Below are 56,051 nucleotides of genomic sequence, written 5' to 3'. Positions count from 1 at the left end.
ACAGATCGCTGCCGCCGCGCAGGCCGCAAAGGATCGCGGACTCGACGGCAAATGGGTGCTGACGCTCCAGAACACGACGCAGCAGCCGATGTTGCAGCAGCTCGACAATCGCGACACGCGAAAGGCGCTGTTCGAAAACAGCTGGCTGCGCGCCGAACGCGGCAATGACGACGATACGCGCGCGGACGTCTCGACGGTCGCGAAGCTGCGCGCGGAAAAGGCCAAGCTGCTCGGCTTCCCGAACTATTCGGCCTATGTCCTCGACAATCAGATGGCGAAGACGCCCGAGGCGGTCGACAGCTTCATGGCGAAGCTGGTTCCGCCGACCGCCGCCGAGCAGAAGCGCGAGGCAGCCGAGATCCAGAAGATGATCGCGGCATCGGGCAAGGACTTCAAGCTCGAGCCGTGGGACTGGGAAAAATACGCCGAGAAGGTTCGCAAGGCGAAGTACGACCTCGATGAAGAGCAGGTGAAGCCGTATTTCGAGATCAACAAGGTGCTCGAGGACGGTGTCTTCTACGCCGCCAACAAGCTTTATGGCCTGACCTTCAAGGAGCGCAAGGACATCCCCGTCTATCAGCCCGATGTCCGGGTGTTCGAGGTGGATGACGCCGACGGTTCCCAGCTCGGCCTGATGTATTTCGATTACTGGAAGCGCGACAACAAGTCGGGCGGCGCCTGGATGTCGAACTTCGTCGAACAGTCGAAGCTGATGGGCACCAAGCCGGTGATCTACAACGTCGCCAATTTCCAGAAGCCGGCGCCGGGACAGCCCGCGCTGATCAGCTTCGACGACGTGACGACGATGTTCCACGAATTCGGCCATGCGCTGCACGGGCTCTTCGCCGACCAGACCTATCCGACGCTGTCGGGCACCAATGTCGCGCGCGACTTCGTCGAGTTCCCGTCTCAGTTCAACGAGCACTGGGCGCTCGATCCGCAGGTGCTCAAACACTATGCGGTGAACTACAAGACCGGCGAGGTCATCCCCGACGCGCTCGTCGCCAAGATCAAGAAGGCGGCGACGTTCAACCAGGGCTATGCGCTGGGCGAGCTGCTCGCCGCCGCCAAGCTCGACATGGCATGGCATTCGCTGCCCGCCGATGCGCCCAAGCAGGATGTCGACATCTTCGAGGCGAAGACGCTCGCCAAGATGGGGCTCGACATCAAGCATGTCCCGCCGCGCTATCGCTCGAGCTATTTCCTCCACATCTGGGCCAATGGCTATGCCAGCGGATATTACGCCTATCTGTGGACCGAGATGCTCGACGACGACGCCTATGAGTGGTTCGAGGATCATGGCGGCCTGACCCGCGAAAACGGCCAGCGCTTCCGCGACATGATCCTGTCGAAGGGCCACACGATGGATTACGGCCCGATGTTCCGCGCCTTTTACGGCAAGGACCCCGATATCGGCCCGATGCTGAAGGCGCGCGGCATGGCTCCCGCGAGCGATGGCGACGACGTGACGCCGGTCACCGATCCGGCAGCGACGCCGCCGGCCAAGACCGACGACGGCACGATCGGCTAAACCGCCGAAGCACCGCATGTCCGGCGCGTAGGGCAATCGCTGCCCTGCGCGCCGGTTGCATGTCGGGGAGGTCGCCCTTGCCCCGGCCGGGCGGCTTCGCCAGAAGGCCTGTCGTGACCGACCCCCGAGACATTCTTCGCACGACTTTCGGCTTTTCGGGCTTTCGCGGCGTCCAGCAATCGGTGGTCGAGCGCGTGCTCGCGGGCGAGCGCACGCTGGCGGTGATGCCGACCGGCGCGGGCAAGTCGCTGTGCTACCAGCTTCCTGCCGTGGCGATGGAGGGGACGTGCGTCGTCATCTCTCCGCTGATCGCGCTGATGCACGACCAGCTTCGCGCGGCCGAGGCGGTCGGCATCCGCGCCGCCACGCTGACCAGCGTCGACGACAATCGTGCCGAGACCATCGCCCGGTTCCGCGCGGGCGAGCTCGACCTGCTCTATGTCGCGCCCGAACGCGCATCGTCGGGGCATTTTCGCGACCTGCTGGGAAGCGCCAAACTGGCACTTTTCGCGATCGACGAAGCGCATTGCGTTTCCGAATGGGGCCATGACTTCAGGCCCGATTACCGCCTGCTTCGCCCGCTGCTCGACGCGTTTCCCGACGTTCCCCGCCTCGCGCTGACGGCGACGGCCGACGCGCATACCCGCGCCGACATCCTCGAACAGCTCGGCATCCCGCATGAGGGCCTGATCGTCGCCGGGTTCGACCGGCCCAATATCTGCTACGCGATCACGCCGCGCAACAACACGACGAAGCAGCTATCCGACCTGATCGCGGAAAATCCCGGGCCGGGCATCGTCTATGCGCAGACGCGTGCGCAAACCGAGAAGCTCGCCGAGGCGCTGGCACGGACCGGGCGGCCGACGCGCGCCTATCATGCCGGGCTCGACCCCGCGATACGCGCGCGCAACCAGGCCGAATTCGTTGCGTCCGAAGACATGGTGATCTGCGCCACGGTGGCGTTCGGCATGGGCATCGACAAGCCCGATGTCCGCTTTGTCGCGCATGCCGGCATCCCCAAGTCGATCGAGGGATTCTACCAGGAAACCGGCCGCGCGGGGCGCGACGGCGATCCGGCGGTCGCGCATCTGTTCTGGGGCGCGGACGATTTCGCGCGCGCGCGTCAGCGTATCGGCGAGGTCGAGCCGGCGCGGCAGACGGGCGAGCGGGCAAGACTGACGGCGCTCGGCGCGCTGGTCGAAACCGCGGGGTGTCGCCGTGCGATCCTGCTGCGGCATTTCGGCGAGGACCCGCCCGAGCACTGCGGCAATTGCGACAATTGCCTCAACCCGCCCAAGGCGGTCGATGCGAGCGTGACGGCGCAGAAATATCTCTCCGCCGTGTTCCGCACGGGACAGATGTTCGGCACCGGCTATGTCGAAAGCGTGCTCATCGGCAAATCGTCCGAGCGAAGCATCACCAACGGGCATGAGAAACTGTCGGTCTGGGGCATCGTCGAGGGCGACGAGGCGGCGCTTCTGAAACCCGTCAGCCGGGCGCTGCTGCTGCGCGACGCGCTGCGCACCAATCCGCATGGCGGGCTGGAATTCGGCCCCGGCGCGCGCCCGATCCTGAAAGGCGAGACCAAGGTCGAACTGGTCCTGCCGCCCAAGCGCGAACGGCGGCGGCGCGGCGGTACTGGCAGCTCGCCCAATCCGGTCGGAAACCCGCTGTTCGAGGCGCTGCGCGATCTGCGGCGCGAAATCGCGCAGGAAACGGGGCTGCCGCCCTATGTGATCTTCCACGATTCGGTCTTGCGCGACATGGCGCTGAGCCGCCCCGACAGCCTGTCGGCGATGGGCGAGATTTCGGGCGTTGGCGCAAAGAAGCTCGAGGCCTATGGTCAGGCGTTCCTCAACATCATCCGAGAGGCGGCATAGTGCGTAAAATCGACGATTCGATCACCGTTTCCCCGCAAATCACCCCCGATCAGGTCACCGAGATCGCGCGGGCGGGCTTTTCCGGCATCGTCAACAACCGTCCCGATGGCGAGGAAACGGGGCAGCCCGCAGGCGACGCGATCCGCACCGTCGCCGAAACGATGGGACTGTCCTACACCGAGATTCCGGTGACTAGCGCAGGCTTCAGCCATGCCCAGATCGATGCGATGCGCGAAGCGCTCGACAACGCGCAAGGCCCGATTTTCGCCTTTTGCCGGTCGGGAACGCGCTCGACCAATCTCTGGGCGCTGGCAGAGGCCAAGGCGGGTGGCGATCCCGAGACGATCGTAACGAAGGCGGCCGAGGCGGGATATGATCTGAGCGGCATCCGCCCGATGCTCGACGCGCTGGCCGGGGCGCGGTGAACTGGTTCGCGATCGTCGGCTCGGTCATCGCGATCGGGCTGCTCGCCGGGTTCGCCCGGCTGCTCAAACTGGGCCATGCCGCCATCGACGACGAGGCCGAGGCACGGCGGCTGGCGGAAGAATTGCTGCCCGACTTCGCGGTCGAGCGCGTCGTGGTGTCGGCGAACGGCGATGCAGCGCTGGTCGGCGGGCCGGAGGGGTGGGCCTTTATCCGGCGTCACGGCGCGCATTTCGTCGCCCGTCGATTGGGCGAAACCCCCGAAATCCACCAGGAACACACGCAGGTGTCGATCGGATTTGCCGAGCAGATGTTCGGGCCGTGCATCATACAGCTTGAAACCGAAGACGAAGCGCGCGAACTTACACGGATGTTAGGAACGACATCCGATGCCGAATCTACCTGACCCGGTAACCTATGCCATCCCCGCCTTCGTGCTGCTTGTCGCAGCCGAAATGGTGGTTGCATGGAGCAAGGATCGGCGCCGCTACTGCCCGCGCGATACGCTGACGTCGATGAGCCTGGGGCTGGGCAGCACGGTGGCCGGGGTGCTGGCCGGCGGCTTCGTCTTCGCGATCGCGTTCTGGGTATGGCAGTTCCGCCTCTTCGATATCGGCTGGAACTGGTACTGGTTCGTGGTCGCTTTCGTGCTCGACGACCTCGCTTATTATGTCTTCCACCGCTCGGCGCACCGCGTGCGCTGGTTCTGGGCGAGCCATGTCGTCCACCATTCGAGCCAGCATTATAATCTGTCGACCGCGCTGCGGCAGACCTGGACGGGCTTTTTCAGCCTGACCTTCCTGTTCCGGCTGCCGCTGTTCCTGATCGGCTTTCCGCCGGCGATGGTGTTCTTCGTGGCGGGCGTGAACCTCGTCTATCAGTTCTGGATCCATACCGAGGCGATCGGGCGGATGCCGCGCTGGTTCGAGGCGGTCATGAACACGCCGTCGCATCACCGCGTCCACCATGCGACCAACGCGCGCTATCTCGACCGCAACTATGCCGGCGTCTTCATCGTCTGGGACAAGCTGTTCGGCACCTTCGAGCCCGAACGCGAGGACGAAGCGCCGCGTTACGGCATCGTCAAGGATCTGGGCAGTTTCAACATCCTCTGGGCGGCAACGCACGAATGGATCGGCATCGCGCGCGATGTGTGGCGTGCGCCGGGGTGGCGCGCGAAATGGAATTATATGTGGCGTGAACCGGGATGGAGCCATGACGGCAGCCGCGACACGTCCGATACGATCCGGGCCCGATGGAAGGCCCGGCAGGAGAGCGGGAGAGAGCCGGAATGGAAGAAGCCGACATCGTCGTCGTCGGAGCCGGATCGGGGGGCAGCGCCGCGGCGGGTCGCCTGAGCGAAGGCGGGAAATACAGCGTCGCGATCCTCGAGGCCGGGGGAAAGAATACCAGTTTCACCACGGTCATGCCGGGGATGATGCCGTTCCAGAAGGACGAGGCGAACTGGCGCTTCGAAACCGTGCCGCAGGCGGGACTCAACGGCCGGCGCGGATATCAGCCGCGCGGACGCGGCCTTGGCGGATCGAGCGCGATCAACGCGATGCTCTATGTCCGCGGCCACCCCTGGGACTATGACAATTGGGAAGCCATGGGCTGCCCCGGCTGGAGCTGGGACGAGGTGCTTCCCTGGTTCAAGCGCTGCGAACACAATGTCCGCGGCGGCGACGACTATCACGGCGGCGACGGCCCGCTATGGGTCAGCGACCAGGATTATGCGCATCCCGGCAGCCGTGCCTTTATCGAGGCGGCCGAAAAGCTGCAGATTCCCTTCAACCCCGATTTCAACGGCGCGCGGCAGGAAGGCGTCGGCCTGTATCAGGTGACGCAGAAGAACGGCGAACGCTGGAGCGCGGCGCGCGCCTTTCTGGGTGACGGCAAGCCGCCCGAAAATCTGGAGGTGCTGACCGGGGTAACCGCCGAACGTGTTCTGTTCGAGGATGGCCGTGCGACGGGCGTCGCCTATTCGCGCGGCGGCGAGCAACACACCATCCGGGCGCGGCGCGCGGTGGTGCTGGCGGGCGGCGTGTTCCAGACGCCGCAGCTGCTGATGCTGTCGGGCATCGGACCGGGCGAGCATCTGCGCGAACACGGGATCGACGTGCGCGTGGACCGTCCGGGCGTCGGCACGAACCTGCAGGACCATCTCGATTATGTTGCGGCGTTCGAGACGAACGAGGGCAACTTCCTCGGCAAGTCGCTCAAGGGCTCGATCAAATCGCTCGGCGCGATGGCGCAATGGTTCCGCAAGCGAACCGGCGCGATGACCACCCCCTATGCCGAGGCGGGCGCGTTCCTGAAAAGCGAACCCGGCCTGCCCGCGCCCGACATCCAGCTCCATTTCCTGATCGCCATCGTCGAGGACCATGGCCGCGCCAATGTGAAGGGGCACGGATTCAGCTGCCATGCCTGCGTGCTGCGCCCCGAAAGCACGGGCACGGTAAGGCTGGCGACGGCGAGCGCCGCCGATGCGCCGCTGATCGACCCCGCCTTCCTGTCCGACGAGCGCGACCTGAAGCTGCTGATGAAGGGAACGCGGATGATGTACCGCATCCTCGATACCCCGCCGATCACCGACTATCGCGGAAAGGACCGCTATCCGTTCGATCAGGACGACGACGCGGCGCTCGAACGGCTGATCCGCGCACGGTCGGATACGATCTATCACCCGGTCGGGACCGCGCGGATGGGATCGGACGAAGATGCGGTGTGCGATCCGCAGCTCCGCGTGCGCGGCGTCGACGGGCTATATGTCGCCGATGCCTCGATCATGCCAAAGCTGATCGGCGGCAACACCAATGCGCCGACGATCATGATCGGCGCGCGGGCGGCCGAATTCGTGAAGGCCGACCTGGCGTAAAAAAAAGGGCCGGGGCTTGCGCCGCCGGCCCAGTCGTCCGCAGGAGGAACTTGTATCGGCGGGGTCAGGCGCTGCCCGCCCCCGCCGGGAACTCAGTAATTATATGCACGCTCGCCATGTTCGCCGAGGTCGAGCCCTTCGCGCTCGGTATCGGCGCTGACGCGCAGGCCGGTGACCGCCTTGGCGATGAAGATGGCGATGACGGTGCCGATCGCGGCCCAGACAATCGTGCCGGCGACCGCGGCGATCTGAATGCCGAGCTGCGCCCCGATGCCAACCGATCCGTCACCCGGTCCGCCGAAGACCGGCGCATAGACGATGCCGGTGCCGATCGCGCCGACCATGCCGCCGATGCCGTGAATGCCGAACGCGTCGAGTGCGTCGTCATAACCCATTTTCGGCTTTACCACCGCGACGAAGAAGTAGCAGATGAAGCTGGCGACCGCGCCGAGGATGATCGCGCCGAACGGGCCCGAATTGCCCGCCGCGGGCGTCACCGCGACCAGCCCGGCGATGATGCCCGAGCAGAAGCCGAGCGCCGAACCCTTGTGACCGGCGATCCGCTCGGCGATCATCCAGAACAGGCCCGCCGATGCGGTGGCGACGAAGGTGTTCATCATCGCCAGCGCCGCCGAACCATTCGCTTCGAGCGCAGAACCGGCGTTGAAGCCGAACCAGCCGACCCACAGCAGGCCGGTACCGATCCCGGTCATGGTCAGCGAGTGCGGCGCCATATATTCGGTCGGATAGCCGATACGCTTGCCGAGGATGAGCGCTGCGACGAGCGCCGAGACGCCGGCATTGATGTGGACGACGGTGCCGCCCGCGAAGTCGAGCGCGCCGAGGCCTAAGAAATAGCCGTTGCCCGCCCACACCATGTGCGCGATCGGGAAATAGACGATCGTCAGCCAGACGAGCCCGAACACCATGGTCGCGGAGAACTTCATCCGCTCGACCACCGATCCCAGCACCAGCGCCACGGTGATCGCGGCAAAGGTCATCTGGAAGCAGACGAAGACATATTCGGGGATGGCGACGCCGTCGGTGAACGTCGGCGCGGTGCTGTCGGGGGTGACGCCGTGCAGGAACGCCTTGCCGAAGCCCGAGATGATGGCGTTGCCGCCGTCACCAAAGGCCATCGTATAGCCCCACATCACCCAGACGAGCATCGCGAGCGCGGCAACCGCGCCGACCTGCGTCATCGTCGAGAGCATGTTCTTGGTCCGAGTCAGACCGCCGTAGAACAGCGCAAGGCCCGGCAGGATCATCATCAGGACGAGGATGGTGGAGGTCATCATCCACGCGGTATCGCCCTTGTCGACGGTCGGCCCGGCCACGGTCGCGGGCGCCTGAAGCGCGGCGTCCTGCGCCCAGGCGGGGAGCGCTGCGAACATGCTGAGGCCGGCGGCCCCGGCGAGTTTCATCCAATTCTTCATGATACCCCCTTCCCTCACAGCGCGCTGTCGTCGGTTTCGCCAGTGCGGATGCGCACCGCCTGGCCCACATCGAGGACGAAAATCTTGCCGTCGCCGATGGCGCCGGTATTGGCCGCGGCCTGGATCGCCTCCACCACACGGTCGATGATCTCGGTCGCGCAGACGACCTCAATCTTGATCTTCGGCACCATGTTGGTGCTGTATTCCGCCCCGCGATAGATTTCGGTCTGGCCCTTCTGCCGGCCAAATCCCTTCACTTCGCTCACGGTCATGCCCGCGACGCCGACCTCGGTCAGCGCCTCGCGCACTTCGTCGAGCTTGAAAGGCTTGATAATGGCGATGACGAGTTTCATGCCGCCCCCTTTGCCTGGATAGTCCCGGGAGCAGACGCAGCAAAGCGCGTGCCAGAGTCGAAAACACGCGTTTCCGCGCGGTTTCGCGACATCAAATGTTACCAAAGTATGAAATTTTGTGCAGTTGCTAACGACTGCTCAAAAATCAGGCAGACGGTTCCTGACCTTCGTCGAGCACCGAACGCGCCCGCGCCAGATCGGTTTCATCGACCATCACCCGAACGGGAATCAGGAACGAACTCCCATCGGCAATGCTGGCCTCGGCATCGAAGGAGAAGGCGGGAATGCCCTCCGATTCGAGCCTGCCTTGCAGGATGTGCGCCTCGAACCGATTGAAGCGACCAAGTTCGACGAGTGCCATCAGTTCGGAACTCGCGTCGGGACGCGCACTGGAAGGCCGTCGATACTCACGGTGCGGCCGGACCATTTTTCGAGCCGGTCCTCATCGCTTTGGCCAGCATGATATTTGATGAGCGTCGGACGCTCGCGCTCGAGCGTCATCAACGGGACGCCGTATCCGCAGCTCGTCTGCACCGTTTCGACATGAACCTCGAAGATCTGGCGCGCGCCGGGCATCAGGTCGAAACGCTGCGCCAGCACCTGCCAGTCCTCGTCCTGCGGCAGCACCGCGCGGCCATGGCCATAGAGGCGCAGGATCAGCGCGGGATTGTCGAATGCGCAGAACATCAGCGTGATACGCCCGTCCGCGGCAAGGTGCGCATTGGTTTCGTTGCCCGACCCGCCGAGATCGAGATAGGCGACGGTGCGCTGATCGAGCACGCGCAGGCTGTCGAGCCCCTTGGGGCTGCAATTGATCCGCGCGCCCTCCGCTGCGGTGGCGACGAAGAACACCGGCTGTTTTGCGATGAACGCCTGATGCTCTTCGGTGATGCAGTCGAAAAATTCGGCCATCCTCGGCCTCCGTTGACGCGCATGGTGGTGCGCCTAATTTATGCCCCTGAAGCACGATTCCATCGGTTCCGGCAAGCGAAAGCCGGTCAACCCGTCGATCGATTCGGGGGTCGTCGCGGCTGCGCGCGAGGCGAGGCTCAATCTCAGCCAGGTTTGCGAGGCCGCGCTCCGCTCCGAAGCGAAGAGGGAACGCGAGCGCCAGTGGCGAGAGGAAAACCGGGAAGCGATCGAAAGCTGGAACCGATGGATCGACGAGTGCGGGCTGCCACTGGAAAATATCGCCTGTTCTGATGGCGAAATTCGATGTCCACCGGGTCGGCGACGACGACATGCTTGTGGTCGATATGCAGTCCGACCTAATCGACCATTTCGACACCCGGTTCGTGATTCCGCTCGTCCGGCCGGGTGACGGTAATCAGGTGATCGACAGGCTGACGCCTCCGTTCGCCATGGCCCGCCAGCGACGAATCCCGGCGCCACAAGATGCCGGAGCGGTACACAAGGCCAACCTCGGTCCCGCCGTTGCTTCGCTTGCACACCGCGACCCGGAGATCACCGCTGCGCTCGACATGCTGATTTCCGGCTTCTGACCCGTCAGGCGGCAGCCGTGCCGCCCACCGTCAGCCCGTCGACCAGCAGCGTCGGCTGTCCGACGCCCGCGGGCACGCTCTGCCCGGCCTTGCCGCACATGCCGACGCCTTCGTCGAGCGAGAAGTCGTTGCCGATGCCGGTCACCCTGGTCAGCACCGTCGGGCCATCGCCGATCAGCGTCGCGCCCTTGATCGGAGCACCGAGCTTGCCGTCCTCGATCTTGTACGCTTCTGTGCAGGAGAAGACGAACTTGCCCGACACGATATCGACCTGCCCGCCGCCGAAGCTCTTGGCATAGATACCCTTCTTCACGCGGCTGAGCAGTTCGGCGGGATCGTCGTTCCCGGCGCGCATGAAGGTGTTGGTCATGCGCGGCATCGGCGCATGTTCATAGCCCTGCCGGCGCCCGTTGCCGGTCGGATCGACGCCCATCAGCCGCGCGTTGAGCCGGTCCTGAATATAGCCCTTCAGGATGCCGTCCTCGATCAGGACATTCTCCTGCGTCGGGGTACCTTCGTCGTCGATCGACAGCGAACCGCGGCGCTCGCCAAGCGAACCATCATCGACCACGGTCACGCCGGGTGCGGCGACGCGCTCTCCGATGCGACCCGAGAACGCACTGGTGCCCTTGCGGTTGAAATCGCCCTCGAGCCCGTGGCCAACCGCTTCGTGAAGGAGCACGCCGGGCCATCCGGGGCCGAGCAGCACGGGCATGACGCCGGCGGGCGCATCGACCGATTCGAGATTGACGAGCGCCTGCGCCAGCGCCTCGTCGATCGCGCGGTTCCACGTCTCCGGCTCGAGCAGGCGGCCATAGAGCGCGCGGCCGCCGATACCGAAATTGCCGCTTTCGCGCCGCCCGTTCGCCTCTACGGTGATGTTGACGTTGAGCCGCGTGAGCGGACGCACATCGGTGGCGATGAAGCCGTCGGGGCGCACGATCTCCACCACCTGCCAGCTTCCCAGCAGCCCGACCGAGACCTGGCAGACGCGCGGATCGCGCGCGCGCGCAGCGGCGTCGATCGCCTGGCACAAATTGACCTTATCGGCGAACGGCACGAGGTCGATCGGGTCGGCATCGGTATAGAGATGGCGGTTATTGTGGCGCGGCGGCGACGCCTTTGCGCCCTTGGCCGGATCGATCAGCGCCATCGTCTCGCCCGCGCGGGCGATCGCCGCAGCGCTGATCTCGCTGGCATGCGCGAAGGCGGTCGCCTCTCCCGACACCGCGCGCAGGCCGAAGCCCGAATCGGTGTCGTAGGACGCGCGCTTCAACTGCCCGTCGTCGAAGCCGAACGCTTCGGACTTGCGATATTGCAGATAGAGTTCGCCGTCGTCGGCCTTCGCCAGAAGGTCGGCGGTCAGTTTTTGCGCGGCGGCGGGGTCGAGCGCGCCCTGATAGAGAAACGAGCGGGGATCGGCAGGTGTCGTCATCCCGCCGATATAGGAACCTTAGCGCCCCGCACCATCCCCATGGTCGGGAAGTGTCGATTGATCGACGCCGTCGGCAGGCCCGCCTTCAAGGATAAAACGCCGGTCGCAATAGCCGCAATCGACATAGCCGCTTTCATCGATTTCGAGGAAAACGCGCGGATGGCCGAGCGACGCGCCGCCCGGAATATCGGTCGCGCCGTCACAGGCGACGCGGCGGGTGGTGACCTTGATCGTTTCGGGCGGCGGAATCATGGGGCAAGCCGTTAGCAGCAGCTTGGCCGCGCTTCAATTCCCCTTTGCATGCGCACACGAGGCTTGCGTCGGCGGCGCATCCGCCGCATCTCCGCCTGCATGAGCGATGCAGCGATCGAGATCGAGGGTCTGTCGAAGACCTATGAAGGCGGCAAGCAGGCGCTGGACAATGTCGACCTGACAGTCCCGCGCGGACAGATATTCGGGCTGCTCGGCCCCAACGGCGCGGGCAAGTCGACGCTGATCAACATCCTTGCCGGGCTGGTCAACAAGACCGGCGGGCGCGCGTCGATCTGGGGATTCGACATCGATCGGCACCCGCGCAACGCCAAGGTGTCGATCGGCATCGTCAATCAGGAAATCACCTTCGACCCGTTCTTCACGCCGTTCGAGACGCTGGAGATCCAGGCCGGGCTGTTCGGCGTGCCCAAGCGCGAACGGCGGTCGATGGAACTGCTCCGCGCGATGCACCTCGAGGACAAGGCGCAGGCCTATTCGCGAACGCTGTCGGGCGGCATGAAACGGCGCCTGATGGTCGCCAAGGCGATGGTCCATGCGCCGCCGGTGCTGGTGCTCGACGAGCCGACCGCGGGCGTCGACATCGAGCTTCGCCAGCAGCTTTGGGAATATGTCCGCGGGCTTCACGCGCGCGGCGTGACGGTGGTGCTGACGACGCATTACCTCGAAGAAGCCGAGGAGCTGTGCGACCGCATCGCCATTATCCATCACGGCCGCATCATCGCCAACGAGCCGACGCGCGACCTCGTCAACATGGCGCAGGAAAAGCTGGTCGAGGTGACCGTCGATCGCGACGTCACCGCGCTTCCCGAAAATCGGTGTTTCCAGCAGATCGAGCTGAAGGGCGACCGGATACTCGCGGTCAGCTATAACAAGACGCAGGTCAATGCCGGCGAAGTGCTGGCTGCGATCCAGCAGGACGGGTTCGGCATCGTCGACGTGTCGACGCGCGAACCCGATCTCGAGGATGTCTTCCTGAACCTGACGCGCGCGGCCTGAACCTCAACCGGCGACGCGAACCCAGGGCGGGCGCAGTTCGATCAGCCAGCGCGCCGACGGCGCCGACAGCCACAACGCCGCCTGACCCAGATTCAGGATCGTCTCGCAATGCCGTTCGAAATCAGCATGGGCGAGCGCGAGTTGCGGCGCCGACCTGCTGCCGACGGTGACGAGAACGGTATCGGCCGGACGCGAGCGACGGGCAATTTCTGCGAGCAGGATTGCGCGGCGCGTCGACCGATCCTCGACCGCGACTTCGAGCGATGGTGCAAGCGCGTTCCAGTCGAGATGCGAAAAGTCAGCGGGAACGGTGCCGCCCTGCCAGTCCGGACGGTCGCCATCGTCGGGATAATAGAGCGTGTAATAGGTGCCGGCATCGTCGAGTTCGCCGAGCGCGTCCGCAAGGCACGAGCGAGCGTCGGCTCGCGCGGCGTCCCGCTGCAATGCTGCGCGCCGATAGCGCAGCTGCGCCCTGGCGATGTCTTCCACGAATCGGGAAGCTGACGGAAAAAAGCGCCCGCGTCCAGCTTCGCCTTGTAAGCACCGCCGTCAGCGCCTTTATTGGGCGGCTGCAAGGGAGAGACGATTGGCGACCAACGAACATGGCTGTGATGTCCTGATCATCGGTTCGGGCGCGGCGGGGCTGACCGCGGCGCTGAACCTTGCCGACCGCTTCCGCGTCACCGTGCTCGCCAAGGGCCGGATGAACGAGGGATCGACCGCATGGGCGCAGGGCGGAATCGCCGCGGTGCTCGAACCCGGCGACACGTTCGAGAGCCATATCGAGGACACGATGATCGCGGGCGCCGGCCTCAACAACCGCGAGGTCGTGGAGATGGTCGTCGAAGGCGCACCGGCGGCGATCGAGCGGCTGGTCGAGCTCGGCGTGCCGTTCAACCAGGAAGCGGGCGCGCTTCACCTGACACGCGAGGGCGGGCACAGCCATCGGCGCATCGTCCATGTCAACGACGCCACCGGCTGGGCGGTGCAGGAAGCATTGCTCAACGCCGCGACCGCGCATCCCAATATCCGGCTGGTGCCCGACATGGTCGCGATCGACCTCGCCACCAGCCGCCACGAGGAACGCTATTCGGGCGCGGGCAATGTCTGGGGCGTCTATGCGGTCAACAAGGCGACCGGCCGTGTCGAGCTGTTCACCGCGCGCGCGACGGTGCTGGCAACGGGTGGCGCGGGGCGGACCTATCTGTTCTCGACCGCACCCAAGGGCGCGACGGGCGACGGCATTGCGATGGCGTGGCGCGCAGGCGCGCGCGTGTCGAACATGGAGATGATGCAGTTCCACCCCACCTGCCTCTACAATCTGGAGGTCAAGAACTTCCTGATTACCGAGGCGGTGCGCGGCGAAGGCGGACGGCTGCTGATCCCCGATACCGGCTATCGCTTCATGCCCGATTTCGACGAGCGTGCAGAGCTCGCCCCGCGCGACATCGTGGCGCGTGCGATCGACCACGAGATCAAGCGGCTTGGCCTCGATTACGTCCATCTCGACATCAGCCATATGGGCGCGGCGTTCGTGCAGGAGCATTTTCCGACGATCTACGCCAAGCTGATGACGCTGGGCATCGACATGACAAGGGAGCCGATCCCGGTGGTGCCGGCGCAGCACTATACCTGCGGCGGCGTCGTGGTCGATCGCGACGGGCGTACCGACCTGCCCGGCCTCTATGCCGCGGGCGAGGTCACGCAATCGGGGCTGCACGGCGCCAATCGGCTCGCGTCCAACTCGCTGCTCGAATGTTTCGTCTTCGGCGAGGCGGCGGCGAAACATATCGACCACTGCTGGGACGACCTCCCGCCCCCGCCGGCGATCCGCCAATGGGACGAGAGCCGCGTCACCGATTCGGACGAGGAAGTCGTCATCAAGCAGAACTGGACCGAGATCCGGCGTTTCATGTGGAACTATGTCGGCATCGTGCGGTCGACCAAGCGGCTCGAACGCGCGGCGCACCGCATCAAGATGCTCGGCGACGAGATCGCCGATTATTACGGCCATTTCCGCGTGACGCCCGACCTGATCGAACTGCGCAACCTGCATCAGGCGGCCGACCTTGTCGTGCGGTCGGCCCTCCACCGCAAAGAAAGCCGCGGGCTGCACTATACGATCGACTATCCCGAGACGCTGCCCGACCCGGTCGATACGGTGCTGGTGCCGTAACCGGCTTTGACTAAAGCGCCCAGGCTGAGCCTGTCGACGCCGGGGTGGCGGTTCCCACCCTTCGACAGGCTCAGGGTGAGCGCGGTTTTGCCAACTCAGCCCAGACGCGATGACTGGACTTAGCCGCCTTTTGCTTCGGCCTCGGCTTCCTCGTTCTCGATCCGGTTGATCGCCTTGGCGGCGGAAAGGTCTGCCTTTTCGGGTTCGGTACGAAGGTGCAGCCAGTCGATCAGCCACGGCATCGACAGGCCCTGGACGAAGATCGAAAAGGCGACGACGGCAAAGGCGACGGTGATGATCGTCTCGCGCTCGGCGATGTTGGCGGGCAGCGCGAGCGCCAGTGCGAGCGCCAGCGCGCCGCGCAATCCACCCCAGAACAGTACGTGCTTATACTTCCACGACACCGACAGCTTCGTCTTCGCGAACGACATCATCACCGGATAGACCGCCACCGCGCGCCCCGCGAGCGACAGCCCCGCCGCGATCGCCGCGGTTTCGATCACGTCGAGGATCGGCATTTGCGTTTCGCGTCCGCCGATCAGGATGAAAATCAGCGAATTGACGAGAAAGGCGGCGAATTCCCAATGGCTCAGCACGCTTTGCCGCCCGTTTTCGGAAATCGACCCGAGGAATCCGTAATTGCCGACGATCAGCCCGGCGGTGAGCGTCGCCAACACGCCCGAGCAGTGAAAATGCTCGGCGAGCAGGAACGAACCATAGGCAATCAACATCGTCAGCGTGATTTCGACGAGCCGGTCGGTCGTCCGCCCCGCGATCAGGATCAGGCCGAACGCAACCACCCCGCCGGCAAGGATCGCCCCGGCGATATTGGTGACGAGGTGGAGCGCGATGTTCGACGGCCCGGCATTGCCGCCCGACGCGACGATCACCAGGATGGCAAAGCCTACCGCGGCTACGCCGTCGTTGAGCAGGCTTTCGGATTCGACGAGCAGGTGAAGCCGGCGTTCGACATGCATCGTCTTGAACGCGGCGATAACCGCGACAGGGTCGGTCGCGGCGATCAGGATGCCGAAAAATGCAGCGCCCAGCCAGCTCCAGCCGACGATCAGGTGCATGCCCACGGCCACCACGACCGTCGCCAGCACGACGCCGAAGGTGACGAGGGCAAGCAGCAGCGGAAGCTCGCGCCGAAAGGGTTTCCACGGGATCTGGATCGCCGCCTCGAACACGAGCGGCGGCAGGAAGACGAAAAAGATCAGATCGGGTGTGAGCGGCGTCGGAATGCCGAGCGGAAGCAGCGTGATGACGATGCCCGCGACGACGAGCCCGACGCTGTAGGGCAGTTTGAGCCGGTGACACGCCATCGCCACCAGCGACGCGACGAAAAGCAGCGCGCCAAGCGTAGTGAAATCAAAGCCTTCCACCGATTCGTCCCCTGTTCACCGTTCGTCGCTGCAATATCGGCGTTCGTCGCAGTCCGGCCCATGTCGCGCTTGCCGTACAACGCACAGCCATTGCATAGTTGCCCCCGACTAGGGCAAGTTCGAACATATGGTATTGAAGCGTTTTTCCGCCATAGAGCGCGCATTGGCGCTGATATGGCTGGCGCCGTTGGCGCTGGTGGGATGCGGCGTGCATGTCATTCCGCCCGCGACCACCGCGCAAAAGGCCCCGCCGCCCACCTATACCGTCGCGGTCCCCGTCCCGCCGCCTGCGCCCAAGCCTAAGCCAGCGCCCGCCGCGCTGGTCGCCACCGTCCATTCGCTGGCGCGCAACTTCGACGGCCTTGCCGGTATCGCGATCAAGAGCATCGACGATGGCTGGACGGTCTCGGCCAATGGCGAGCACAAGATGCCGCAGCAAAGCGTCAGCAAGCTGTGGGTCGCGATGACGATGCTCGATGCGCGTGACAAGGGGCTGCTGAGCCTCGACGATCCGATCACCATCACCAAGTCGGATCTGACGCTGTTCCACCAGCCGGTCGCCGGGCTGCTCGAGGATGGCAGCTACACGACCACGATCGGCAAGCTGGAACACCGCGCGCTGACGACCAGCGACAACACCGCCAACGACAAGCTGCTGTGGCGCGTCGGCGGCCCCGACGCGGTGCGCAACTTCCTTGCCAGCCGCGGCATCACCGATATCCGCTTCGGCCCCGGCGAGCGGCTCCTCCAGTCGAAGACCGCCGGGCTGACCTGGCAGCAGAGCTATTCGATCGGCCGCAATTTCTACAAGGCGCGCGCGGCGCTGCCGACCGAGGTACGACGCGACGCGTTCAACGCCTATCTCGCCGACCCGCCCGACGGCGCGGCGCCGGTCGCCGTAGTCGATGCGCTCGCACGGCTGAAAAAGGGCGAGTTGCTGTCGGCGGGCTCGACGACCTGGCTCATCTCGACGTTGCAGGATTCGCGTACCGGCCCGAACCGTATCCACGGCGCGGTCCCCAGCGACTGGGTGTACGGGCACAAGACCGGCACGGGGCAGGATTTCGATGGCCGCACCGCGGGCTATAACGATGTCGGCATCCTGACCGCGCCCGATGGCCGCAGCTATGCCATCGCGGTGATGATCGGCGAAACGTCGCGCACCATCCCGCAACGCTGGAAGCTGATGCACGAAGTGGTGAAGGGCCTGATCGCGGCGCACGACCACAGCTGATCCGTTGCGCGCGGGCAACGCGCGCGGCCTCGTGTCGCCCGAACGGCAACTGCGCTCTCGCGCGGGGCGTGGTGCGCTGCTAAGCCAGCGCCATGCCCAATCATCTCTATCTGGTCGACGGGTCCGGATATATCTTCCGCGCCTATCACCGGCTGCCGCCGCTCACCAATGTGCATGGCGAGCCGGTGGGCGCCGTCTATGGCTACACCACGATGTTGTGGAAGCTCGCCAAGGAGCTGCACGAGGCCGATGGCCCGACGCACATGGCCGTTGTCCTCGACAAGTCGAGCCAGACGTTCCGCAACGAGATGTACGACCAGTACAAGGCACACCGCCCGCCGCCGCCCGAGGATCTGGTCCCGCAATTCCCGATGATCCGCGATGCGACGCGCGCGTTCAGCCTGCCGTGCATCGAGGAAGAAGGCTGGGAAGCCGACGACCTGATCGCGAGCTATGCCAAGGCGGCGCTCGCGCAAGGGTGGGAAGTGACGATCGTGTCGTCCGACAAGGACCTGATGCAGCTGATCGAGCCGGGGCTCGAGCTCTATGACACGATGAACAACCGCCATCTCGGGCCAGAGCATGTACAGGAAAAGTTCGGCGTGACGCCCGACAAGCTGGGCGAGGTGCTCGCGCTGATGGGCGACAGCGTCGACAATATTCCCGGCGTGACGGGAATCGGCCCGAAGCGCGCCGCCGACCTCATCAACGAATATGGCGATGTCGAATCCGTGCTCGCCGCCGCGCCTGACATGAAGAAGTCCAAGATGCGCGAGAATCTGATCGAGCAGGCGGAGATGGCGCGGCTGTCGCGCAAACTCGTCACGCTCGCCTGCGACGTGCCGCTGCCCGAACCGCTCGAGGATCTGGCGCTGCAGGGCATTCCCGAGCCGCCGCTGCGCGCGTTCCTGGAGCATCACGGATTCCGCTCGCTGATCGCCAAGCTGTCTGCGGTGTCCGACGCGCCCGCCGAAACCGCCGAAGCGCCGGCGGTGCAGACCGACGATCCGCCGTGCGACCACGACGCCTATGAGACGGTGACCGACGAAGCCGCGCTCGACCGCTGGATCGCCGATGCGACGGCGCGGGGGCATGTCGCGGTCGATACCGAGACGACCGGGCTCGACGCGACGCAGGCCGAGCTGGTCGGGATTTCGCTGGCGCTCGCGCCGAACAAGGCTTGCTACATCCCGCTCGGGCATGGCGGCACCGACATGTTCGCCGAAAAGCCCGAGCAGATCGACCGCGCCACCGCGCTGGCAAAGCTGAAGGTGCTGTTCGAGGACGCATCGGTCCTGAAGATCGGGCACAATCTGAAATACGACATCACCGTGCTCGCGCGCTGTTGTCCGGATCTGGGCGGCATTTCGCTGGCGCCCTATGACGACACGATCGTGATGAGCTTCGACCTCGATGCCGGCAGCCACGGCCACGGCATGGACGAACTCGCCGCGACGCACCTGTCGCACAGCTGCATCGCGTACAAGGAGGTGGTCGGCACCGGCAAGAAGCAGATCGGTTTCCACGAGGTCGATCTGGCGGCGGCCACGCGCTACGCCGCCGAAGACGCCGATGTGACGCTGCGGCTGTGGAAGCGCTTCAAGCCGCGGCTTGCCTATGAAAGCGTCACGCGCGTCTATGAAATGGTCGACCGGCCGCTGGTCCGCGTCATCGCCGACATGGAAATGGCGGGGGTGAAGGTCGATGCCGACCGGCTGAAACAGCTTTCGGGCGAATTCGCCGAGAAGATGGGCGAGTTCGAACGCGAGATCCACGCGATCGCCGGCACCGAATTCACCATCGGCAGCCCCAAGCAGCTGGGCGACGTGCTGTTCGAACAGATGGGGCTGAAAGGCGGCCGCAAGGGCAAGTCGGGCGTCTATTCGACCGACGTCAACGAGATGGAGCGGCTGGCGGGCGAAGGCCACGAAATCGCGCAGAAGGTGCTCGACTGGCGCCAGCTGTCGAAGCTCAAATCGACCTATACCGACGCGCTGCAGGCGCAAATCAACCCGAATACGGGGCGCGTGCATACAAGCTACAGCCTGACCGGCGCGCAGACCGGGCGGCTGTCGTCGACCGATCCGAACCTGCAGAACATCCCGATCCGCACCGAGGTCGGGCGGCAAATCCGCGACGCCTTCGTCGCTGAGCCGGGCAACGTCATCCTCGCCGCCGACTATTCGCAGATCGAGCTGCGGCTGGCGGCGCATATCGCCGATGTGCCCGCGCTGCGCGACGCGTTCGAGCGCGGCGACGACATCCACAACATGACCGCGACCGAGCTGTTCGGCGAACTGAACCGCGACACGCGCGCGCGGGCGAAGACGATCAATTTCGCGATCCTCTACGGCATTTCGCGCTGGGGGCTGGCCGGGCGACTCGACGTGACGCCCGACGAGGCGCAGGCGATGATCGACCGCTATTTCGAGCGCTTCCCCGGCATCAACCGTTATATCGCCGAGACGCTGACGACGGCGAAGGAGCGCGGCTTCACCACCACGCTGTTCGGCCGCAAGACGCATTTCCCGCGGTTGAAGGCAAAGAATCCGAACGAGCGCGCCGGTTCCGAACGCGCAGCGATCAATGCGCCGATCCAGGGAACGAGCGCCGACATCATCAAGCGCGCGATGGCGCGGATGGGGCCGGCGCTGGCGGAAGCGGGCTTGCCCAACGTCCGCATGCTGATGCAGGTGCATGACGAACTGGTATTCGAACTGCCGGAGGGGGATGTGGACAAGGCGAAACCGGTGATCGAGCACGTCATGGCGACCGCGGCCGAACCGGCGGTCACGCTGACGGTGCCGCTGGGCGTCGAGATCGGCACCGGCCCGAGCTGGGGCGCGGCACACTGAGCATGGGCAGCATCGATGCCGGTTGACCAGGGGCCGGACGCGACAGGGGGCGCATCCGACGACATCGCCGCGCTGGCCAAGGGGGGGCGAACCAATGTGTTCGGCTTCATCCTGCGGCTCGCGGCGCGGCTGCCGTTTCTCTTCATCGCCGGGCGCGTATACGGGCCCGACCTTGTCGGACGCTTCGCGCTTGCCGTGGTCGTCGTCGAACTGGCGGCGCTGGTCGCGACGCTTGGGCTGAAGCGCGGTCTGGCGCAGGCGCTGTCCAACACCGACCGCCCGCACGTCCATGTCGTGTGGGACGCGATGGCGGTCGCCTTCATCGTCTCGATGATCGCCAGCGCGGTACTGATCGCCTTTCCCGAGGCGATGTATCCCAACAGCCCGATCATGGGTTTCGACCGGTTTCTGCCGTGCATCATCGTCGCTATCGCCTGGTCGGACGTCAGCCTGGCCGCGCTCGCCTATCGCCACAATGTGAAGGCGACAGTGACCGCGCGCGCCGTGGTCGAGCCGTGGACGATCAGCATCGGCGCCTGGGTCTTCGCCTTCGTCTCGCACCGCGACGGGCTGATGTATTCGTACATGCTGTCGATGCTGGCGGCGATGATCGCATCGGTGATCCCGTTCGTGCGCAGCTATGGCCTGCCGCACGGATGGACGCCGCGGCTGGGGCGGATCTTTTCGCTGGCGCGGCAGAATGTGCCGCTGGCCGGCGCCGACGCGATCGAATGGGGCACGCGCAACGTCGACCGGTTCATCCTCGGCCTGCTGTTCGCGCCGTCGATCGTCGGCATCTATTACATGGCGCAGCAGGTCGCGTCGCTGCCGCAAAAGCTGAAAACCAGCTTCGAGCCGATCATGGGGCCGGTCATCACCACCAGCCTTGCCAACAAGGACTATCCGGCGATCGCCAACCAGGTGCGGCAGGTCGGTTTCTGGATCATGGCGGCGCAGGCCGGAATGGCACTGATGGGGTCGATCCCCGGCGAAGGCGTGATGGGCGTGGTCGGCCCGCAATTCGTCGCCGGCACCGCCGCGCTGGGGTTTCTGCTATGGGCGGAGGTGCTCGCCTCTACCGGGACGGTGTGCGAATCGGCGCTCGTCTATATGGCGCGGCACCGCAACCTGATGATCTCGCTTCTGATGATGGGGTTCCAGGTCGCGCTGAGCTTTGCGTTCGTGTTCGCGATGCGCAGGCTGGGCTGGCCGATCAATTTCCAGGCGGCGGGCCCGGCGGTCGCGCTGATGGTGTCGGTGGCGCTGACGTCGGCGATCAAGGCATGGGTGCTGCGGCGCATGCTCGGCGAGCCGGTGACCGGCTGGCGCTGGCCGATGGTGTGGGCCGCCGGGGTCGCGATCATCGTCGGCACCGCGGCGACCAAGGGCCCCGAATGGGCCGAGCTGATCGTCGGCATCCCGGCGATCCTTATCAGCTATCTCTATGTGCTGTGGCGCTTCGCCTTTGGCCCGGAGGACCGCAAGCTGTTCGCGAAGATGCCCAAGGCCGACGAAGAACCGACGTTGCCGGTCGAAGGTTCGGCGGCGCGCTAGCCACGGCTCCAGCGCGCCTTCCGCGCTCACCCTGAGCGCGGAACGGGTGGTCCGGCTTAGTGGCGGAAGTGGCGCATTCCGGTAAAGACCATCGCCAGCCCAGCCTCGTCGGCGGCGGCGATCACCTCGTCGTCGCGGATCGAGCCGCCGGGCTGGATGACGACGCTGGCACCCGCCTCGACCGCGGTCATCAGCCCGTCGGCGAAGGGGAAGAAGGCGTCGGAGGCTACCGCCGACCCGATCGTACGCGGTTCGGCCCAGCCGGCCTTTTCGGCGGCGTCCTTCGCCTTCCACGCGGCGATGCGCGCCGATTCGACCCGGCTCATCTGCCCCGCGCCGATTCCTGCGGTGCTGCCGCCCTTGGCATAGACGATCGCGTTCGACTTGACGTGCTTGGCGACCGTCCAGGCGAAGCGGCAATCGGCGAGTTCCTGCGGCGTCGGCTGGCGCCTGGTCACGACCTTCAGATCGCCGTCGATCAGCGCCGCATCGCGCGACTGGACGAGCATCCCGCCCGCGATCGAGCGCAGCGCGAGGCCGGGGCGCGCGGGATCGGCAAGCTCGCCGGTGAGCAGCAGGCGCAGATTCTTCTTCTTCGCGAAAATCTCGCGCACCTCGTCATCGGCGTCGGGCGCGGCGACGACTTCAGTGAAGATTTCGGTGATCGCGGCAGCAGTTTCGGCGTCGAGCGGGCGGTTGGTCGCCACGATGCCGCCGAACGCCGAAACGCTGTCGCAGGCAAGTGCTGCGCGATAGGCGTCGATCAGCGTGTCGGCAGTGGCGACGCCGCACGGATTGGCATGCTTGACGATGACGACGGTCGGCGGCGCATCGCGAAACTCGGCGACGAGTTCGAGCGCGGCATCGGCGTCGTTGTAATTATTGTAGCTGAGCGCCTTGCCCTGAAGCTGCTCGGCCTGCGCGATGCCGCGCGTCGACGGTCCCTTGGGCAGGTAAAGCGCGGCCGACTGGTGTGGGTTCTCGCCATAGCGAAGCTCGTCGCCAAGCGTGAAGGCGAGCGGCAACGTCTTGGGGAAGCGCTCGCCCTGATCGGCAAAGGCAAACCACTGCGCGATCGCCGAATCATAGGCAGCGGTGGCGGCATAGGCCTTGGCGGCAAATCGTTTGCGCGTATCGAGGCCGGTGCCGCCGTCATTGGTTTCCATCTCGGCGATCAGCGCATCGTAATCGGCGGGATCGGTGACGATCGCGACCGAGGCGTGGTTCTTCGCCGCCGAACGCACCATCGACGGGCCGCCGATATCGATATTCTCGATGATCTCGTCGCGCGCGGCACCCTTCGCGACGGTCGCTTCGAACGGGTAGAGATTGACGACGACAAGGTCGATCGCGCCGATGCCGTGTTCGTCCATCGAGGCGACATGCGCCTCATTATCGCGCACCGCGAGCAGGCCGCCATGGACCACCGGATGCAGCGTCTTGACGCGCCCATCCATCATCTCGGGAAAACCGGTGAGATCGGAGATGTCGCGCACCTCCAGGCCGGCATCGCGCAACGCCTTGGCGGTGCCGCCGGTCGAGACGAGTTCGACGCCGTGGCGCGCGAGCGCCGCGCCGAGTTCGGTGATTCCGCTCTTGTCGGAAACGGACAGGAGCGCGCGGCGGATGGGGATGGTCGTCATGGGCGGTCCTTTTTCGCAAACACCGCCGCGGCGCAACCCCTATCGGTCAGCGCGCGCGGCGAAACAGCCAAGTGACGCTCGCACCGCCGGCGGGGGTCTCCCCCGTCAGGACGAGCTGCTTGGTCAGCCTGGGCCGACCGCTGCCGTCGATCCACAGACTGTCGTCGATGTCGAGCGCGGCGCCCTTCGCCCGGAACTGCCACACCGCACCGCCGGGCAGGCGCAGGAACGCCGCCAGCCCGTCCGCGGTGGGCGATACCTCCACCGACGGACCGAGGTGGAAACGGATCGCGAAGGGCGAATCGGTCTTGCGGCGCCGCTTTCCGGCGGGGACGAGCGAATCCTCGCCGCGCAGATCGCGACCGTCGGCGGCGAGCGCCATATGCCGGCGATGGATAAAGCCGTAGCGGCGGACATAGCCGTCATGGCTCGCCTCGATTCGCGCGACGCCGCCATCTTCGCTGCGGCTCAGCTCGATCTCTCCGACACCGCGCCCCAACGTGCCGTCGTCGTGGATCGCGGTCGAATTGCTGTCGTCGAGTACGAGCGTCGAATGCGCGGCGGTCGTCCGCAGACCTTCGGCGAGCTTGCGCGGGACCGAGGAATGCACCGCGCGCGCGCCGCCGCAATTGACGATCAGCCGCCGGTCGCCATCGGACATTTCGAACGCCAGCGTCGATGCGCAGCCGCCTTCGACCACGCGCGCGACAGGCGGTGGCGCTGCATCGAGGATCAGCACTGAGCTGCCCGCCGAAAGCCGTTGATAGCCCCAGTCACGCGCCTGTTTGAGCGGACGCGTTCGCACCCCGGTCGCCTCGACCGTCTGCGCGATCACTTCGGCCGGAATCGGCCCGCTGCCCTGCCAACTCGACGTGCCGCCATCGCCGTGACACACGCCGAGCAGCGCAGCCACCGCGCGCTTCAGCGCATCCTCGACCACAGCGGGCGGATCGAGCCGCCGCGCGCCATAGGTCTGGCACAGCATCGTCAGCAGCACCACGGCATCGCGCTGACGCTCGGGCGAGCGACCCAGGGTGCCGCCATCTTCCGAAATCGATACCGAAAGTGCGCGTTCCAGCCCGGCCTCGCCAAAGGCGCGGCGCGGATCGCCGCCCGGAATCATCAGCCCCGACGCGACGACGCCGCACCAGGCGGCAAGCCGCGGCACACCCGCCGGCACCTTGTCGGCGGTACGATCGAGATGGCGCGCGCCGCGGGCAAGCGCGTGGAGCACGTTCGAGCGATAGACGAGATCGGCCGACGACAGGATCAGCGGCGCATGCGCCACCCAGTACAGGATGCGCCATCCAGCAAGATCGGGACGCCAGGCGGGGTCGGCGACCTGATCGCCATGCGCGGCGACCCATTGCCGCATGATCGCCTCGGCAATCGGCGCGGCGGTGGCGCGCGTCGCGACCGATGACAGGTCGCGCAGCCAGGCGAAGCTGTGGAGATATTCGGCAAACGCCGCCGAATAGGTCGGCTTGTCGAGATCGAGTCCCGACAGGTTGCGCGTTTCGCCGCGATAGCGCAGCATCCCGTCGAGCAGCGCCTGACCGCGCTCGACATCGCCGAAGAACGGGTCTTCGGCCACTGCGATCAGCTTGAGCGGATGGCGGCCGCGCAGGCGGAAGCGGTGGATCGGGCTGCGCCAGGCGAGCCGCTGCAACCGCTCGCTGAAACGCTCGGCCAGCGACAGTCCCTTGTCACCGCCGACGCGGACGAGCCGCTTGCCCTCCTCGATCCCGTCGCGTTCGTGATCGTCGGGTGGCAATGCGTTCACCGCGCGCCCCGCAGCGTCGCGATATTTTCCGCATATTTGTCCGGCCCGCCGCGAAAGGTCGCGGTCCCCGCCACCAGCGCATCGGCGCCCGCCGCGATGGCTAGCGGCGCGGTTTCGGCGTCGATTCCGCCATCGACCTCCAGATCGATCTCGCGTCCCGAAGCGTCGATCCGCGCGCGCAGCGCCGCAATCTTGTCGAGCTGGCTGGTAATGAATTTTTGCCCGCCGAACCCCGGATTGACGCTCATCACCAGCACCAGATCGACAAGGTCGAGGACGGTATCGACCACCTCGACCGGCGTTGCCGGGTTGAGCACGACCCCGGCGCGCTTGCCGAGCGCCTTGATCGACTGGAGCGTACGGTGGAGATGCGGGCCGCTTTCGGGGTGTACCGAAATGCAGTCGGCACCCGCTTCGGCAAATGCCTGGATGAAGGGATCGACCGGCGCGATCATCAGATGAACGTCGAACGGCTTGTCAGAATGCGCACGGAGCGCCTTCACCACACCGGGTCCGATCGTGATGTTGGGCACGAAATGGCCGTCCATCACATCGACATGGATCCAGTCGGCGCCCGCCGCGTCGATGGCGCGCACTTCCTCACCCAGCCGGGCGAAATCGGCGGAAAGGATGGACGGTGCGATACGGACGGGCTGCTGCATGGCCCCCATGTAGCATGCACCGAATCGCCCGCAAGAACGATCAGGCCGTCCGCATCAGCCGGACCATGAAGAATCCGTCGAGCCCGCCTTCATCGGCGAGCATGTCGGGCAGCGTGCGCAACCATCCGCCGGGCGCGGCATAGACGCCATCGGGCAGTTCGTCGGGCAGCACCGGATCGACCGCGAAGTCGCCGTGCCGATCGAGAAAGCCGGCAAGCTGGTCCTCGCCCTCTTCGCGCTCCATCGAGCAGGTCGCATAGACCAGCAAGCCACCCGGACGTACCCAGCGCGCCGCACGGTCGAACAATTTCGCCTGAAGCTGTGCCGCCTCCGCGATGATTGCCGGGCGGACGCGGTGGAGCACGTCGGGATGGCGGCGGAAAATGCCGGTCGCGCTGCACGGCGCGTCGAGCAAAACGAGATCGGCGGCGGCGTCGGGTTCCCATTCGAGCAGATCGGCGGCAACGATCTGCGCGCCGAGCCCGGTGCGTTCGAGATTTTCACGAAGTCGCGCGAGACGACTTTCCGAGATATCGACCGCGGTGACATCCCACCCGCTTGCTGCGAGTTGCAGCGTCTTGCCCCCCGGCGCGGCGCACAGATCGAGCGCATGGCCACTGCCCCCGCCGCCCAGCCGGGCAGGCAGCGACGCGGCGATGTCCTGTACCCACCACGCGCCTTCGGCGAAGCCTTCGGTCGCGGGAACGGGCGTCCCGGCGGGAAGGCGGACATGCCCGGGAAGCAGGCTTTCGCCGTGGAGCCGCTTCTCCCAGTCTTCGGTTTCCTCGGCGCGAGCCAGCGTGAGGTCGATCGGCGGTGGCGCGGAGATTGCTCGCTGTGCGGCATCCACCACATGGTCGCCCCATTGCCCGCGCCAGCGATCGGCGACGGCGGGCGGCAGTTGCGGCGCTTCGGGCAATCGGGCTTCGCCGCGCATCAGCGTGCCGAAGACGCCGTGAACGAGGCGCCGCGGGCCGCCATCGACGAGCGGCAGCGCGGTGGCGATCGCCGCGTGCGGGGCAATGTTCATGGCAAGCGCCTGGACGAGCGCGATGCGCAGCACGAAGCGCGCCTTGGCATCGTCGGGAAGGCGCTGGCGCGTCGCCGAATCGATGGCCGCGTCGAGATCGGCGAGCCGGCGCAGCGCCTCGGCCGCGATGGCATGGGCGAGCGCACGATCCTCGCGCTTGTCGAGCCCGGCCGCGGCCTGATCGAGCGCGGCTTCGAGCGCCAGCCCGCGGCGCAGCACCGCATCAAGCAGCCGCAGCGCGGCACGGCGCGCGGGCAGCCCGGCCTGCTCGGGCGCGAGCCGGGGGCGGCGCGATGCGCGGTTGGGGCGCTGTGGACGCGCTGGTTTCACTTGCAAGCCTTCCCTGGGCCACCGATGTCGGTAGCACGACGCCACCGATCAATCGCGAAGGAGTGCCCGATGGGACGCCGTCCGCCGCATGTCAAACCGCCAGCGCATCTTTCGAAGAGCCCGCCGGTGCCCAAGCCGCAGCCGACCGAGCGCGATCCCGAGCAGGACCCGCTGGGCCGCGATCCGACGCGCTATGGCGACTGGGAAAAAAAGGGCGTCGCGATCGACTTCTGAAGCTTCGCGGAACGAACCGCCCTCCATGCGCGTCATCTGCCGGTGATTTCGGCAAAACAATCGCGGCTCGCGCGCCGTATTGCGATCGGCGTGGTCGCCGTGGTGGTGCTCGCGCTTCTGGCGCTCGCCATGTTTCCCTGGGGTGCGCTCGACGGACTGGTCCGCGACCGGCTGTCCGAGCGATTCAGGACTCGCGTCGCGCTCGATTCGGTCGAGCGGATCGGCTGGTTCGGCTTTCATCCCACCGTGCGTATACGCGGCCTGCGCGTCGCCCAGCCGCGCTGGGCGGGCACGGGCGACATGATCCGCGTCGAACAGGCCGATCTGCGCTTTGCCGCACTGCCGCTTCTCACCGGCAGCTTCGACCCCGAGGCGCTGTCGCTGAGCGGCGCGAAACTCGCGCTGGTGCGCGACGGCGATGGCCGAAAAAACTGGGAGGCGCAAAGCAGCAGCGGCGGCGGATCGGGAAATGGTATCGAGTCGCTTAGCATCGCCGACAGCTTCCTGACCTATAGCGATGCGAAACAGGACCGATCGTTCGCGCTGAGGCTACGCGCCGATGATTCGGGCGTGTTCGCGACCGGCAAGGGCCATGTCCGGGACGCGCCGGTCGATGTGTCGGCAAAGGGCGCACCGGTGACGCGCGATGCACGCTGGCCGTTCACCGTCGCGATCGACGGTTCGGCACTGTCGATGACGATCGACGGCGCAATGGACCATCCGCTCGACACCGGTCACATGAATGCGGAGATCGACGCGAAGGCGGCCAATCTGCGCTATGTCGACGCGATCATCGAGGCGGGACTGTTCGGCACGCAGCCGGTCAACCTGTCGGCGCGCGCGGACCATGACGGCGATATCTGGAAGATCATCGGCCTGACCGGCACGATCGGCAGGTCTCGGCTGAGCGAAGGCCATGCCACCATCGTCAAGGACAACGGTCGATCGCGGATCGACGGCGCGCTCGATTTCGCGACGCTGGACTTCAACGACCTCGCCTCAGATGCCGGGCTGGCAAAGGCCGCGGCACAGCACGCGCGAACGGGACCGCGAATCCTGCCCGACACCCGTATCGACCTGAAAAGCGTGAGCGATGTCGATGGCTCGCTCGACATCCGCGTGGCGAAGCTGTTGTTCGACGACAAGACTCCCTTTACCGCGCTGTCGGGCACGCTGGTGCTCGACCATTCGCGACTGCACATCTCGCCGGTCGTCGCGAATCTCATCAGGGGCACGCTGTCGGGACCGGTCGTCATCGACCAGCGCGACCGCAAGGCACCGCAACTGAGCGTCGATCTGACGCTCAAGGACTCGACGATCGCCACCTTCGGCGGCGCAGGCGATTTCGATGCGCCGCTATCGGGCTATGCCAAGCTGACGGGATCGGGCGAGACGATCCGCGCCGCGCTCGGCCGTTCGACGGGCACCGTCGCGCTGGTATCGAGTTCGGGCGTGCTTCCGGCAAAGCTCGCATCGTTCATCGGGCTCGATGTCGGGCGCGGCGTCTTCGCCGACAAGGACAAACAGGCGCGGCTGCGCTGCCTGGGGATGCGGCTTGACGTCAAAAACGGCCTCGGCACCTTCGATCCGCTGCTGATCGACACGTCACGGTCGCAGACGCGCGTGGTCGGCGGCATCCGCCTGTCCGACGAACAGATCCGCGCCGCGCTCTACGGCGCGCCGAAAAAGGACAGCATCCTGCGGCTGAAAAAGCCGATCACCGTCAGCGGTACGATCCGGTCGCCCAAAGCCCATGCTCCCGAGGGCGCGAAAAGCGTCGGTAACATTCTGGGCATGCTCGGCGATGCGATCACCGGCAATCAGCGGCCGCTGGCCGACAATGTCGATTGTGCGGCATTACGCGGCAAGGTGCTCGCGCGCTGACCGGCCGGTTACACGCCCTCGGCGCGCAGGGGGCGGTTGAGCAGCGCATCGATCACCGGGCGGACCTGCGCGCCTTCGAGCAGCGCACAAACCGCCTGGGTGATCGGCATGTCGACGCCCGCTTCGCTTGCCGCCTCGCGCAGCACGGGCGCGGTCGCGGCCCCTTCGGCCACGGTACGGCGATCCTCGAGCAGTTCGCGCGCGGGCTTGCCCTCGCCCAGTCCGACGCCGAGCGAGAAATTACGCGAGCTGGTCGAGGTGCAGGTAAGCACGAGATCGCCGAGCCCCGATAGCCCGCCCAGCGTTTCGACGCGCGCGCCCCTTGCCAGGCCGAAACGCGTCATTTCGGCAAAGCCGCGCGCGATCATCGCCGCGCGCGCATTCTGCCCCAGCCCCGCGCCATCGACCACGCCGCAGGCGATGGCGAGCACATTTTTCACCGCACCGCCGATCTCGGCACCGGCGACATCGCCCGTCGCATAGGGGCGGAAGGTCGGCTGGGCGATCCGTTCGGCCAGATCGCGCGCGAGTTCTTCGTCCGCCGACGCCAGCGTGACTGCGGTGGGAAGCCCGGCGGCGACCTCGTGCGCGAAGGTCGGGCCGGACAGAACCGCGATCGGGGACGAGGCCATCACCTCATGCGCGACCTCGTGCAGCAGCTTGAGGCTGCCCGCCTCGATCCCCTTCGAACACAGGATCAGCGGGCGGCCATTGTCGGGCAGTCCTTCCAGAACGGTGCGCATATGCTGCGCAGGCGTGACGACGAGGATCGCGTCGGTTTCGCCGACCCAGCCAAGCTCGCCGGTCGCGGTGATGCGTTCCGAAAGCGGGCAATCGGGCAGGAACAGCGTGTTGCGATGGACCGAGTTGATGACGCTGACGACTTCCTTCTCGCGCGCCCAGAGGCGGACGTCGTTGCCGCCGCTCGCCATTACCTGCGCGAGTGCCGTGCCCCATGCGCCGCCTCCGATCACGCCGATCTTCATGCCTTAACCCCTGCTCCTCTTACCTTTTCCGCGGTCTCGTCGAGCGGCCAGCGCGCGCGCGCCGCGATATCGAGCGGATCGGTGAGACCGGCCGAAAAGCGCTCGGCGCCCGCCCAGCCGATCATCGCCGCATTGTCGGTGCACAGCCACAGCGGCGGCGCGACGAAGCGCATGCCGGCGTCACCCGCCAGCCCTTCAAGCGCATGACGCACCGATTGGTTCGCCGCGACGCCGCCCGCGACGACGAGTGCGGTGACACCCTCCGCCTGAGCAAGCGCCCGCTTGGTGCGGTCGATCAGGCAATCGACGACCGCCTGCTGGAACGACGCGGCGATATCCTCGGGCGCATGCGTGCCGGCATCGCGCGCGCGCAGCACCGCGCTTTTCAGTCCGGCAAAGGAGAAATGCGGCTCGGCAGACCCGACCAGCGGGCGCGGCAGCGGCACCGCCTTCGGATCGCCCTTCGTCGCCGCGCGCTCGACCGCCGGGCCGCCGGGAAAGCCAAGCCCGAGCAGCTTCGCGGTCTTGTCGAACGCCTCTCCCGCCGCATCGTCGATCGTGGTCGCCAGCCTGCGATAGTCGCCGACACCGCGCACCAGCAACAACTGGCAATGCCCACCCGAGACGAGCAGCAACAGATAGGGAAATTCGAGTTCGGGATCGGCGAGCCGCGGGCTCAGCGCATGGCCTTCGAGGTGATTGACCGCAACGAGCGGCTTTCCCGTCGCCAGCGCGAGCGCCTTTCCCGTCACCAGACCGACCATCACCCCGCCGATCAGCCCCGGCCCGGCGGTCGCGGCGATGGCATCGACATCGGCGAGTGTGGCACCCGCCTCGGCAAGCGCCGCTTCGACCAGCGGGCCGAGGATCTCGACGTGCGCGCGCGCGGCAATTTCGGGAACCACGCCGCCATAGGGCGCGTGCTCGGCCTCCTGCCCGGCAAGCTTGTGCGCCAGGATAGTGCGATCGTCGCGCACGAGCGCCGCCGCGGTTTCGTCACAACTCGATTCAAGACCCAGGATCAGCGCCATGGCTTTCCTCTAACCCTCAGCGGCTGTAGCACAAGGCCATGCCAGCTTTTCGTATCGGAACCCGCGGTTCGCCGCTCGCGCTCATCCAGGCGAATATGGTGCGCGACGCACTGGTCGCCACACATGGGTGGGAGGCGGACGCCGTCGAGATCGTCATCGTGCGCACCACCGGCGACCGCGTGCAGGACCGCGCGCTGGCCGAGATCGGCGGCAAGGCGCTGTGGACCAAGGAACTCGACCGGGCGCTGCTCGCCGGCGAGATCGACTGCGCGGTGCATTCGATGAAGGATGTCGAGACGATTCGTCCCGCGGCCATCGCTATCGCGGCGATCCTCGAGCGCGAAACGACGTGTGACCGGATCATCGGCGCGGAATCGGTGGCTGCGCTGCGCGAAGGCGCCGTTGTCGGCACCAGCTCGCCGCGCCGTTCGGCACAGCTCCGCAAGCTGCGGCCCGACCTGACAATCGTGCTGTTTCGCGGCAATGTCGATACGCGGCTGGCCAAGCTTGCCGCCGGAGAGGCCGATGCGACCCTGCTCGCCGCGGCGGGGCTGGTGCGGCTGGGGCGGCATGACGTCGGCACCACGATTCCACCCGAAGAACTGCTGCCCGCCCCGGCACAGGGCGCGGTCGGCGTGGAGGCGCGCGCCGACGACGAACGCACCCGTTCGCTGCTCGCGCCGCTCAACCACCGCGACACCGATATCTGCGTGAGGACCGAGCGCGCCTTTCTCGCGGAGCTGGGCGCGGACTGCCAATCGCCCGTCGCCGCACTCGCGACAATCGCCGGCCCGTCGCTGCTGCTGCGTGCCGAATTGCTGGCGATCGATGGCAGCGCGCATGTCGCCGGGAACGCCGCCGCCGCGCCGGGCGATCCCGATATCGCGCCGTCGCTGGCCCGCGACCTGCTAGCCGAAGCGCCCGAATCGATCCGCTCGCTGTTCGCGGGCGCATGAGCCGCCCGGTCGCCGTGTTGCGGCCCGAACCGGGCAATGCGGCAACTGCCGGACGGCTGAGGGCGGTCGGAATCGAACCGATATGCCTCCCGCTGTTCGCCGTGCGGCCGCTGCCATGGTCGCTGCCCCATGGCGCGCATGACGCGCTGATCCTGACCAGCGCGAATGCCGTCCGCCAGGCGGGCGACCAGCTGACTTCGCTTGCATCGCTGCCGGTCTATGCGGTCGGGCCACAGACGGCAGAGGCGGCGCATGCCGCGGGGCTGCGCGTTGCCCATACCGGCGACGGCGATGGCGAAGCGCTGTGCCGCGCCGCTTCGGACCAGGGGGTATCCGCCGCTCTCCACCTGTGCGGTCGCGAGCACCGGCTGAGGGTCGGCGGCCCCATCCGCACGGTCGTTCCGGTCTATGCCAGCGATGCCACCGCGCTAGCCGGGCACGCGGCCGCGCAATTGAACGGGTCGGTCGCGATGGTGCATTCGGCCCGCGCCGGACGCCGGCTGGCCGAGGTGGCGGACCGGTTCGAGATCGATCGCAGCGGCATCGTGATTGCGGCGATCAGCGAGCGCGCGGCAACAGCGGCCGGATCGGGATGGGCGGCTGTCGAGACCGCGAATCGCCCCGATGACGATCACCTCGTGGCGCTCGCGCGGCGTCTCGCCGATTGACCGCGCGGACGGGCGCGAAGATAAGGGCCGCATGACCACCGACAGCGACGCGTTCCGGACCGGGCCGACGCGTAACCCGACCATGCGGACGATCGCCATCACCGGCGCCATCGCGTTCCTCATCGGATTGGCCGTGATGGCGGCCGCGATCGCGATGTTCGGCGACCGCTGGCTCGATGCCGCGCCTCGCCGCGCCGCGCCGGTCGAAAAGGCGGCAGAGACCACGCCGCCCGATCAGGGCGAAGACCTGAACACGTCGGGGCTCGAAAGGCTTGCGGCGCGCGAAGCCGCGCTCGACCAGCGGATCGAGGCGCTGGAGAGCCGGCTGTCGAATGTCGACAGCAGCAGCCGCGTCGCATCGACCTTCGCCAACCGCGCCGAAGGGCTGATGGTCGCCTTTGCCGCGCGCCGTGCGCTCGATCGCGGTTTGCCGCTGGGGTATATCGAAGGACAGTTGCGCGAACGCTTCGGCAGCGTCCGGCCGCGCGCCGTCGCGACCGTGATCAGCGCCGCGCGCACGCCAACGACGCTGGAGGATCTGCGCCTGGCGCTCGACCGTATTTCGCCGCGGCTGACCGCTGCCAGCCCCGATGCGGGTTGGTGGGACGCTCTGCGCAGCGAAATCGGCACGCTGGTCGTGATCCGCAAGGACACGACACCCAGCCCGCGCCCCGAGGAACGGCTGCGCCGCGCGAGCCGGATGCTCGATGCCGGTCAGGTCGAAGGTGCGCTGGCCGAGGTGGCGCGCATGCCCGGCGCGGACCAGGCCGACAGTTGGATGAAGGCGGCGCGGCGCTATATCAATGCCAGACGAGCGCTCGACGCGATCGAGACCACCGCGATCGAAGGCGGCGGGGTGCAGCCCCAGCCCAAGGTTACGCAGCCCTCCGACGCCGGTGACGCCGTGACGTCAGGGCCGCCGGCACCGCCCGCGACCGTCGATGGACAACAACAACAGACCAATTGAGGAAACTGGAAAATGGCAGGCATGGGCCGGTTCGACTGGCAGGACCCTTTCGCGCTCGACGCGCAGCTGACCGATGAGGAACGCATGGTGCGCGATACCGCGCATGGCTATGCGCGCGGAAAATTGCTGCCGCGCGTGCAGGACGCCTATCTGAAAGAGAATTTCGACCGCGACATCATGTCCGAAATGGGCGAGCTCGGCCTGCTCGGCGCGACGATCTCTGCCGAATATGGCGGCGCGGGGCTCGGCTATGTCAGCTACGGCCTGATCGCGCGCGAGGTCGAGGCGGTCGATTCAGGCTATCGCAGCGCGATGAGCGTGCAGTCGAGCCTCGTGATGCACCCGATCAACGCTTACGGTACCGAAGAGCAGAAGCAGAAATATCTGCCCAGGCTCGCGACCGGCGAATGGGTCGGCTGTTTCGGCCTGACCGAACCCGATGCCGGTTCCGACCCCGGCGGGATGAAGACGCGCGCGAAGAAGATCGATGGCGGCTATTCGCTGTCGGGATCGAAGATGTGGATCACCAACTCGCCGATCGCCGACGTGTTCGTTGTCTGGGCGAAATCGGACGCGCATGACGGCAAGATCAAGGGCTTCGTGCTCGAAAAGGGCATGAAGGGCCTGTCCGCGCCGAAGATCGAGGGCAAGCTGAGCCTCCGCGCGTCGATCACCGGCGAGATCGTCATGGACGAGGTCGAGGTCGGCGAGGATGCGCTGCTGCCGAATGTCGAGGGGCTGAAAGGCCCGTTCGGTTGCCTCAACCGCGCGCGTTACGGCATCGCCTGGGGCAGCATGGGCGCGGCAGAATTCTGCATGCAGGCGGCGCGGCAATATACGCTCGACCGGCAGCAGTTCGGCGTGCCGCTCGCGTCGAAACAGCTCGTCCAGCTCAAGCTCGCCAATATGGAGACCGAGATCGCGCTGGGACTGCAGGCCTGTCTTCGTGCGGGACGGATGTTCGACGAGGGCACGCTCGCCCCCGAGGCGATCAGCATCATCAAGCGCAACAATTGCGGCAAGGCGCTCGATATCGCCCGCACCGCGCGCGACATGCACGGCGGCAACGGGATTTCGGGCGAGTTCCACGTGATCCGCCACGCGATCAACCTCGAGACGGTCAACACCTATGAGGGCACGCACGACGTCCACGGCCTGATCCTCGGCCGCGCGATCACCGGCATCGCGGCGTTTTAGAGGCCGGCGATGAGCGTCGCCTTTCGCCGCGAGAGCGATGACGAGCACAAGGAGCCCGAATTCGAGCTCCCGATCCCGGTCGGCCCCAATCTGGTCACCGAGCGCGGGCTGACGCTGATCGCCGAAAAGATGGCCGAGCTGAAAGCAGCCATCGCCGCCGAAACCGACGAGGAAGTGCGCAAGAAACTGCATCGGACACTACGCTACTGGTCGATTCAACATGCGACCGCACAGGTCCCCCCGCCGCCCGACGATGGCAGCGCCGGCATCGGTTCACAGGTGACCATCCGGCAAGGCGGCAAGACCCGCGATTTCCGAATCGTCGGGCATGACGAGGCCGACCCCGGGGCCGGGCTGCTCGCCTTTACCGCTCCGCTGTCGCGCGCGGTGATGGGAGCAGGCGCCGGCGAACTGGTCGCGTTCGGCGGCAAGGAAGGTGCCATCGAAATCGTCGCGGTGCGGCCGTGAAGCCCCTCGCAGGCATCAAGGTCGTCGAACTCGCACGCATCCTTGCCGGGCCGTGGTGCGGGCAGCTGCTCGCCGATCTGGGTGCCGAGGTGATCAAGATCGAGCGACCCGGCGCGGGCGACGACACGCGGCACTGGGGCCCGCCCTTCCTGCACGACAAGGCGGGGCACAATCTCGACGCCGCCTATTTCCATTCGGCCAATCGCGGCAAGCAGAGCCGTGCGATCGACATCACCACGCCCGCGGGGCAGCAGGCGGTGCGCGACCTCGTCGCCGATGCCGATATCGTCATCGAGAATTACAAGGTCGGCGGACTGAAGAAATACGGGCTCGACCATGACAGCCTGCTGGCGGTCAACCCGACGCTCATCACCTGCTCGATCACCGGATTCGGCCAGACCGGTCCCTATGCCCACCGCGCCGGATACGATTTCATCATCCAGGGCATGGGTGGGATCATGAGCCTGACCGGCGAGCCCGACGGCGCACCGCAAAAGGCCGGGATCGCCTATGCCGACATCTTCACCGGCGTATATTCGGCGGTCGCGATCCTCGCCGCGTTGCGCCGGCGCGATGTCGAGGGCGGAGCTGCGCATATCGACATGGCGCTGCTCGATTCGCAGGTCGCGGTGCTTGCCAATCAGGCGCTCAACTGGATGGCGAGCGGCACCGTGCCACACCGGATGGGCAACGGCCACGCCAACCTCGCGCCCTATCAGGCATTTTCGGCGAGCGACGGCGAGCTGATCATCGCGGTCGGCAACGATTCGCAGTTCCGCAAGCTTTGCGCGGTGCTCGGCCTCGACCTCGCCGAGGATGAGCGCTTCGCCACCAATCCCGCGCGCGTCGCCAACCGCGCGGCGCTGATCCCGCGGCTCGAAGCCGCGATCGCGCCGCTCAGAAAGGCCGACCTCGCCGCCGCGCTCGAGGCCGAGGGCATCCCCTCTGGCCCGATCAACACCGTCGAGGAAGTGTTCCACGACCCGCAGGTGATTGCGCGCGGGATGCAGGTCGCACCCGGCGGCCTGCCCGGCGTCGCCAGCCCGATCGTCATCGACGGCGAACGCATGGTCGCCGACACGCCCAGCCCGCCGCGCCCGGCGAACGACCACTGACGCCTTAGAAGCCGCTCAGGAAGCTCGCGACGTTGTGGCCGAGCGCGTCGATCGCATAGCCGCCTTCCATCACGATCACCGTCGGCCAGTCGCACGCGGCGATGTCGGCTGCCAGCACGGCATAATCGCCGGTTTTGAGCGCAAAGTTCGAGATCGGGTCGCCGTCCCAGGTATCGGCGCCGAAGCTGACGACGAGCAGGCCGGGGCCGAACGCGGCAATCGCCTCGAGCGCCTGCACCTGTGCGGCGCGGAACGGTTCGAGCTTGGTGCCGTGCGGCAGCGGCCAGTTGCGCGTCGTGCCCCGCCCTTGGCCTGCGCCCACTTCGTCGGCATGGCCCCAGTAGAAGGGATAATCGGTCGCCGGATCGGCGTGGAGCGAGGCGTAGAATATGTCGCCGCGCTCGTAGAAGATGTCCTGCGTGCCGTTGCCGTGATGATAGTCGATGTCGAGGATCGCGACACGCTCGACACCGGCATCGCGGGCGCGCTGGGCGGCGATCGCGGCAACGTTCAGATAACAATAGCCGCCGCAATAGTCGCGCCCGGCATGGTGACCCGGCGGACGGCACAGCGCGAAGGCTGCCGGATCGCCGCCCAGCACGGCCTGCGTCGCAGACAGCGCGGTCTGCGCATTGGCATAGGCCGCGCCCCAGCTTTCCGCCGTGATCGGGGTCGTCGCGTCGAAGCTGTAGCGCCCCATGAGCCCGTCAATCCGCGCCAGGTCGAGCGGGCGGCGCCCGACCACCGGCCAGACATAGGGAATCGCGTCGCCCGGCCGCCTGCCAGCGGTCGAAGGCGGTCTTGAGGAAATCGACATAGCCGGCGTCGTGGACGGCGAGGATCGGCGCTTCGCCGTGATCCGCCGGGAGTTCGGTCGCGCCGACCGCACTCGCAATCGCCTCGGCGCGCTCGGCGGCTTCGCTATATGCAACCAACGCGCCGTTATGGAGCTCGGACGCGGGCCGGTGGCGGAGCTGCGCGGGATCGAAGAAACGGCGCATTTTGCTCAGCCCAAGCGTTTCAGAAGCGCCTGAGCGGCCGCGGGCGCCTTTTCCTTGAAGCCGTTGATCATGAACACGAACGTGTCGCGCGGCTTCACCTCCTGCCCATTATCACCGAAGGTCGGCAGGCCACGCGGCTGGTGCCCCTCGGCCCAGCTTTCCGCCTTTTTCGTCCAATCGTCGAGCGCCGAGGGCGCGTAGCCGGCCTCGTACCGTTCCTCGGCATTTTCGAGCCGGGCATAGACGAAGTCGCCGGTAACGTCGGCGATGGCGGGATAGTCGGCCGAATCGGCATAGACAATCGCGACGCCTGCCTCGCGGCACATCGCGACGAAGTCGGGTGTGTGGAAACTGTCGTTTCGCACCTGGACGGCGTGGCGGAGCTTCAACCCGTCATGGCTGGCGGGGAGCAGCTTCAGGAACGCGCCAAAATCTTGCCGATCGAACTTCTTGGTCGCCATGAACTGCCACAGGATCGGGCCGAGCTTGTCGCCGAGTTCGGAAATGCCCTGATTGAGGAAGGTTTCGATCGACTCGCCCGCATCGGCCAGCACCTTGCGGTTGGTGACGTAGCGCGACGCCTTCACCGCGAAGACGAAGTCGTCCGGCACGACTTTGGCCCAGTTGGCGAAGCTTTCGGGCTTTTGCAGCCGGTGATAGGTCGCGTTGATCTCGATCGCGGTGACCGCGCGACTGGCATATTCCAGCTCGCGCTTCTGGACGAGATCGTCCGGATAGAAGGTCCCGCGCCATGGCGGGTATGTCCAGCCGCCGATGCCGACGCGTATCCTGCCCTTGCTCATGACTGCGTGATAGCGCGTCGGCGCGCGGTGCGCATCCCGTCACATGCGCCCGAACCGGTCAGAGATATTCGTCCCAGTGGCGATAGGCGGGTTCGGGTATTTCGTGCGGACGGTCTGCCTTGTCGAGCGCCATATAGGGCGCGGCCTCGACATCTTCCTGCGTCACCGTCAGCCCGTATCCCTTGAGTTCGGGGTCATAGACCAACAGGTCCCAGGGCAGCGGATAGACGCGCGACCCCAGCCCCATGAAGCCGCCGAACGACAGCACGGCATATCTGGCCTGCCCCGACACCTTGTCGATCAGGATCGAATGGATGGTCCCGACCTTTTTCGCGCGGCGGTCGTACACCGCCGTTCCTTCGACGCGCGCCGAGGAAATCAGGCTGTGGTCGTCGAGGTCGTTTACTTCGGACATGGCAAGCCTCCTTACGGCCCCCGCTCTGTCCTTCGTGCAGTGCCGCCATTGTACGCCGATGGCGATGAGTCGCCAAGTTTTCAGCGGTCATGTCGGACGTTACCGGAACCATTATCGGGCAGCCGCGTTCGCCGCTGTGTAAATCCCGTGCAAGTCAAACGAGTTGCGTAGAAGATGGCTGCGGCGACGGGACGCCAAGGCCGGTGTCGATCCGCGCATGACCTCGCCCGTCGGGCGGGTGCCGTGCGAACCAGAAAGCTGCACTTTTCGCACGATGAACCGGTCTCGCCTCACCTCTTCTCCTTTCGCGATATCGACACAAGCATCCGAGACTCCACCCACCGCACGCCGCCATTCCCGGTCGCCGGGGGCAGCCAAGGCGCGCGTTGCGGCTCTGCTGCCGATGTTCCTGGCGCTCGCCGGATGCGGCGCCTTTCACGACAGTTTCTTCAATGCTGCGGGTCCGATCGCGGGCCAGGAACGGCATCTGTTCATCATCGTGTCGATCGTAATGCTGTTCGTGATCGGACCGGTGCTGATCCTGACGCCGATCATCGCGTGGCACTATCGCTTGTCGAACACCAAGCATGCCTATCGCCCGCACTGGAGCTTTTCGTGGATCCTAGAATTCTTCATCTGGGTTCCGCCGACGCTAATCGTGATCGGACTTTCGTTTCTGCTGTGGAACTACACGCACAAGCTGGACCCGTACCGCCCGATCGAATCGTCCCAGCCGACGCTGGAGGTCAGGGCGGTGTCGCTCGACTGGAAATGGCTGTTCATCTATCCGCGGCAACATGTCGCGACGGTCAACATGCTCGCCATTCCGGCGGGTCGGCCCGTCCATATAGAGATGACCAGCGGGACGGTGATGCAGTCGCTGATGATCCCGCAGCTCGCCGGACAAATCTACACGATGGGCGGCATGACCACGCAGCTGCATATCCAGGCCGATCATCCGGGCACCTATACCGGCCAGAATACCCAATATAACGGCGAAGGTTTCGCCAAGCAGAAATTCGCGGTGAATGCGCTCGCCCCGCAGCAGTTCGACGAATGGATCGCGCATGTCCGTGCGACCGGCAAACCGTTCGATGCCAAGGCGTATCACCATCTGTTCGAGAAATCGGTCGAGAAACAGCCGATCCTGTTCTCCTCGGCGCCCGATGGCCTGTTTCAGCGCATCCTCGACAGATATCATCCCACCGCGCGTGCCAGCGACACAAATCCCGAGGTGATCCGCCCATGATCGTTCATGCGCACGACTTCTTCACGCTGCTGGGCAAGATCGACCTGCATTCCTTTGCCTTTGTCCGTGCCTGGAGAGACCCGTCGCTGAACCAGGTCATCGCAGCCGGTGCGGCGAGCATGGTGGTGATCGGCGCGATCGCGCTGGTCCTGCTCATCACCTGGCTGAAGAAATGGCGCTATCTGTGGGACGAGTGGTTGACCAGCCTCGACCACAAGAAGATCGGCATCATGTATATCGTGCTGGCCTTCGTGATGCTGTCGCGCGCGCTGATCGAGGCAGTGCTGATGCGCACCCAGCAGGCGATGGCGGTCAACACGCCGGGCATCGTGTCGCCCGACCACTTCGCCGAGCTGTTCAGCACGCATGGCAGCATCATGATCTTCTTCGTGGCGATGCCGCTGCTCACCGGGCTCATCAACTTCGTGATGCCGCAGCAGATCGGCGCGCGCGACGTATCGTTTCCGCTGCTCAACTCGGTCAGCCTGTGGCTGACGGGGGCGGGCGCCGGGCTGATGATGGCCTCGCTCGTCATCGGCAAGTTCTCGACCGGCGGCTGGAGCGGCTATCCGCCCTTTACCGAGCTTACCTACAATGCCGGCGTCGGCCCCGATTACTGGATCTGGGCAGTGACGCTCAGCTCGCTCGGCTCGACGCTGACGGGACTGAACTTCGCGGTTACGATCTACAAAAAGCGCGCGCCCGGCATGCACCTGATGCGGCTGCCGCTATTCTGCTGGACCGCGCTGTGCACCTCGATCCTGATGATCTTCGCCATGCCGCCACTGACGGTCGCGACCGCCATGCTCGCACTCGATCGCTATCTGGGGTTCCATTTCTTCACCAACGGAATGGGCGGCAACATGATGAACTATGCCAACCTGTTCTGGCTATTCGGACACCCGGAGGTCTATATCCTGATCCTGCCAGCATTCGGCGTCTATTCCGAGGTTGTCTCGGCGTTCTCGTCGAAGCGGCTCTATGGCTACACCTCGCTGGTGCTCGCGACGATGGCGATCGCGGTGCTCAGCTTCACCGTCTGGCTGCACCATTTCTTCACGATGGGCCAGAATGCCGACATCAACGGGTTTTTCGGCATCGCGACGATGACGATCGGAATCCCGACCGGCGTGAAGATCTATGACTGGATCTGGACGATGTTCCGCGGCGAGGTTCGTTTCACGGTGCCGATGCTCTATTCGATCGCGTTCATGATGACCTTCGTGCTGGGCGGCATGTCGGGCATCCTGCTGGCGATGCCGCCGGCCGACTATCTCGTCCACAACACGCTGTTCCTGGTCGCCCATTTCCACAACATGCTGATCCCCGGCATGCTCTACGGCATGATTGCCGGCTATACCTACTGGTTCCCCAAGGCGTTCGGATTCCGCTTGCACGAAGGCTGGGGCAAGGCGGCCTTCGTCTGCTGGGTGGTCGGCTTCTACCTCGCTTTCATGCCGCTTTACGCGCTCGGCCTCGCCGGAGTCGCGCGGCGCACGCACGAATTGTTCGACCCCGCATTCCGGCCATGGCTGATCGTGGCCGAAGTCGGCGGGCTGATCCTGCTGACCGGCCTCGCGCTGCTGTTCGTCCAGCTCTATGTCAGCATCCGCGACCGCGAGAACAACCGCGTCCCCGTGGGCGACCCGTGGGACGGCCGCGGTCTCGAATGGGCCAATGCGGCGCCGGCACCCGAATATAATTTCGCCTTGATCCCGCAGGTTCACAGCCGCGACACCTTCGCCTGGCGCAAGGAACATGACTGCGCCTACGATCCGCCGGACGAGTATCGGGACATCGAAATGCCGCGCAACAGCATGTCGGGCGTCATCATCGGCGTGTGCGGCGGCCTCGCCGGATTCGGGCTCGTCTGGCATATATGGTGGCTCGCGGCGCTGCCGGTGCTGGGCGTCATCGCGACGGTCATCGCGCGCAGTTTCGCGCGCGACGTTCACTACACGATTCCCGCCGCCAAGGTCGCAGCCGAGCATGGCGAATGGTTGCGCCTCATACGCGAGACCCGCCCCGTCGACCGATTCCAGGAAACGAGCCCGGCCAATCGCGGGCTGGCAGCGAGGGTGCCATGAGCGCGAACGAAGTCAAACATGCCGGGCTGAACCTCGGCGACACCGACGAGGTAACGCACGAACAGGCCGGAGAAGGCATTTTCGGCTTCTGGGTGTTCCTGATGAGCGACGCGATCGTCTTCGCGCTGCTTTTCGCGACCTATGGCGTGATGTTGCCCGGCACAGCCGGCGGCCCCACGCCCGCCAGCGAATATGATATGAAGAGCGCGTTCATCGAAACGCTGCTCCTGCTCACAAGCAGCTTTACCTTCGGCCTCGCCTCGATCGCGATGAAGCATGAGCTGGGCCGCGTTCGCCTGCAATTCTGGCTTGGCATCACGCTGCTTCTCGGGCTCGCTTTCCTCGGCTTCGAGCTGCACGATTTCGCCTCGATGTTTTCCGATGGCGCCTATGGCAGCCGCAGCGGATATCTGTCGTCCTTCTTCGGACTCGTCCCGCTCCACGGGCTGCACGTATTTTTCGGGAGCCTGTGGATCGTGGTCATGATGGTCCAGGTCAGCTGGTTCGGGCTCGACGCGCGGGTGAAGATCAACCTGCTCCGGCTCGGCCTGTTCTGGCACTTTCTCGATATCGTCTGGGTCGGGATTTTCTCGGTCGTCTATTTGCAGGGGTTGATCTGATGAGCGGCCCGAACGCTGGAAAGCGGCACGAAATCACAACCTATGTCATCGGCTATGTCGCGGCACTGGTGCTGACCGGCGCCGCGTTCGGCGCGGTTCACTGGCACTGGTTCGCCGACACGACGACGACGCTGGCCGTCGTCTTCGGCCTCGCGCTGGTGCAGATCATCGTCCATTTCCGCTTTTTTCTGCACATCAGCTTCAGCCGATCGGCGCGCGACGACCTGCAGCTGATTCTCTTTTCGACGCTGATCGTGGCGTTGATGGTAGGGGGCACGATCGTCATCCTGCTAAACCTTCGCGCCAGAATGATGTGACGCGCCTTCGGTAGCGCGCGAGGACTGGAACGGCCACAAGCGGCTCTACCGCAGGACGGCACCGCTCTAAAAGCAACGATTTCCGGAGAAAACTGGAGCGGGCGAAGGGATTCGAACCCTCGACCCCAACCTTGGCAAGGTTGTGCTCTACCCCTGAGCTACGCCCGCTCTGGCGCTGGCCCGCACAGCGTGGCGGGCAGGTGAGGCGCGGCTGTTAGCACCGGGTCCGGGACAGGGCAAGCCCCCAATCGCGATTCGTTTCAGAGGGTTGGACTCTGCCGCCGAAACGCCCACATTGCCGCGATAGTGTTCACGCAAGACTTCAGGAGTTCGCATTGGCAACGCTCGGCATGTCCCCCGACGACAAGAAGGCGGTAGAGGCTTTTACCCGCGACGTCGTTGAGCCTTCGCGGACCAAGCTCGTCATCCTCGATTTCTGGGCCGAATGGTGCGGCCCGTGCAAGCAGCTGTCGCCCGTCCTCGAAAAGGTCGCGGCCGACTATGCCGACAAGGGCGTGGTGCTGGCGAAGATCGATGTCGACAAGGACAAGTTCATCGCGTCGCAGTTCCAGGTGCGCTCGATCCCGACCGTCTATGCGATGTTTCAGGGACAGCTCGTCGCCGATCTCGGCCAGGCACGCACCGAATCGCAGCTCAAGCAAATGCTCGACCAGCTGCTCAAGCAACTTCCGATCGAAGCGGGCAGCGGTGACGGCGAACAGCAGCAGGACACCGCGCCGCTGATCGAAATGGGCGAACAAGTGCTCGAGGAAGGCGATGCCGAGCGGGCGCTGTCGATCTTTGGCCAGGTCGCCCAGATCGCGCCCGACGAACCAGCCGCGATTTCGGGCATGGTCCGCGCGCTGATTGCCGCGGGCCGGACCGAGGAGGCAGAGGCCGCGCTGTCCGAACTCGACGAGGAAATGGCGAAGGCGCCCGAGATCGAGCGCGCGCGCGCCGCGCTTGCGCTGGCAAGAGACGCCAAGCCGGCAGCCGATCTCGGCCCGCTGGAAAAGGCGGTCGCCGCGACACCAGACGATCATCAGGCACGCTATGACCTCGCCAATGCGCAAATGGCGAATGGCGAGCGCGAAAAGGCCGCCGACAATCTGCTCCACATCATCGCCGATGACCGCGACTGGAACGAGGGCGCGGCGCGCACGCAGCTGCTCAAGCTGTTCGAAGTCGTCGGGTTGGAAGATCCCTGGGTCGCCTCGCAGCGCCGGCGGCTGTCGCAGATTCTGTTCGGATGACCACGCGGATATCCGTGTTTCCGCTCGGGGGAGCCTTGCTCTTCCCGCGGATGCACCTGCCGCTGCACATCTTCGAGCCTCGCTACCGTGCGATGATATCCGATTCGCTTGCTCGTGATCGGCGGATCGGCATGGTCCAGCCGCGCGACAATCGTCAAAAGCCCGGCCTGTTCCGCATGGGGTGCGTCGGCCAGATCGTCGAGGTAGAGGCGCTTGATGATGGTCGGTTCGACATCGTGCTCGAGGGACTGTCGCGCTTCGTCATCAAGCGCGAGCTTGAGGTCGCCACCCCCTTTCGTCAGGTCGAGGCCGACCTGGTCGACACGCCCGAGGACGAGACGCTGGCGCTCGCCGAACGGTCCTCGCTCGAGCTGGAAGCGCGGCGCTTCGCCGATGCGCAAGGCTATGCGGTCGACTGGGAGGCGGTATCGCGGCTCGACGACGAGAGCCTGGTCAACGGGATCGCACAGATCGCGCCGTTCGACATTGCATCGAAGCAAGCACTGCTGGAGGTCGATTCGCTTCAGGATCGCTCCGAACTGATCGTCCAGTTGATGCAGTTCTTCGGTCGGCACGGCGACGACGAAGCGGGGACGCTGCAGTGACGATGCTTCCCGATCCGTGGTTGCTAGAGCGGCTGGTGTGCCCGGTCACGCGCACGCCCTTGCGGCACGACCGGCAGACGAACGAACTCATCAGCGACGAGGCAGGGCTGGCCTTTCCGATCCGCGACGGCGTGCCCGTATTGCTGGTCGAGGAAGCGCGCATGCTTGATGGGCGGCCCGACGCCGGATAACCTCCCTTTCGAACAAGGGGGACATCATGCGTTTTACCATGCTGCTGGCGGCGATCGCCGCATTTTTCGTGGCCGGGTTCGCCCAGGCGAAGGACTATGTCATCCATGCCGGCCGGCTGATCGACGGCACGACGGCGACGCCGCGCGAGCGCGTCTCGATACTCGTCCATGACGACCGGATTGCATCGGTGACACCGGGATTCACCACCCCCGAGGGCGCGGAGGTGATCGACCTTTCGGACAAGACCGTGCTGCCCGGCCTGATCGACGCGCATGTCCATATCACAGGGCAGTTCGACGGCGGCGACCCGGTGCGCGAGCTGGTGACTCGCAGCCCGCTCGATGCCGCGTACAAGACGCCCGCTTATGCCCGCGCCACACTGCAGGCAGGCTTTACCACGGTGCGCGACGTCGGCGCTAACACCGATCTGGTCGTCGCGATGAAGCGCGCGATCGCAAAGGGCGAAATCGCCGGCCCGCGCATGTGGGTCGCCGGCGCCCCGCTCGGCCCCACCGGCGGGCACAGCGATTCGCATACCGGGCTCGATCCGGCGATCAGCAACCCCGAATGGAATGATTCGATCGTCGATGGCGTCGACGAGGCGATCCACGCGGTGCGCGACCATCATCGCCGCGGGGTCGATCTGATCAAGATCATGCCGTCGGGCGGCGTCCTGTCGGTCAATGACGACCCCAATCTGCAGGTGATGAGCGACGCCGAGATCAAGGCGATCGTCGATACCGCACACGCGCTGGGAATGAAGGTCGCGGCGCATATTCACGGACGCGAGGCAATCGACCATGCGCTGAAGCTGGGGGTCGATTCGGTCGAGCATGGCAGCTTTTCCGGCCCCGAATCCTATCCGCTCTACAAGGAACACGGCGCATATCTGGTGCCGACGCTGCTGATCGCGCAGCGCGTTTACGAAATCGCCAAGACCAATCCCGAGCAACTTCCGCCGTCCTCGGCGAAAAAGGCGCTCGCGGTCGCACCGGTCATGCGCGACAATCTGGGCAATGCCTATCGCGCGGGCGTGAAGATCGCGTTCGGAACCGATCAGGGGCTGGTACCGCACGGCCAGAATGCCAAGGAATTCGCGCTGATGGTCAAATCGGGAATGACGCCGGGCGACGCGATCCTTGCCGCAACGAAGAACGCCGCCGACCTGATCGGCGACAGCGCCGATATCGGGTCGATCCAGAAGGGGCGCTTTGCCGATATCATCGCGGTTTCGGGCAATCCGCTCGACGATGTGACGACGCTGGAGAAGGTCGGCTTCGTGATGAAGGGCGGCACCATCTATCGCCGCGCTGGCGAAGATACCGGCATCGGCGGCGTGCCCGACGCGGGCGGGCACTGAGGCTGCTGAGCACCGCGCCGACCCGTCGGGTTCCTGCCCCGGCAGGAGCCCGCTGACCGGACCGCAGTGAACGGGAGGTCTCCGGCTAGACGGTCATACCCTGGAGGAGCTTGGGCACATCGCCCGATTCGCCGCGCGCCTCACCCATGAAGGCGGCCTTTAGTGGCGGCATCCGGTCGACGGCGCTCAGCCCGAAACGGCGCACGCGGCTCGCGGTCCGGCCGGGAATGCCGAACAGCCGGGTCAGGCCGTCGGTGGCGAGCGAGACCATCATCGTGTCGAGACTGCGCCAGCGCTCATAGCGTTTGAGGAGTTGCGCGTCGCCGGGGTCGAGCCCCAGCCGCTTGCCCTCGACGAGCACCTCGACCAGCGCGGCCACGTCGCGAAAGCCGACATTGACCCCCTGCCCCGCGATAGGATGGATGCCGTGCGCGGCATCGCCGACCAGCGCGAGCCGTTCGGCGGTGATCGTCGCGGCGTGATGGAAGCCGAGCGGATAGGTCGAGCGCGGGCCGAGCCGCGACAATTCGCCGAGAAAACCACCGGTTTTCTTCATCGCCTCTGCCAGAACACCGCGTTCGGACAGTTTGAGCATCCCCGGTGCCTGGTCGCGGCGCACCGTCCACACGATCGCCGAGCGGTGGCCATGTTCATCGTCATTGAGCGGCAGGATCGCGAACGGCCCTTCGGGATAGAAAATCTCGAAGGCGATATTTTCGTGGCTCTCTTCGTGATGGAATGACGTCACGATCGCGGCATGGTCATATTGCCAGCGCGCCACGCGCAGCAGCGCCGTGTCGCGCGTCGGCGAATTGCGCCCCTCTGCCCCGATCAGCAGCGATGCGCGGACCGTCGATCCGTCGGACAGTTCGGCGGTGACCCCGTGTGCGTCGCGGATGACCGACACGGCATGCGTCTTCATGCGCAGGTCGACGCGCGGTGCAGCCTTGGCCGATTCGTGGAGCGCGCGGCGCAGGATGCGGTTCTCGTACATCGTGCCGAGCGCGTCTTCGTCTTCCGACACGTCGAAATCGAGCTTGCCGGGGGCGAGCCCGTCGCTCACCCGGATGCTGCGAATGGGGCATCCTGCATCGCCCAGCCGGTCGCCGACGCCGATCGCCTGCAGCATCCGGTGCGGTGCGCTGGCGATCGCCGAGGCGCGGCCGTCATGTGCCGCGGCGAGTATCGTTTCGGGATCGGCCATGTCGACGACGATCGACGCGATGCCGTGCGCATCGAGCGCGGTAGCAAGCGCCGAACCGACCAGCCCGCCGCCGAGGATGAGAATATCCGCCTTGTCCATGCCCGCTGTTTAGCCGCGCCGCACCGCCCTGCCAATGCCCGGCGCTTGACGGGGGACTCGCCAGGCGCAATGATTCACGCAGTATTTCTGCGAAATCCGGGGGAACTCGCATGGCGAGCAAGGCACAGCCCAAGCTGTGGCGCGAAACGATGAAGGCGGGTGCGCTGCGCAGCGGCGCGATGTTCGCCGCGATCGCGCTGTTCGTGGTGACGCTGGCCGTGGCGGTCGCGCTGGTCAGCTATCATTCGGGCGACCCGTCGCTCAACACCGCCGCCGGCGGCCCGGTGAAGAACTGGCTGGGCACACCGGGTGCGCTCGTGGCCGACCTGCTGCTGGCGATCGGCGGGCTTCCGATCGCGCTTATCCTCCCGCTGGGGGTCATCATCGCCTCTCGGCTGTGGCGAGACATGCCGACCGGTCCGTGGCGCATGATGCTGCGCAACTGCCTGATCGGGATCGCGCTGATGGCGACGACGCTGGCGCTCGTATCCGACGAATCGGTGCTGTGGCTGCCCGGCGGCTGGGGCGGCGTCGTCGGATTGGCGATTGCGGGCGGCATTCGCTGGGCGACGAGCTTTATCGGCGATGCGCAGATCATCGTCTGGACGCTGCGCGTGATCGGGCTGGCGACGGGCATCGCCGGCGTCGTCCTGTGGGCACGCAGCCTGACGGTCGCATGGCCCACGCCCCCGCAATTGCGGTTGCGACTTCCTTCTTTCCGGCGCGCCGGGCGCGACGATGGCGACATTTTCGATGATGGCGACGAGATCGAGGTCGAGGCGCGGCCAAAGCCCGCCCCGCGCAAAGTCGCGGTTCCCGAAAATCGCCCCGCCCCGGTCATCGCCGACCGTACCGCGGCGCCGTCGGTCGCCAAGCCGAAGCCGACCCAGGCCTCGCTCGACCTGCGCGACAATTTTCAGCTCCCCTCGCTCGATCTGCTGACGCCGCCGTCGGACAAGGGCTCGGTCGCGGTCGACAAGGCCGCGCTGCAGCGAAACGCCCGGCTCCTCGAATCGGTGCTCGACGATTTCAACGTGAAGGGGTCGATCGTCGAGGTTCGTCCCGGCCCCGTGGTCACCATGTACGAGCTCGAGCCGGCAAGCGGAATCAAGGCGAGCCGAGTCATCCAGCTTGCCGACGACATCGCGCGCAACATGTCCGCGATGTCGGCGCGCGTCGCGACGATCCCGGGCAGGAGCGTCATCGGTATCGAACTGCCCAATCCCAAGCGCGAAACGGTCAACCTGCACGAACTGATCGGATCGCAGACGTTCGAGGATCATTCGTCGCAACTGCCGATCGTGCTCGGCAAGAACATCGCCGGTGATCCCGTGATCGCCGACCTTGCGCCGATGCCGCACCTCCTCGTCGCGGGCACCACCGGGTCGGGCAAGTCGGTCGGGCTGAACTGCATGATCCTGTCGCTGCTCTATCGGCTGACGCCCGATCAGTGCCGGATGATCATGATCGATCCGAAGATGCTCGAACTCAGCATGTACAAGGATATTCCCCATCTGCTTGCTGACGTCGTTACCGATCCGCCCAAGGCGGTTCGCGCGCTGAAATGGGCGGTCGAGCAGATGGAGGAGCGCTATCGGATGATGGCGTCGCTCAACGTCCGTTCGCTCGGTTCGTTCAATGACAAGGTGCGCGCGGCACGCAACAAGGGGCAGAAGCTGGGTCGCCGCGTGCAGACGGGATACGACCCCGATACCGGCAAGCCGGTCTATGAGGAGGAGGAACTCGACCTTCAGCCGCTGCCGCAGATCGTCATCATCGTCGACGAACTCGCCGACCTGATGATGACCGCGGGCAAGGAAGTCGAATTCCTGATCCAGCGGCTTGCGCAAAAGGCTCGCGCGGCGGGCATCCACCTCATCATGGCGACGCAGCGCCCGTCGGTCGATGTCATCACCGGCGTCATCAAGGCCAACCTGCCGACGCGGATCAGCTTCCACGTCACGTCGAAAATCGATTCGCGCACCATCCTCGGCGAACAGGGCGCCGAACAGCTGCTCGGCAAGGGCGACATGCTCTACATGCCCGGCGGCAAACAGCTCGCGCGCGTCCACGGCCCCTTTGTCAGCGACGACGAGGTCGAGGCGGTGGCCGATCACTGGCGCGCACAGGGTCAGCCCGATTACATCACCGCCGTCACCGAAGAACCCGAAGAGGGGTCGTTCGCACTCGACGGCGCGCCCGGCGACGACAGCCCCGAGGACCGCCAGTTCCGCCAGGCGATCCAGCTCGTGGCCGAGAGCCAGAAGGCTTCGACGTCATGGCTGCAGCGGCAGATGCGTATCGGCTACAACTCCGCTGCGCGGCTGATCGAGCGGATGGAGAGCGAAGGACTGGTGTCCAAACCCGACCATGTCGGCCGCCGCGAAGTGCTGATGGATCAGGACGGCCGGCCGCTCTGATCGCAACCAACGGGTTCACGGGGCGTTCAACGCGGTCACGCTAGAGCGACTTCCATGATGTGGAGAATTAAGCCGTTGAAACTGAAGCCACTGATCGCGCTGCCCATGGCGCTTGCCGTCCCGGCGATCGCCGCGCCCGCACCCGAAAGCACCAGCTTGCAGGCGGTGCAGGACCATCTGGCGAAGGTCAATTCGATGACTGCCGATTTCAGCCAGACCGATCGCAACGGAAAGGTACTGACCGGAAAGCTGACGCTGAAAAAGCCCGGCAAGATCCGCTTCCAGTATGAAAAGGGCGTGCCCTATCTGGTCGTCAGCAATGGCAAGGCGATCTATTTCATCGACTATTCGGTGGGTGACGAGCAGCGCTATCCGATCGGCAATTCGCCGCTGTCGATTCTGCTCGACCCGTCGCGCGATGCATCCAAATTCGCCAAGATCGTTCCCACCGCCGATCCGCGCATCGTCAGCGTCGAGGCGTATGATCCGAAGAACCCGCAATATGGCCGGATCACGCTGATCTTCGCCAAGCAGGGTTCGGCCCCCGGCGGACTGATGCTCGAAGGCTGGGTGACGCTAGACGCGCAGGGCAACCGGACGACGATCCGCCTCGACGATCAGAAGTTCAACGTACCGGTGTCGGACAGAATGTTCCGCTGGAACGATCCGAAGCGGGCGAAACGGCCACATTAACGGCTTCGTTCATGTTGGTGACAGCTTTGCAGGCGTAAAGGAATTCCCGCGGAGATGGGGTGATCCGGGATTTTCCCCCTGTTGCCCGGCCCTCATCTCCAGCCTGCGTGACGAACGCTGGTTGGCCCTCGCTCCACGCCCCCGGAGCGGGGGCCTTTCCATGTCTGGCATCGGCGCGTTTGGGTGGCTACATCGGGCGCGATGACAACATCTATCAAAATCGCTTCCTGGAACATCAATTCCGTCCGCTTTCGCATCGACATCGTCGAACGCTTCCTGACCGAAGCGGCGCCCGACATATTGTGCCTGCAGGAAACCAAGGTCATCGACGGCGACTTCCCGAAGGCGCCGTTCGAGCGGCTGGGCTACAAGCATATCGTCCTGCACGGACAGCGCATGCACCACGGCGTCGCCATCGTCAGCAAGCTGCCACTTGCCGAAGACGACCGGCTCGACTGGCAGGCCAATGGCGAAGCACGGCATGTCGGCGTGCGTCTGCAAAACGGGATGCGGCTGGAAAATGTCTATGTGCCCGCAGGGGGCGACATTCCCGACCGCGACGAAAATCCCAAATTCGGCCAGAAGCTCGATTTTATCGCGCGCATGACCGAATGGTCCGAAACGCTGAACGACATGCCGGTGCTGCTCGTCGGCGATTTCAACGTCGCGCCGCTCGAAAGCGATGTGTGGAGCCACAAGCAACTGCTGAAGGTCGTCAGCCACACACCGGTCGAGGTCGAGACGCTTGCGAAGATGCAGGCCGCCAATGACTGGGTCGATCTGGGACGCAGGTTCGTTCCGGCACCCGAACGGCTCTATACCTGGTGGAGCTACCGCGCGAAGGACTGGGCGGCGTCGGATCGCGGACGGCGGCTCGACCATATGTGGGCGAGTCCCGCGCTTGCCCCCGCAGCGACCGAGCACACCGTTTTCGAACATTGCCGCAGCTGGCTGAAACCGTCCGACCACATCCCGATCATGACCGAGTTCGCGCTTTGACCGACGCCCGGCCCGCCACCCGCGCGATCGACGCGCTGCGCCATGGCTGGCCGGTGACGATCGCGGCGGGTGCCGATTCGCTGACGCTGTTCGCCGTCGAAACGGGCGATGCCGGAAGGCTGACGGAGTTCGATCCCGATGCCACCGCACCGCTGCTGCTGTCGGCCGGGCGCGCAGCGACACTGAAGCTGGTCAACCAGCGTGCCGCAGCGACGCCCGACGGGCCGGTGATGGTCGAACGCGCGCCATGGCTCGATTTCGATATGGGCAGCGCGCTCGCCGATCCGCAGCTCGACCTCGGCACGCCGCTCAAAGGGCCGTTTCGCGCGATTGCAGTCGAACAGCCCGAACTGGCGGCGGCGGCGCTGAAGCTGGCGCGGATGGCGGGGATGCTGCCGGCCTTCTTCGTCCGCAAGGCACCGTCTGACATCCGCGTGACGCTGGACGAACTGGAGGCGCATGAGGACGCCGACCGTCTGTCGATCGCGGCGCGGGCAAAACTGCCGGTCGACGGCGCCGAGGATGCAGAAATCGTCGCCTTCCGGTCGCTGAGCGCAAGCGACGAACATGTCGCGCTGTTGATCGGCACGCCCGAGGGCCGCCCGCCGCTCGTACGGCTGCACAGCGAATGCCTGACCGGCGACGTGCTCGGCAGCCTGAAATGCGATTGCGGTCCGCAGCTGAACGCCGCGATCCGCGAGATCGCCGCGAATGGCTGGGGCATCCTGCTCTATCTGCGCCAGGAAGGTCGCGGGATCGGCCTTATCAACAAGCTGCGCGCCTATGCGCTGCAGGACCAGGGGTTCGACACGGTCGACGCCAACACCCGGCTGGGCTTCGCGATCGACGCGCGCGATTTCCGCATCGCCGCGCGGATGCTGCACCTGCTGGGCCAGCGCGATATCCGGCTGCTGACGAACAACCCGGCAAAGGTCGATGCGCTGCAAGCCGCGGGCGTCAACGTGATCGAGCGCGTGCCGCACAAGCTGCCGCCCAACCCGCACAACGAACGCTATCTCGCGACCAAGCGCGACCGCACCGGGCACCAGCTTTAGACGATATTGAAAACGGGCGCTCACCCTGGGCGCGGGTAGCGAGCAGTGGCTCTTAGCTTCTCATTATTCGCGTCGCATCTCTTCGAAAGTTACGTGGCGGCGTAACGATCTTCCAGCCCGACCAGTCGTGCGACTTCGTCAAAGCCATGTGCGATGCGCTCCACGCCGAGGGAACGGAGGCGGGCTGCATGGTCGGGCGGGCAATGGCTGCCGGCGCACAGGCCGATGACATCGGCGCCCGATGCGACCGCGCCGGTCACGCCGACCGGCGAATCCTCTATGATTACGCAGCGATCGATGGCGATGCCGAGGCGCTGCGCGGCATAGCGGTAGATATCGGGCGCAGGCTTGCCGTTTTCGACGTGCTCATGACCCGAATAGAGGTGGTCGCCGAACACGTCGCGCACCCCGAGATGGTCGAGATGCGTTGCGATCCAGTTGGTACGGCTCGACGACACGATCGCACGCGGCAGCGTATCGGGCAGCGCGCGCACGAAGCGGATTGCACCCATCACCGGGTCGAGCCCTTCCTTGAGCACACGGATATTCTCCGCCTCGCGCGCGCCGTGGAAATCATCGGGCAACGGCCTGCCGATCCAGTTTTCCAGAGCATCGATAAAGGCGGTGCCGCTGAGCCCCATGAAATTGGCCATCGAATCCTGCGGGGTCGTCGGATGGCCGATGCCGGTCAGATAATCGGCGATCTGCTTGTTTCCCGCATATTCGCTTTCGAGCAGCACGCCGTCGAAATCGAACAGGATCGCGTCATAGTTCATGCCCGCGCTCCGAACAGTGCGGTGCCAACGCGGACATGCGTGGCACCGAGCGTAACCGCGGTTTCGAAATCGCCCGACATGCCCATCGACAGGCCCTCCAGCCCATGATCGCGTGCAAGCTTTGCCAGAAGCGCGAAATAGGGCGCGGGTTCAAGCTCGAGCGGCGGCACGCACATCAGCCCAGCAAGCGGCAGATCGGCCTTGCGCGCCTGATCGAGCAGGTCGGGTAGCTCGACAATCGGGCAACCGCCCTTTTGCGGCTCATCCCCGATATTGACCTGAACGAAACAACGCGGGCGGCGATCGGCCTTGTCCATCGCCTTCGCAAGCGCCTTCACCAGCGACGGGCGGTCGAGCGAATGGATCGCGTCGAACAGCGCGACCGCATCGTCGGCCTTGTTCGACTGGAGCTGCCCGACGAGGTGGAGCGCGATGTCAGGTGTCGCCTCGCAGAGTGCCGGCCATTTCGCCTGCGCTTCCTGCACGCGATTCTCGCCGAAAACGCGCTGGCCTGCCGCGATCAGCGGTTCGATCGCGGCCGCGTCGTGCATCTTCGAAACTGCAATCAGCGTCACCGAATCGGGCTTGCGACCGGCGGTACTGGCAGCCTTTGCAATGGCGGCGCGCACATCGCCGAGGCGCGTTGAGGCATCGTCTGTCGTCATCTGCGCCGCTATAGATGCCGCGATGCCTTGCCGCCACCCCACGCCGCCCCGCACCTGGCTGATGACCGACGAGAGGCTCGGTGACCGGTTATGGTCCGCGCTCGAGCGCTTGCCGCGCGGGTCCGGGATCGTGTTTCGCCATTATTCGCTGACGCCCGACGAACGCCGCGCGCTTTTCGCTCGGGTCGCGCAGATTGCGGCGCGGCGGCGGCTGGTTCTACTGAGAGCTGGCCGCACGAGATTGGCCAGAACCGAACAGGGCGTGCATAACGGGCCGAAACCGGTGGTCGGGCTGTGGACGCGCGCGGTGCATACGCGGCGTGACCTGATCGCCGCGCACCGCGACGGGGTCGATCTGGTCTTCGCATCGCCCGTTTTCGCGACCGAATCGCATCCCGGCGCGCGCTCGCTGGGCCGGGCGCGTTTCATGGCGATGGTTCAGGACGCGTCGATGCCGGTCATCGCGCTAGGCGGCATGACGCCGCAGCGCGCCCGGATACTATGCGATCACAGAATTCATGGCTGGGCTGCGATCGACTGGTGGGCCGATCAGAAGCGGAAGGCGGTCCCGATATAGACGGCCTGGCTGTCGCGGCGTTCGGCCGCGAGACGCGGCAGGCGCTGTTCCTCGGACTTGTAGCGCACGCCCGCCGTTACATCGAGATTGTGCGTCAGCTTGTACGATCCACCGGCCTCGATCGAATAGCTCGAGTCGTCCGCGATCATCACCGGTTCGTCGGGCAGCGGCCGCGATGCCCCGGCCTTTACGCTGCCGGTGAATTTCTTGCCCTGATAATTGACGCCGACTTCGGCCTGCTCGCGGCTGCCGGGCGCACCGGCGAGATCGAGCTTGGAGACGTCGCCGGTAACGGTGAAGCGCTTCCAACCGACCGAAGCGCCGAGATTATAGGCGATCGGTGCGAGCGTCATCGCGGGAGTCGTTGCCGAGGCGCGTTCGGCGGTATCGGTCTTGCCGCGAACCTTGCTTGCATGGACGGTGACGGAGACCGACCGGCTGCTCGTTTCCTTGGCATCCGACGGCGTGAAACGGAAATCGCTCGAATCGATTCCGCTCTTCTGCAGCACCGCGGCCAGCTTCGGATCGACCGATGCGGGGGTGAACGTCCCGAGCTCCATATCCGGCATGCTCGCCGACCGGGCCGGGGTTTCGCGCGCATCGAGCGCAGGCGCAAGGGTGACGCCGCCGGCGAGCAGCGCTGTCAGTCCCAATCCTGCCAAAAGATGACGCGTGTTCATAACATCCTCTAACCTTCAACGTGGATATCATGATTCGGTCGCGAAACACCACCGCCCGGAGTCTTTTCGTGACAAGGTGTTGCACCTTGTCCACAGGCCGCGCAGACGCTTGCGGC

Annotated in this window: 56 protein-coding genes and 1 tRNA gene (1 of these 57 only partly in view); 34 read left to right on the top strand and 23 right to left on the bottom strand. The window is 65.7% G+C overall.

The features are described from left to right. The 6 genes from dcp to J7S20_RS11120 form a co-directional block, all read left to right on the top strand. On the top strand, positions 1-1,531 hold the 3' portion of the coding sequence (gene dcp, locus J7S20_RS11145; protein WP_284054301.1) for a peptidyl-dipeptidase Dcp. The gene continues 686 nt to the left of window position 1, outside the view; 1,531 of the gene's 2,217 nt are visible here — the last part of the coding sequence; the start codon falls outside the window, past its left edge; it ends in the stop codon at positions 1,529-1,531. Between the two features lie 113 nt (positions 1,532-1,644). Further along, on the top strand, positions 1,645-3,411 hold the full coding sequence (recQ, locus tag J7S20_RS11140; RefSeq protein WP_284054300.1) for a DNA helicase RecQ: 1,767 nt from the start codon (positions 1,645-1,647) through the stop codon (positions 3,409-3,411). Further along, a complete protein-coding gene (locus J7S20_RS11135) occupies positions 3,408-3,836 on the top strand; it encodes a protein tyrosine phosphatase family protein (RefSeq protein ID WP_284054589.1) in 429 nt (142 codons plus the stop codon). Before recQ ends, J7S20_RS11135 begins: the two co-directional genes overlap by 4 nt. Further along, on the top strand, positions 3,833-4,240 hold the full coding sequence (locus J7S20_RS11130; protein WP_284054299.1) for a hypothetical protein: 408 nt from the start codon (positions 3,833-3,835) through the stop codon (positions 4,238-4,240). The genes J7S20_RS11135 and J7S20_RS11130 overlap by 4 nt, the downstream gene beginning before the upstream one ends. Further along, a complete protein-coding gene (locus J7S20_RS11125) occupies positions 4,224-5,192 on the top strand; it encodes a sterol desaturase family protein (RefSeq protein WP_284054298.1) in 969 nt (322 codons plus the stop codon). The genes J7S20_RS11130 and J7S20_RS11125 overlap by 17 nt, the downstream gene beginning before the upstream one ends. Then, positions 5,126-6,712 (top strand): GMC family oxidoreductase, encoded by a 1,587-nt coding sequence (locus tag J7S20_RS11120; protein ID WP_284054297.1) that lies wholly within the window; start codon positions 5,126-5,128, stop codon positions 6,710-6,712. The genes J7S20_RS11125 and J7S20_RS11120 overlap by 67 nt, the downstream gene beginning before the upstream one ends. A gap of 92 nt (positions 6,713-6,804) precedes the next feature. Here the strand turns inward: J7S20_RS11120 and J7S20_RS11115 are convergent, their stop codons facing one another. The 4 genes from J7S20_RS11115 to J7S20_RS11100 all read right to left on the bottom strand — a co-directional run bounded on the left by J7S20_RS11115 (position 6,805) and on the right by J7S20_RS11100 (position 9,413). After that, on the bottom strand, positions 6,805-8,148 hold the full coding sequence (locus J7S20_RS11115) for an ammonium transporter (RefSeq protein WP_284054296.1): 1,344 nt from the start codon (positions 8,146-8,148) through the stop codon (positions 6,805-6,807). Between the two features lie 14 nt (positions 8,149-8,162). Further along, positions 8,163-8,501, bottom strand: a complete 339-nt coding sequence (locus J7S20_RS11110; protein ID WP_284054295.1) for a P-II family nitrogen regulator — start codon at positions 8,499-8,501, stop codon at positions 8,163-8,165. A gap of 145 nt (positions 8,502-8,646) precedes the next feature. Beyond that, a complete protein-coding gene (locus J7S20_RS11105; RefSeq protein ID WP_284054294.1) occupies positions 8,647-8,862 on the bottom strand; it encodes a putative signal transducing protein in 216 nt (71 codons plus the stop codon). Next, a complete protein-coding gene (locus tag J7S20_RS11100) occupies positions 8,862-9,413 on the bottom strand; it encodes a pyridoxamine 5'-phosphate oxidase family protein (RefSeq protein WP_284054293.1) in 552 nt (183 codons plus the stop codon). Before J7S20_RS11100 ends, J7S20_RS11105 begins: the two co-directional genes overlap by 1 nt. 40 nt (positions 9,414-9,453) lie before the next feature. Between J7S20_RS11100 and J7S20_RS11095 the strand changes: the two genes are divergently transcribed. Both J7S20_RS11095 and J7S20_RS11090 read left to right on the top strand, forming a co-directional pair. After that, positions 9,454-9,822, top strand: coding sequence for a type II toxin-antitoxin system CcdA family antitoxin (locus J7S20_RS11095; RefSeq protein ID WP_284054292.1), 369 nt, complete (start codon positions 9,454-9,456; stop codon positions 9,820-9,822). After that, a complete protein-coding gene (locus J7S20_RS11090; protein ID WP_284054291.1) occupies positions 9,704-10,003 on the top strand; it encodes a CcdB family protein in 300 nt (99 codons plus the stop codon). The genes J7S20_RS11095 and J7S20_RS11090 overlap by 119 nt, the downstream gene beginning before the upstream one ends. Positions 10,004-10,007: 4 nt before the next feature. Here J7S20_RS11090 and tldD read toward each other — a convergent pair whose 3' ends face one another. After that, positions 10,008-11,438, bottom strand: coding sequence for a metalloprotease TldD (gene tldD / locus J7S20_RS11085; protein WP_284054290.1), 1,431 nt, complete (start codon positions 11,436-11,438; stop codon positions 10,008-10,010). Positions 11,439-11,456: 18 nt separating this feature from the next. Continuing rightward, positions 11,457-11,690, bottom strand: coding sequence for a zinc-finger domain-containing protein (locus J7S20_RS11080; RefSeq protein ID WP_284054289.1), 234 nt, complete (start codon positions 11,688-11,690; stop codon positions 11,457-11,459). Between the two features lie 99 nt (positions 11,691-11,789). Between J7S20_RS11080 and J7S20_RS11075 the strand changes: the two genes are divergently transcribed. After that, complete coding sequence (locus J7S20_RS11075; RefSeq protein WP_284054288.1) at positions 11,790-12,707, top strand: ABC transporter ATP-binding protein; 918 nt, start codon at positions 11,790-11,792, stop codon at positions 12,705-12,707. 3 nt (positions 12,708-12,710) lie between these two features. Here the strand turns inward: J7S20_RS11075 and J7S20_RS11070 are convergent, their stop codons facing one another. Continuing rightward, positions 12,711-13,196: a hypothetical protein gene (locus J7S20_RS11070; protein ID WP_284054287.1), complete on the bottom strand. Its 486-nt coding sequence runs from the start codon at positions 13,194-13,196 to the stop codon at positions 12,711-12,713. A gap of 97 nt (positions 13,197-13,293) precedes the next feature. On the opposite strand from J7S20_RS11070, the gene nadB reads away from it, so the two are divergent. Then, positions 13,294-14,883: an L-aspartate oxidase gene (gene nadB, locus J7S20_RS11065; protein WP_284054286.1), complete on the top strand. Its 1,590-nt coding sequence runs from the start codon at positions 13,294-13,296 to the stop codon at positions 14,881-14,883. Positions 14,884-15,002: 119 nt separating this feature from the next. On the opposite strand, the gene J7S20_RS11060 is transcribed toward nadB, so the two are convergent. Then, positions 15,003-16,268: a cation:proton antiporter gene (locus J7S20_RS11060; RefSeq protein WP_284054285.1), complete on the bottom strand. Its 1,266-nt coding sequence runs from the start codon at positions 16,266-16,268 to the stop codon at positions 15,003-15,005. A 127-nt stretch (positions 16,269-16,395) separates the two neighbouring features. Here J7S20_RS11060 and J7S20_RS11055 point away from each other — a divergent pair, with 127 nt between their 5' ends. The 3 genes from J7S20_RS11055 (at position 16,396) to J7S20_RS11045 (ending at position 21,911) form a co-directional block, all read left to right on the top strand. Continuing rightward, positions 16,396-17,502: a serine hydrolase gene (locus J7S20_RS11055; protein ID WP_284054284.1), complete on the top strand. Its 1,107-nt coding sequence runs from the start codon at positions 16,396-16,398 to the stop codon at positions 17,500-17,502. A gap of 92 nt (positions 17,503-17,594) precedes the next feature. Beyond that, entirely contained in the window at positions 17,595-20,357 is a 2,763-nt protein-coding gene (gene polA, locus J7S20_RS11050) for a DNA polymerase I (RefSeq protein ID WP_284054283.1), read from the top strand. 15 nt (positions 20,358-20,372) lie between these two features. Beyond that, complete coding sequence (locus J7S20_RS11045) at positions 20,373-21,911, top strand: lipopolysaccharide biosynthesis protein (protein ID WP_284054282.1); 1,539 nt, start codon at positions 20,373-20,375, stop codon at positions 21,909-21,911. 56 nt (positions 21,912-21,967) lie between these two features. On the opposite strand, the gene purH is transcribed toward J7S20_RS11045, so the two are convergent. Genes purH through J7S20_RS11025 form a run of 4 tightly spaced genes read right to left on the bottom strand, consistent with a single transcriptional unit; the run spans position 21,968 to position 27,359 of the window. After that, complete coding sequence (gene purH, locus J7S20_RS11040; protein ID WP_284054281.1) at positions 21,968-23,554, bottom strand: bifunctional phosphoribosylaminoimidazolecarboxamide formyltransferase/IMP cyclohydrolase; 1,587 nt, start codon at positions 23,552-23,554, stop codon at positions 21,968-21,970. 46 nt (positions 23,555-23,600) lie between these two features. Then, on the bottom strand, positions 23,601-25,337 hold the full coding sequence (locus J7S20_RS11035) for a heparinase II/III family protein (RefSeq protein WP_284054280.1): 1,737 nt from the start codon (positions 25,335-25,337) through the stop codon (positions 23,601-23,603). Then, a complete protein-coding gene (gene rpe, locus J7S20_RS11030; protein ID WP_284054279.1) occupies positions 25,334-25,999 on the bottom strand; it encodes a ribulose-phosphate 3-epimerase in 666 nt (221 codons plus the stop codon). The genes J7S20_RS11035 and rpe overlap by 4 nt, the downstream gene beginning before the upstream one ends. 40 nt (positions 26,000-26,039) lie before the next feature. Next, positions 26,040-27,359, bottom strand: coding sequence for an RsmB/NOP family class I SAM-dependent RNA methyltransferase (locus J7S20_RS11025; protein WP_430980937.1), 1,320 nt, complete (start codon positions 27,357-27,359; stop codon positions 26,040-26,042). 69 nt (positions 27,360-27,428) lie between these two features. Between J7S20_RS11025 and J7S20_RS11020 the strand changes: the two genes are divergently transcribed. Next, complete coding sequence (locus tag J7S20_RS11020) at positions 27,429-27,593, top strand: DUF1674 domain-containing protein (RefSeq protein WP_284054278.1); 165 nt, start codon at positions 27,429-27,431, stop codon at positions 27,591-27,593. A gap of 42 nt (positions 27,594-27,635) precedes the next feature. Further along, positions 27,636-29,477 carry an AsmA family protein gene (locus J7S20_RS11015; RefSeq protein ID WP_284054277.1) on the top strand — a complete coding sequence of 614 codons (1,842 nt, stop codon included), beginning with the start codon at positions 27,636-27,638 and terminating at the stop codon, positions 29,475-29,477. An 8-nt stretch (positions 29,478-29,485) separates the two neighbouring features. Here the strand turns inward: J7S20_RS11015 and J7S20_RS11010 are convergent, their stop codons facing one another. Together J7S20_RS11010 and tsaD are read right to left on the bottom strand one after the other, a co-directional pair. Further along, on the bottom strand, positions 29,486-30,463 hold the full coding sequence (locus J7S20_RS11010; RefSeq protein WP_284054276.1) for an NAD(P)H-dependent glycerol-3-phosphate dehydrogenase: 978 nt from the start codon (positions 30,461-30,463) through the stop codon (positions 29,486-29,488). Continuing rightward, positions 30,460-31,494 (bottom strand): tRNA (adenosine(37)-N6)-threonylcarbamoyltransferase complex transferase subunit TsaD, encoded by a 1,035-nt coding sequence (tsaD, locus tag J7S20_RS11005; RefSeq protein ID WP_284054275.1) that lies wholly within the window; start codon positions 31,492-31,494, stop codon positions 30,460-30,462. The genes J7S20_RS11010 and tsaD overlap by 4 nt, the downstream gene beginning before the upstream one ends. A 38-nt stretch (positions 31,495-31,532) precedes the next feature. On the opposite strand from tsaD, the gene hemC reads away from it, so the two are divergent. Genes hemC through J7S20_RS10975 form a run of 6 tightly spaced genes read left to right on the top strand, consistent with a single transcriptional unit; the run spans position 31,533 to position 36,865 of the window. Next, positions 31,533-32,450: a hydroxymethylbilane synthase gene (gene hemC, locus J7S20_RS11000; RefSeq protein ID WP_284054274.1), complete on the top strand. Its 918-nt coding sequence runs from the start codon at positions 31,533-31,535 to the stop codon at positions 32,448-32,450. Next, positions 32,447-33,118, top strand: coding sequence for a uroporphyrinogen-III synthase (locus J7S20_RS10995; protein WP_284054273.1), 672 nt, complete (start codon positions 32,447-32,449; stop codon positions 33,116-33,118). Before hemC ends, J7S20_RS10995 begins: the two co-directional genes overlap by 4 nt. Positions 33,119-33,149: 31 nt before the next feature. Next, positions 33,150-34,085: a hypothetical protein gene (locus J7S20_RS10990; protein ID WP_284054272.1), complete on the top strand. Its 936-nt coding sequence runs from the start codon at positions 33,150-33,152 to the stop codon at positions 34,083-34,085. Between the two features lie 12 nt (positions 34,086-34,097). Next, positions 34,098-35,282, top strand: a complete 1,185-nt coding sequence (locus J7S20_RS10985) for an acyl-CoA dehydrogenase (protein WP_284054271.1) — start codon at positions 34,098-34,100, stop codon at positions 35,280-35,282. A 9-nt stretch (positions 35,283-35,291) separates the two neighbouring features. Next, positions 35,292-35,750 (top strand): GreA/GreB family elongation factor, encoded by a 459-nt coding sequence (locus J7S20_RS10980; protein WP_284054270.1) that lies wholly within the window; start codon positions 35,292-35,294, stop codon positions 35,748-35,750. After that, positions 35,747-36,865, top strand: a complete 1,119-nt coding sequence (locus J7S20_RS10975; protein ID WP_284054269.1) for a CaiB/BaiF CoA transferase family protein — start codon at positions 35,747-35,749, stop codon at positions 36,863-36,865. The genes J7S20_RS10980 and J7S20_RS10975 overlap by 4 nt, the downstream gene beginning before the upstream one ends. Positions 36,866-36,869: 4 nt before the next feature. Here the strand turns inward: J7S20_RS10975 and J7S20_RS10970 are convergent, their stop codons facing one another. Genes J7S20_RS10970 through J7S20_RS10960 form a run of 4 tightly spaced genes read right to left on the bottom strand, consistent with a single transcriptional unit; the run spans position 36,870 to position 39,084 of the window. Then, positions 36,870-37,565: a histone deacetylase family protein gene (locus J7S20_RS10970; protein WP_347709233.1), complete on the bottom strand. Its 696-nt coding sequence runs from the start codon at positions 37,563-37,565 to the stop codon at positions 36,870-36,872. 7 nt (positions 37,566-37,572) lie between these two features. Beyond that, complete coding sequence (locus J7S20_RS16300; RefSeq protein WP_347709232.1) at positions 37,573-37,866, bottom strand: arginase family protein; 294 nt, start codon at positions 37,864-37,866, stop codon at positions 37,573-37,575. A gap of 5 nt (positions 37,867-37,871) precedes the next feature. Beyond that, on the bottom strand, positions 37,872-38,669 hold the full coding sequence (locus J7S20_RS10965; RefSeq protein WP_284054268.1) for a DUF72 domain-containing protein: 798 nt from the start codon (positions 38,667-38,669) through the stop codon (positions 37,872-37,874). 58 nt (positions 38,670-38,727) lie between these two features. Further along, entirely contained in the window at positions 38,728-39,084 is a 357-nt protein-coding gene (locus J7S20_RS10960; RefSeq protein WP_284054267.1) for a PRC-barrel domain-containing protein, read from the bottom strand. Between the two features lie 403 nt (positions 39,085-39,487). Here J7S20_RS10960 and J7S20_RS10955 point away from each other — a divergent pair, with 403 nt between their 5' ends. The 4 genes from J7S20_RS10955 to cyoD are packed head-to-tail and all read left to right on the top strand — an operon-like array spanning position 39,488 to position 43,357. Beyond that, positions 39,488-40,333 (top strand): ubiquinol oxidase subunit II, encoded by an 846-nt coding sequence (locus J7S20_RS10955; protein WP_284054266.1) that lies wholly within the window; start codon positions 39,488-39,490, stop codon positions 40,331-40,333. Further along, a complete protein-coding gene (locus tag J7S20_RS10950) occupies positions 40,330-42,420 on the top strand; it encodes a cbb3-type cytochrome c oxidase subunit I (protein WP_284054265.1) in 2,091 nt (696 codons plus the stop codon). Before J7S20_RS10955 ends, J7S20_RS10950 begins: the two co-directional genes overlap by 4 nt. Further along, positions 42,417-43,040, top strand: a complete 624-nt coding sequence (locus J7S20_RS10945) for a cytochrome c oxidase subunit 3 (RefSeq protein WP_284054264.1) — start codon at positions 42,417-42,419, stop codon at positions 43,038-43,040. Before J7S20_RS10950 ends, J7S20_RS10945 begins: the two co-directional genes overlap by 4 nt. Continuing rightward, positions 43,040-43,357: a cytochrome o ubiquinol oxidase subunit IV gene (gene cyoD / locus J7S20_RS10940; protein WP_284054263.1), complete on the top strand. Its 318-nt coding sequence runs from the start codon at positions 43,040-43,042 to the stop codon at positions 43,355-43,357. The genes J7S20_RS10945 and cyoD overlap by 1 nt, the downstream gene beginning before the upstream one ends. A 93-nt stretch (positions 43,358-43,450) precedes the next feature. Here cyoD and J7S20_RS10935 read toward each other — a convergent pair. After that, positions 43,451-43,525, bottom strand: a tRNA-Gly gene (locus tag J7S20_RS10935). Between the two features lie 182 nt (positions 43,526-43,707). Between J7S20_RS10935 and J7S20_RS10930 the strand changes: the two genes are divergently transcribed. The 4 genes from J7S20_RS10930 to J7S20_RS10915 are packed head-to-tail and all read left to right on the top strand — an operon-like array spanning position 43,708 to position 46,767. Next, the gene (locus J7S20_RS10930; protein ID WP_284054587.1) at positions 43,708-44,610 is read left to right on the top strand and encodes a tetratricopeptide repeat protein; all 903 of its coding nucleotides are present in this window, start codon (positions 43,708-43,710) and stop codon (positions 44,608-44,610) included. Then, a complete protein-coding gene (locus J7S20_RS10925; RefSeq protein WP_284054262.1) occupies positions 44,607-45,215 on the top strand; it encodes an LON peptidase substrate-binding domain-containing protein in 609 nt (202 codons plus the stop codon). Before J7S20_RS10930 ends, J7S20_RS10925 begins: the two co-directional genes overlap by 4 nt. Before the next feature lie 2 nt (positions 45,216-45,217). Continuing rightward, positions 45,218-45,406, top strand: coding sequence for a Trm112 family protein (locus J7S20_RS10920; RefSeq protein ID WP_284054586.1), 189 nt, complete (start codon positions 45,218-45,220; stop codon positions 45,404-45,406). A gap of 26 nt (positions 45,407-45,432) precedes the next feature. Further along, on the top strand, positions 45,433-46,767 hold the full coding sequence (locus J7S20_RS10915) for a metal-dependent hydrolase family protein (protein ID WP_430980936.1): 1,335 nt from the start codon (positions 45,433-45,435) through the stop codon (positions 46,765-46,767). A gap of 85 nt (positions 46,768-46,852) precedes the next feature. On the opposite strand, the gene J7S20_RS10910 is transcribed toward J7S20_RS10915, so the two are convergent. Beyond that, positions 46,853-48,070, bottom strand: coding sequence for a UbiH/UbiF/VisC/COQ6 family ubiquinone biosynthesis hydroxylase (locus J7S20_RS10910; protein WP_284054261.1), 1,218 nt, complete (start codon positions 48,068-48,070; stop codon positions 46,853-46,855). Positions 48,071-48,180: 110 nt separating this feature from the next. On the opposite strand from J7S20_RS10910, the gene J7S20_RS10905 reads away from it, so the two are divergent. From J7S20_RS10905 to ribA, 4 genes are all read left to right on the top strand, one after another. Next, positions 48,181-50,490 (top strand): DNA translocase FtsK, encoded by a 2,310-nt coding sequence (locus J7S20_RS10905; RefSeq protein WP_284054260.1) that lies wholly within the window; start codon positions 48,181-48,183, stop codon positions 50,488-50,490. Between the two features lie 57 nt (positions 50,491-50,547). After that, the gene (locus tag J7S20_RS10900; RefSeq protein ID WP_430980943.1) at positions 50,548-51,183 is read left to right on the top strand and encodes a LolA family protein; all 636 of its coding nucleotides are present in this window, start codon (positions 50,548-50,550) and stop codon (positions 51,181-51,183) included. Between the two features lie 201 nt (positions 51,184-51,384). After that, positions 51,385-52,182, top strand: a complete 798-nt coding sequence (gene xth, locus J7S20_RS10895) for an exodeoxyribonuclease III (protein WP_284054259.1) — start codon at positions 51,385-51,387, stop codon at positions 52,180-52,182. After that, positions 52,179-53,237, top strand: a complete 1,059-nt coding sequence (ribA, locus tag J7S20_RS10890) for a GTP cyclohydrolase II (RefSeq protein ID WP_284054258.1) — start codon at positions 52,179-52,181, stop codon at positions 53,235-53,237. Before xth ends, ribA begins: the two co-directional genes overlap by 4 nt. Positions 53,238-53,326: 89 nt before the next feature. Here the strand turns inward: ribA and J7S20_RS10885 are convergent, their stop codons facing one another. Both J7S20_RS10885 and J7S20_RS10880 read right to left on the bottom strand, forming a co-directional pair. Next, complete coding sequence (locus J7S20_RS10885; RefSeq protein WP_284054257.1) at positions 53,327-54,013, bottom strand: HAD family hydrolase; 687 nt, start codon at positions 54,011-54,013, stop codon at positions 53,327-53,329. Then, a complete protein-coding gene (locus J7S20_RS10880) occupies positions 54,010-54,678 on the bottom strand; it encodes a YggS family pyridoxal phosphate-dependent enzyme (RefSeq protein WP_284054256.1) in 669 nt (222 codons plus the stop codon). Before J7S20_RS10880 ends, J7S20_RS10885 begins: the two co-directional genes overlap by 4 nt. A gap of 61 nt (positions 54,679-54,739) precedes the next feature. Here J7S20_RS10880 and J7S20_RS10875 point away from each other — a divergent pair, with 61 nt between their 5' ends. Beyond that, on the top strand, positions 54,740-55,255 hold the full coding sequence (locus J7S20_RS10875) for a thiamine phosphate synthase (RefSeq protein WP_284054255.1): 516 nt from the start codon (positions 54,740-54,742) through the stop codon (positions 55,253-55,255). On the opposite strand, the gene J7S20_RS10870 is transcribed toward J7S20_RS10875, so the two are convergent. Then, positions 55,228-55,935, bottom strand: coding sequence for a porin (locus J7S20_RS10870; protein ID WP_284054254.1), 708 nt, complete (start codon positions 55,933-55,935; stop codon positions 55,228-55,230). The two genes, J7S20_RS10875 and J7S20_RS10870, sit on opposite strands and share 28 nt — an antisense overlap. Positions 55,936-56,051 lie beyond the last annotated feature (116 nt).

Source organism: Stakelama marina, assembly GCF_018122655.1.
GTDB classification, from domain to species: domain Bacteria; phylum Pseudomonadota; class Alphaproteobacteria; order Sphingomonadales; family Sphingomonadaceae; genus Sphingomonas; species Sphingomonas marina.
Note: the sequence above shows the minus strand (reverse complement) of the source record. Positions and strands in the feature narration are given on the sequence as shown.

Bases quoted from the DNA above. Each gene is read 5' to 3' on its own strand.
- J7S20_RS11125 (WP_284054298.1), top strand. From the start codon at position 4,224: ATGCCGAATCTACCTGACCCGGTAACCTATGCCATCCCCGCCTTCGTG.
- J7S20_RS11120 (WP_284054297.1), top strand. From the start codon at position 5,126: ATGGAAGAAGCCGACATCGTCGTCGTCGGAGCCGGATCGGGGGGCAGC.
- J7S20_RS11115 (WP_284054296.1), bottom strand. From the start codon at position 8,148: ATGAAGAATTGGATGAAACTCGCCGGGGCCGCCGGCCTCAGCATGTTC.
- J7S20_RS11110 (WP_284054295.1), bottom strand. From the start codon at position 8,501: ATGAAACTCGTCATCGCCATTATCAAGCCTTTCAAGCTCGACGAAGTG.
- J7S20_RS11105 (WP_284054294.1), bottom strand. From the start codon at position 8,862: ATGGCACTCGTCGAACTTGGTCGCTTCAATCGGTTCGAGGCGCACATC.
- J7S20_RS11100 (WP_284054293.1), bottom strand. From the start codon at position 9,413: ATGGCCGAATTTTTCGACTGCATCACCGAAGAGCATCAGGCGTTCATC.
- J7S20_RS11095 (WP_284054292.1), top strand. From the start codon at position 9,454: ATGCCCCTGAAGCACGATTCCATCGGTTCCGGCAAGCGAAAGCCGGTC.
- J7S20_RS11090 (WP_284054291.1), top strand. From the start codon at position 9,704: ATGGCGAAATTCGATGTCCACCGGGTCGGCGACGACGACATGCTTGTG.
- tldD (WP_284054290.1), bottom strand. From the start codon at position 11,438: ATGACGACACCTGCCGATCCCCGCTCGTTTCTCTATCAGGGCGCGCTC.
- J7S20_RS11080 (WP_284054289.1), bottom strand. From the start codon at position 11,690: ATGATTCCGCCGCCCGAAACGATCAAGGTCACCACCCGCCGCGTCGCC.
- J7S20_RS11075 (WP_284054288.1), top strand. From the start codon at position 11,790: ATGAGCGATGCAGCGATCGAGATCGAGGGTCTGTCGAAGACCTATGAA.
- J7S20_RS11055 (WP_284054284.1), top strand. From the start codon at position 16,396: ATGGTATTGAAGCGTTTTTCCGCCATAGAGCGCGCATTGGCGCTGATA.
- polA (WP_284054283.1), top strand. From the start codon at position 17,595: ATGCCCAATCATCTCTATCTGGTCGACGGGTCCGGATATATCTTCCGC.
- J7S20_RS11045 (WP_284054282.1), top strand. From the start codon at position 20,373: ATGCCGGTTGACCAGGGGCCGGACGCGACAGGGGGCGCATCCGACGAC.
- purH (WP_284054281.1), bottom strand. From the start codon at position 23,554: ATGACGACCATCCCCATCCGCCGCGCGCTCCTGTCCGTTTCCGACAAG.
- rpe (WP_284054279.1), bottom strand. From the start codon at position 25,999: ATGCAGCAGCCCGTCCGTATCGCACCGTCCATCCTTTCCGCCGATTTC.
- J7S20_RS11020 (WP_284054278.1), top strand. From the start codon at position 27,429: ATGGGACGCCGTCCGCCGCATGTCAAACCGCCAGCGCATCTTTCGAAG.
- J7S20_RS11010 (WP_284054276.1), bottom strand. From the start codon at position 30,463: ATGAAGATCGGCGTGATCGGAGGCGGCGCATGGGGCACGGCACTCGCG.
- tsaD (WP_284054275.1), bottom strand. From the start codon at position 31,494: ATGGCGCTGATCCTGGGTCTTGAATCGAGTTGTGACGAAACCGCGGCG.
- hemC (WP_284054274.1), top strand. From the start codon at position 31,533: ATGCCAGCTTTTCGTATCGGAACCCGCGGTTCGCCGCTCGCGCTCATC.
- J7S20_RS10995 (WP_284054273.1), top strand. From the start codon at position 32,447: ATGAGCCGCCCGGTCGCCGTGTTGCGGCCCGAACCGGGCAATGCGGCA.
- J7S20_RS10990 (WP_284054272.1), top strand. From the start codon at position 33,150: ATGACCACCGACAGCGACGCGTTCCGGACCGGGCCGACGCGTAACCCG.
- J7S20_RS10985 (WP_284054271.1), top strand. From the start codon at position 34,098: ATGGCAGGCATGGGCCGGTTCGACTGGCAGGACCCTTTCGCGCTCGAC.
- J7S20_RS10980 (WP_284054270.1), top strand. From the start codon at position 35,292: ATGAGCGTCGCCTTTCGCCGCGAGAGCGATGACGAGCACAAGGAGCCC.
- J7S20_RS10970 (WP_347709233.1), bottom strand. From the start codon at position 37,565: ATGGGGCGCTACAGCTTCGACGCGACGACCCCGATCACGGCGGAAAGC.
- J7S20_RS16300 (WP_347709232.1), bottom strand. From the start codon at position 37,866: ATGCGCCGTTTCTTCGATCCCGCGCAGCTCCGCCACCGGCCCGCGTCC.
- J7S20_RS10965 (WP_284054268.1), bottom strand. From the start codon at position 38,669: ATGAGCAAGGGCAGGATACGCGTCGGCATCGGCGGCTGGACATACCCG.
- J7S20_RS10960 (WP_284054267.1), bottom strand. From the start codon at position 39,084: ATGTCCGAAGTAAACGACCTCGACGACCACAGCCTGATTTCCTCGGCG.
- J7S20_RS10955 (WP_284054266.1), top strand. From the start codon at position 39,488: ATGTTCCTGGCGCTCGCCGGATGCGGCGCCTTTCACGACAGTTTCTTC.
- J7S20_RS10950 (WP_284054265.1), top strand. From the start codon at position 40,330: ATGATCGTTCATGCGCACGACTTCTTCACGCTGCTGGGCAAGATCGAC.
- J7S20_RS10945 (WP_284054264.1), top strand. From the start codon at position 42,417: ATGAGCGCGAACGAAGTCAAACATGCCGGGCTGAACCTCGGCGACACC.
- cyoD (WP_284054263.1), top strand. From the start codon at position 43,040: ATGAGCGGCCCGAACGCTGGAAAGCGGCACGAAATCACAACCTATGTC.
- J7S20_RS10930 (WP_284054587.1), top strand. From the start codon at position 43,708: ATGTCCCCCGACGACAAGAAGGCGGTAGAGGCTTTTACCCGCGACGTC.
- J7S20_RS10925 (WP_284054262.1), top strand. From the start codon at position 44,607: ATGACCACGCGGATATCCGTGTTTCCGCTCGGGGGAGCCTTGCTCTTC.
- J7S20_RS10920 (WP_284054586.1), top strand. From the start codon at position 45,218: ATGCTTCCCGATCCGTGGTTGCTAGAGCGGCTGGTGTGCCCGGTCACG.
- J7S20_RS10915 (WP_430980936.1), top strand. From the start codon at position 45,433: ATGCGTTTTACCATGCTGCTGGCGGCGATCGCCGCATTTTTCGTGGCC.
- J7S20_RS10910 (WP_284054261.1), bottom strand. From the start codon at position 48,070: ATGGACAAGGCGGATATTCTCATCCTCGGCGGCGGGCTGGTCGGTTCG.
- J7S20_RS10905 (WP_284054260.1), top strand. From the start codon at position 48,181: ATGGCGAGCAAGGCACAGCCCAAGCTGTGGCGCGAAACGATGAAGGCG.
- J7S20_RS10900 (WP_430980943.1), top strand. From the start codon at position 50,548: ATGTGGAGAATTAAGCCGTTGAAACTGAAGCCACTGATCGCGCTGCCC.
- xth (WP_284054259.1), top strand. From the start codon at position 51,385: ATGACAACATCTATCAAAATCGCTTCCTGGAACATCAATTCCGTCCGC.
- J7S20_RS10885 (WP_284054257.1), bottom strand. From the start codon at position 54,013: ATGAACTATGACGCGATCCTGTTCGATTTCGACGGCGTGCTGCTCGAA.
- J7S20_RS10880 (WP_284054256.1), bottom strand. From the start codon at position 54,678: ATGACGACAGACGATGCCTCAACGCGCCTCGGCGATGTGCGCGCCGCC.
- J7S20_RS10875 (WP_284054255.1), top strand. From the start codon at position 54,740: ATGACCGACGAGAGGCTCGGTGACCGGTTATGGTCCGCGCTCGAGCGC.
- J7S20_RS10870 (WP_284054254.1), bottom strand. From the start codon at position 55,935: ATGAACACGCGTCATCTTTTGGCAGGATTGGGACTGACAGCGCTGCTC.